The sequence below is a fragment of the Paenibacillus anaericanus genome, from assembly GCF_003994475.1.
In the GTDB taxonomy this organism is placed as follows: Bacteria; Bacillota; Bacilli; order Paenibacillales; family Paenibacillaceae; genus Fontibacillus; species Fontibacillus anaericanus.
On the sequence record NZ_RZNY01000031.1, the window covers coordinates 1 to 57,671 of the forward strand.

Genomic DNA, 57,671 nt, shown 5'->3' on the forward strand with positions numbered 1-57,671 from the left:
ATATTGTTTAACCCAGTTCATTACGACGGCTGAACTCGTTCTTAATTCTTCCGCTAGCGAGTTAAAACTTTCTTTGCCTTCTAGGTAACTAAATACGGTCCGTAGTTTTATTGCTAAAGAATACTTGGACATAAAAACTGCACCTCCAATTGTTAGTTGTGTCTAACAATTGGGGTGCAGTTCAGTGAAAAGGCGGTTAATTGAGCTATCGTCTCCCGTTAGCTTAACAATTGAAATATGTTATGTGTTGTTAATTTCCTCCAATATGAAAGACACCAATAACGGTTTTACCATCAACATCATATAGTGGGCTGTCATAGCCATCTGGGGGTCTACTGTTCTGTATAGCTATAGCTTCTTCGGGCGTCTTTGGTTGCTCACCGTCTAAATCTTTTTTCAGCACATATCCGACAGTGCCATCCACACCTACTGCACGAATTAAATCAGGTTCCGTTTCAGGGGAGGTGGCATCTGCCGCAGAACCATATGTCTGTCCGTTTTCGTTTTTAGGATAGTTAGGGGCTTTCGTAGGGTTTTGATTCATCGTGGTTTCAACATCTGTGCTTTGGAACGCCATCGCACCTCCCACTACACAAATTAATAAAACAACACCAATTACTATTCTTATACCTATCGAATACACCCGCATTTTCTTCACTCCCAAAAATCACTAATTGTAAATGTATTGTCATACACTCTAAAACTATCCAATTATTATTACGATTCCAGTAGCTGGATAGTTGCGTTATATTGCATGTTAGCTTAATGGGCTGCCGAGGCCGATTATCATTAAAGTTTAGTAATTCCGGGCGCTGGACGGAGAGGTTCCATCAAGAGTGCCCGGGACGGGCTCGCTGTTTACGCTCACGATTCCCGAGATCCAACCCGGGGATGAAGCTAAAGCGGAAAGGAAATCATAAGATTCGTTGGACGATTTTTTCTGAGAGGGGCATATGCATATTGAAGTACGAACTTGGCCGTTGCCTGCTAGAGGAAAGGCTTCAGGAAGCAGGAATGCCGCTGGAACGGCTGGCGCTTGAACTGCGGGTGAGACGGGAGCGGCTGGATGACTTTATCGACAATAAAAGAGTGATGTCTCTTAAGCTCGCGATTTCGATCGCCGATACGCTTCAGTGCGAGGTGCGCAGCCTGTACGAATTAACGCCTTCAGATGTCTAATTATTGGCGGTTTTTCTTTTGGCCAATAACGAACAATCAAGGATAACAAAACCTAAGTCCTGCCCGTTAACATAACGAAGGCGACCGAATCTTTTCCGGTCGCCTACATTGTGTATTATGGAGCTATCGTTACCCGTTAGTTCAATATCACCGTTACAATTACAGGTCAAGAATGACGTCTCCAACATGTTAGATATTCATCAAAATGCTTCTCAACCAATTTAACAGCAACTTCAAAAGGTACTGAGGATTTTACTTCGATAACTTCTAGACCGAGCTGGTTTGCTTCTTCTCTTATTTGGGCGTCAATTAGCATATCGCGTTTATGCAGGTTCTCCAGTGCTGCGTTTTCCATATCACTTGTCTTAAATTCTCCTGACAATTTCCTGCGTTTCTTTGCAGAGGTCATCTTAAAGTGTCCATCCGACACAAGCCAAATCGCTTGGTTTGAATTTCCTAAAAAGGGGGCTACCAGTTGCGGCGTAAGTCCGAAGCCTTCTGCTAAAATTGGATTATCGGCATTCATTGCAGATAAATCACGGACCACCATAGGAAATCGACCACGAAATGACGCATTTGCCCTATGAAGTAATTCGTCTGGCGTGATATACACCCAATTGTCTTCCATGGTCGAAGAAAGGATTTCTTCTACACCAACTGAATGAGCGGAGATCTCTTCATGATGCCTATCTTCATTACCATCATAATCATAGTATGATAAGTTGTATTTTTGAACGATGTACCTTGCTATCGTGCTTTTCCCCGAGTCGGGGGAACCACCAATCCAAAGAATTGAATTATTAAACTCCAATGTGACGCACTCCTTCTCAGTCGGTAGCACGAATCATTGCGACCACTATATGGTATTTACTTATACATAGACTACCGAATGTTCGTTCTCCTGTAAAGTATAGGCTGCACGTTCTTATTATCGTAAACTGCCCGTTAGCTTAGCAAGAATAAGCAGAAAGCCGAAACTTTGTGTTCGTGTCGGTGACAGTAAACAGGCACGATTTGACCAACATATTTTTCTTATTCGATGAGGTATTCTCATATTCCTTGTTGTCTATATAACGGAACCAAGCCAAATAATTTTGCGAATATTTGGTTGCAACACCATTGAAGCGGTCCATCCATTTCTTCAAGCGGCTGTGATAGCTGTTTACGTGTTGGATATGGTACACGCCTTTGACACGTTGTTTTCCGTCGGACTTGAATCAGTAATGAGCCAAGCCCTTTGCATTCGCATAGGAGCTGAATACCTCCAGGAATCCGTGCAAAGCACGTTTGAATCCGATAGATGACCGCCAATCGCCTCATCTAATTTCGTTGTCCGAATGCGACCATCATAGACAAATCATCTCCGAACCGAATTGTTACCTTTATCATAGAACATTCGTTCGTAATTATCAAATATCAACATTAAGGTTTAACAAAGCCTAATTTAAAGGAGATATCTAGCCATTTTCAACGGGATTTGGGATGTTCTCTTTTAAGTATGAATCAGGTTTTGATCTTCTTTTTATTACCATCTGTTTCAATGCACCAAAGTTCACAAGGACGGTCCCAACAATGATCGTGAATACACCAAGAAGTGTGATCCAAGAGACGGTCTCCTGATAAAAGAGTACGCCTACCCCGACCGCAATCGGAGGTGATACATAGAGCCAAGTGGCAGGAAAGACCGGGTTCGTCTTGGCTACGAGCCAGTAGAACAAAGTATGTCCGACCATGGAACCGATCACGATCAGGTAGAGTAGAGAACCAGCGGTCTTGAAGGATAGAAGGAATTCGGGATGCACATCCTCAGTGACCATGGATAGAATGAACATCAACGCTCCACCATACATCATTTGTGATGCATTCATTGCGATAGGTGACACTTCGGACATACTGTTGATTGCTTTTTTAGAATAGAGTGTTCCTGTTGCATAGAAGAATTGCCCGATGATTATAGCGATGCAACCGATCAACCAAAGTGGAGAGACAGTCATCGACAAATTAGGTAGAACGAGAAGTAACACTCCAATGAAACCGATAATACAACCGAGTAACGAGTGTACGGATGCTTTTAAACGAAGCACAGTCGTTTGTAGAAGTAAAATGATGATGGGAGCTGTAGCTGATAGAACCGCTGCGAGTCCTGAAGATACATATTGCTCGGCCCAATACAGCGTAGTGAAGGTTCCGAACGTCAAAGTGGCCCCTGTTATTAGCATCTCTTTACGTAACAATAGGGAGAAGCTGGCCTTGCGTTTCCATACCATCCATAGAAATAGAATAGCACCGGCCAGGAAAAATCGTAGTCCTGCAGAGAAGAATGGAGGTGCACCGGCATCTACTCCTATTTTAATTGCTAGAAAAGTGGTACCAAATATAAGACATATTAATGCATAAGCTAACAGAATCATGTTCTTCATTTCCCCTTTAGAAGTTGTTCGTTAATCATATAGGGAGTAGGGCAGAACAGATTATATTGAACAGAACAGATTACAAGCGTTATCGTGTACAATAATATGAAAAAGGTTATTTGAAGAGGTGTTGTAGACATATGAAAGAAACTACGGGAGCCTCGCAAAGTCATCCGTTGTACCGACAAGTGTATGACCACATCCTGAATCGTATGAAGCGCGGTGAATGGAAGGCCCAAGACAAGTTACCGTCGGTACGGCTGCTTGCTGAAGAGCTCAAAGTTCACCGGTTGACGGTTTTTAAGGCATATAGACAATTGACTGAGGATGGCAAAGTATATGTAAAAGACAAATCGGGTTATTACGTGTCGGCGGACAGCGTGTTAGTAGAAGAGGGCGTCGTCATTTCCTCTTACTTACAATCAAATCAGCTTTCCGATATTCAACGAAACCCTGCGAAGTATCAGTTCTCACAGTCATTGATTGATCCAAATTTGCTACCTAATATGTTTTTATCGGATTATGTAAAAAAAGTGTTTGATATGTACCCTAAGGTTATGGGTACGTATGCAACGGTACAAGGCGATGATGAGCTTCGTGAATCGCTCAGCCAACATTATAAAGAGCATCATCGATTACAGCTATCATCTGAGGAATTATTGATCACTTCAGGGGGTCAGCAAGCCATTAATCTCATCGCCCAAATCATGCTTGGACCGATGGATGCTGTCTTAATTGAGCGACCGACATATGGCGTAGCGCTGGATATTTTTCGCAGGCAAGGCGCTAGGCTTATTCCAGTTCAGATCACACCAGAAGGGTATGACTTGGAAGAAGTGGAGAATCTAATGCGCATGCACAAGCCACGTATGTTCTATATGAATCCGACCCACCACAATCCTACCGGATATACGGTTCCGGTTTGGCAGCGAAAATTGCTAGTGGAATTGGCGGAGCGTTATCACTGTCTGATTGTGGAGGATGATCCGTTCCGGGATATATATTTCGATGTTGATCCACCCCTACCTTTATTCGCGTATGATACTGAAGGTTGGGTGATCTATATCAGTAGTTTCAGCAAGTATGTTGCTCCAGGTCTACGGATTTGCGCGGTGGCCTGCCGTTATCCATTCATGGAGCAGTTGATTAAGGCAAAGTCGTTAGCGGATAATGGAACCCCTCAACTGAATCAGAAGATATTTCTGCATTATTACACCTCACCACGACTACAACAGCATTTAGGCAAGCTACGCATTGCGCTTCAGGTTCATAAGGAGATTATGGAGGAAGAATTAGCTAAGGTAGGTTGGGAATGGACGAGTCCGCAGGGAGGACTGAATCTGTGGGTTAAGTTGCCGGAAGATATTTCGGTGGAAGCACTCTTTAGAAAAAGCCAAGAGCAGTCCATCTCCTTTGTTCCTGGTGAGATCTTTGACACACTGGGAGAGATGAAGTCATGGATCCGGCTCAGCTTTTCCTTCGCAAATGAGACCTTACTGCGTGAAGGGATGCAGCGCTTGACGGCATTGTCTCGGACTCTCTAAGCAAGTATTACGAGAAAATACAAAAGGGAGCCCGACATGTCCGAGCTCCCTTTTTGAGTTACCAACTCGTGCTAATCTTATCTCTACAATTGTGCGCTTACCCACTGCACAGATAAGCTGACTGCAGCGACAAAGAACCAAACGATGAGTCCAAATAGGATGGGACGGACCCCGGTTTTTAGCATCGATCTGAAGTTTGCACTGAGACCGATCGCTGTTAAGGCCATGACAATCATGAACTTCGAGGCATGTCCTGTGAAGGCTAAGAATCCATCGCCGAAAAGTCCAATCGTGTTTAATAGTGAAGCAACTAAGAAGTAAACGATAAACCACGGGAAAACCTTAAGCGCATTATAGGTTTCTGCCGAGCCGTCCATCTGTTGCTGCTGCTTTTTCTTTCTCGCAAAGAACATGGCAAGACAGAAAGTAACGGGAATAATAAACGTAGTTCGTACGAGTTTGACAATGGTAGCATAATCCCCTGCGGCATTACTGAACATATAACCTGCAGCAACGACCGATGATGTATCGTTAATCGCGGTTCCAGCCCATAACCCAAATCCTGTATCTGATAATCCGAGCCAATGACCGATCCACGGAAACAGCAGGACAGCTGCGATATTGAACATAAAAATAGTAGAGATGGAATAAGCAATCTCGGTTTCCTCTGCTTCGATAATCGGGGAAGTGGCCGCAATCGCCGATCCACCACATATCGCTGTACCTACACCGATGAGTATCTTTAATCTAGTAGGGATTTTAAGCAATTTGCCAAAAAAATAAGCAGCCAGAAAAGCCGCGAGTAAGCTAGATAATAATACCGCTAACGATTCCACGCCTGTACTCCAAACACTGGCCAAACTCAAATTACATCCGATGACGATAATCGACCATTGCAATACTTTTTTAGAGCTAAATTGGACACCGCTTAGGGTGTTTTTTGGTTTACCTACAGTATTATTCAGTACAATACCAATCAATAGACCAAAAACCGGGCCACCGACTAAGGGAAGATAGGAACCTAGTAGAGTGGAAATGATAGATATGATGGTAACGAGGACTAGTCCGGGGACTAATTTTCTTAACGTAATCATGTTGTTTGTTCCTCTCACAGATGATGTATAGTTGGATGAATTATCAATTAACATCGTAAGAGAAGAAAGAGAGAAAGGCAAATATAAATAACTAATAGTTATCATCAGGAATCATTATGATAGGAACTTAATGAGCAAACCGATAATAGCAACGACGATCAATACCACAATGGTGGGGATAATCTTAAGTTTGCTTGAATTACCATTTAGATCTAGGGCACTAAGGAGTTCACCGTTATCGATGAGCGGTGCTTCGCAATGGGAACAGACGAAATCGTGCATGGGGGAGGGTTGCTGACACTTCGAGCAAATACGTGGCATGGTATACAGCTCCTTTAATTCCGATAATATATAGTGATCTTATCGGAATTGGACAAGAAGGTCAACTGGAACATTAAGATATCTTATCAAACTAGCTACGGGTATGGAATCGTGCATAGTTACCTCATGTTGTTGCAAAACTAATCCTAAAACAAATGAGGAGCGAAATTATTGTGGATAACAGTCAAGTAGTCAAAGAATTAAATACTTTTCTCGAAGGCAATTACATGGCGATTCTTTCATACGAAAGGTACATTCAGCATGTTGCGGATCCGGACGTCAAGAAGGTGCTACAGGATATACAGCAAGAGCATAAACAACACGCAATAAAGGTAGCAGAAAGAATACAAAACCTTGGTGGAGTTCCTGCTGATGATGCGGGAATACAGGGCGGGATGGTTGAATTCATGAATCGGTTTAAAAAAGCCACGGATGATCCCAACTTTATTCTGCAGGATGCTCTAAAAGGGGAAGAAAAGGGCATTCATATTTCTGAGAAAATGGTAAGAGGTGACTTGGATCCTGAGAGTCTAACCTTGGTTAAAGAAATATTAAATGAGGATCGTAACCATTTAGATCAATTAAATCACTACGTACATTAGGAAAACACATTGTCATTGTGAGGCGGGTGTAATATATTGAAACGTTTTGATCCTGATCTTGTGTTTTTTGAACCGCAGTCGTTAGACTATCCACTCGGGGATAAGTTGTATAAATACTTTGAACAGTCCGGAATTCCGATCAAAATGACAACCTCGCACAATCGGGTTACCGGCATTCCAGGGGATACGGATGCGAAGAAATATCGAAATGCAAAAAGAACGTTAGTGGTGGGAGTTAGAAAAACATTAAAATTTGACACATCGAAACCGTCGGCTGAATATGCCATCCCTCTGGCAACTGGCTGTGCTGGTCATTGTCATTATTGTTATCTGCAAACTACGCTGAGCTCGAAACCTTATATCAGAGTGTATGTTAATTTGGATGAAATTTTGGAAAAAGCACAGGAATATATCGAAGAGCGGAAGCCTGAAATAACTACCTTTGAAGCGGCTTGTACAGGTGATCCCGTTTCGTTTGAGCATCTTACGGGAGCTTTGCGTCATTATATTGAGTTTATGGGACAGCAGTCCCATGGGCGACTGCGTTTCGTAACTAAATATGATAATGTCGATTCATTATTGGATGCCGACCATAGGGGCCATACAAGAATTCGTTTTTCGATCAATACGAGTTATGTCATCCGCAACTTTGAACCATCCACTTCTGCATTTGAGGAGCGAATTGAAGCGGCGGGGAAAATTGCTGAGGCAGGATATCCGCTGGGCTTCATCATGGCCCCAATTATCATTTACGATGGCTGGAAACAGGATTATCTGGAATTAATCCAAAAGCTACATGAAAGAATCGGGACAATTGACATCGTCGATTTAGAATTTGAGTTGATCCAACATCGATATACTAAAGTGGCTAAAAACACCATTATGGAGCGCTATCCGAAAACAAAGCTAGATATGAATGAAGAAAATAGACAGATGAAGTGGGGGAGATATGGCCGATACAAATACGTATATAAAAAAGAAGACGCTACAGATATGGAACAATATCTACGTGAGCAGATACTACGCTATTTCCCTAGTGCTAAAGTTTCTTATTTTGTTTGAACCCAAAGAAAACGTCCCTTCTCAATTAGCTATTAAGAAGGGACGTTGGCTTATTAATTTATTTGTTTTTATTCTGGAGGTTTGGTTTTATTTCCTTTTGATAAAAGTCATATAATTGATCGATTGAAGAACTTGATAAGATATGACTAGCTCGTTCTACTTTCTCGCGTTCCCAATCGAACCAACGCATTTCCTTTAACTTTTCGATTTCTTTGTCTGTAAAGCGTTTCTTTATCTCTTTAGCAGGGTTACCGCCTACTATCGTATATGGCGGGACATCTTTTGTCACAACAGATCCAGCCGCAACAATGGCCCCTTCACCTATTGTCACACCGGGCATAATCATTGCATTCATGCCGATCCAGGCATCACTTTCAATGATTGTATCTCCTTTGGGTTTGTAAGAAGCTTCAATCTGATCCACAAACGGATACACGGTAATCCATTCAGGATGATGATTGTGATTTCCACCCATTAGAATAATTACACCACTTGCAATACATACGTAATTTCCTATAATCAACTTATCTAAATGCCAACCATAGTCTTCGATGGGGTTAAATAACTTTCTGGATTTTTCATCTCCCCATTGGTATCTAACGCACCCATCTTCAAAATCATGATTATCGTAATAACCAGAATAGTAGGAGTATTCCCCTACTTCAATCATGGGGTTGGTGACAATGTCTTGTAGATACTTAATTTCAGACCAGTGGTTAAATTGATGTTGTTTCATTTCTTTTCCCTCGCTTCTAAGTAGTATAATTCTCTTGTTTACTTAGAAGCTTAATACGGTAGCGACATTCTTAAACCGTTTCAAACGACGAACCATCGTCCTCATCCTTTTCCTCGAAGATGGTGAAATTGTAACAAACGAATCATTAGTTCGTCAAATCATACCTCATACCCTAAAGAGATATTTTGATTAATTGACTAATGTGCAACTCTTTGCACCATTTCCATCCTATTGCAGGAATATAGTCCCAATTGTCGAATGCTAAGGAAACATGACATGAAAGTTGGGGGATTATAATGGCAAGAAGAAAGAGTAAGGCGAAGCAACAGGAAGAGTTTTTAAAAGGTGTTATCGGGCTTTCATTTGTTGTCCCGGGGTTGCTAGTGTTGAATATGACAAAATCTATTGAACTCGGGGCTGTAGCTGCCTTCATAGGTTTGGTTATAGCAATAGTAATTATGATACTCGTGAATAATGCAAAGGCAGAGAGACTGAAGAAATCAGGTATAGCCGACATTGATAAAATGGATGGTATCCAATTCGAAAGATATTTGGGTTATTTATTCCAGGCTCAAGGCTATAAGACCCAAGTAACACAGGCTGCTGGTGATTATGGTGCGGATCTCGTACTTCAGAAGGATGGCGTGAAGATTGTTGTTCAAGCTAAACGGTACAGCAAGAATGTTGGGATTAAGGCTGTTCAGGAAGCACAGGCATCTATTGCACACTACGGAGCTGCTGAAGCATGGGTTGTATCGAATAGTGATTACACAGCAGCAGCGTATGAGTTGGCTAAGTCCAACAAAGTAAAGTTGATTAATCGTGATGGACTCATTGAAATGATTCTATCCATGAATCCTGGAACTGCTCCAACACCAAAAGCGGTCATCGAACATACTCCGGCTCAAGAAATAGTATGTCCAAAATGTGGTAGTAAATTAGTGCTTCGAAGCGGACCAAAGGGTCAATTTTATGGATGTAGTAGTTTCCCAAAATGCCGGTACATAAAGCAGATTGAAGTGAGTTAATTAAATAGTGAGATTTACTTAGGGAGACAGTAGTGTTAATGAATTAATGAGCAGCAAAAACGTGATGATGGTATACCATCATCACGTTCTTTAACTTATAATTTATCATTTCTGCACAGTTGGTAGCCAGTTAATGATAGCTGACGATACTTCCTCAAGTTGCTGTTCCGGGAGAATATCCGCTACATTGTCACCTTTCTGCATACCATAGGTGCCGAATTGACCATGGTTACCACCTTCGATAGTAACATACTCCGTCGAGTCCGCAGGCAAATTTTGCTTGCTTTCCTCCCATGAGGTCCAATTCAACACAGCGTCTTTTGAAGCTGTAATTTGCAGCACATTAAGACTGGAATCCTTCAAGCTACCACCTTCATCCGCGTAAGATCCCAGGAAAAACACACCAGAAATCTTATCCGTATTCTCAGCTGCATATCTCGATGCGAAAACCCCTCCGAGAGAGTGTCCCCCGATTACAAAAGTATCCTTTGGATGCTCCGCAATCAACTCTTTTGCCTTATTCTGCCCGAAGATAGCTAGGTCAAATGGCATTTCAGCAATATATACACGGTGTCCTGCTTCCGCCAGCTTGCGCGCGAGCGGCGCATAACTCTCAGCATCCACTAGACCACCAGGATAAAAGATAACGCTAGGTTGTACCACATTTCCATCAGCCGGTTCGAAGCGAAAACCATCTTTCACTGTACTTACCTTGGCTGTGGAGTCACTCTGCATTGCTTGTTTTGCTTCCTCAAGCGGCTCATATTTCATGGCCTGGTAGGTAATGGTCAGCCCCACTACTAGCACAACCACAAGTGCAGACAAGGATATGAGCACCCGTTTCCATATTTTTCGCTTAGGCTTGGAGCTTACTAAGCTTTGTCCATCGTTCACTCTATTCTCCTCCTTAAACATGATAAATCTGATACAGCTATAAAAAGTAGGCTTTAAACAGTAATCAGTGTTTGTTAATTGAAGAAGTATATGTAGATCATAGTGGAGAGGACGGAATTGTCCTGAAGAAGCGTAGCGGTCGGCTAAAAGCTTTCCAAAGGAAAGCTACTTCGGAAGCATATGCTTTGCCTCCGAATTTTTACCGCTATAGCGATATAATCAAATAAATNATACTTTTTTTCAAGTACTGGTTTTGGTGCTTAGCCCAAAATAACATTATTTTCACTCATTCTCAAATCGTTTACTCTTTTTTTAACTTTAGTAACCAGCCATAAACACATAATGTGGAGCCAAAAACAACGGCACTGTATGTACTGAATCGTTCTATAACACCAAAATACTCTTTGGGAACTATTCCACTACCAATTGCCCCTATAAACATAAGGCATAAAGCTATAAGTGATAAATAAGCAATGTGTTTATGCTTTTCTTTTAAACCGCCAATAATAATAAATATTAAAGAAATAATTGATAAAACCACAACCATTACTGTAACAATATAAACATGGATAAAGTCTTGTGTACTGTCTGAAAAACCACTATCAGTTAAAGGGAATAACGCATATCCAATGCAACTAATCCAATTCATTATAGTAAATAAATAAATGCCTATACGGAGTTGGCGATTAAGCTTAGGTTTTATAAAAGTGCATAACATTGATAATCCGACAACTGAAAGTAAAGCATAGATTTGAGTGAATCTTACAGCTACTGAATAAGATGGTGCATTAACTGCCGTTAGATCACTAACTGCCTGAGCGAACCTATTATAGTTGGGGTAGTAATAAGCACCGACGAAATCTTGTAAAAGATAAAATACTATCTGTAAACTTCCAGCAAGACAAAACCATTGTGATATCGTTTTTTTCATTCTCTATTCTCCCTTAATTTTATATAGTTCACAGAAGCTATTTATATATTCATCAAATAAGTAGTCACAATTCATATTTTGAACTACTAATTTATCAATACAATATTCTATTAAGTTATGAATTGTCATAGCGTATGATAGAGCAGCCATGTCTATATTAGTGAAATCTAGCAATTTATGAATTTGCATAGCATATAATAATTGCTTAGTTGTGAGTAACATTTTTTCTGTTTCCAGTAATAAGATATTTGCTGCTTCTTTACTAAAAGGTCTTTCGGACATAATTACTTTATAAAACTTCATCATGTTTTCATTGCCAATCATTTTCCGATAATTAGCACAAGAAATGGTTAATACATCTTCTGCGGATTTCCCTTTAACAAACTCCCCATAATCTATAGCTGGCATATTTCCTTTGCTTTCTTCTCGTAAATATTGATAAAGGTTTGTTATAAGTTCCTCTTTTGAGTGAAAATGATTATACAAAGAAGCCTTTTTAATCCCTACGCTTTCAGCAATTTGAGAAAGGGAAAGACTTCTCAAACCATGAATGGAAGCTAATTCTAAAGTGGCATATAGTATATCTTTTTTCTGTATCAAATGAATCCCTCCAATAAGCTACTGTGCGTTTTGTATTATACTACCGATCGTTAGTTTTTGCAGTGTTAAATAGTATAATATTTAAATTGAAGAGGTGTTTATGTATGGCAAGTAAACCGAAAATCAAAATTTTCGATCATACGGAACTGAGAAACGAAATAGATAAGGCTACGGAGCTCGTTAGTCAGGTTGACTTGGCTGAGTGGGCAATTCGTGTTGCAAGACAAGTACTGCCATATCTTGAACAAGAATTTTCGAACAACGAAAAAATAACTAACGGATTTAAAGTAAATGAATTGTGGCAAATAGGGGAAGCGACCGTCTATCAAGTTCGACAGGCTGGGTTTAAGGTTGAAGTACATTAACTAAACGAGGATCTCATTTGATAAGTGCCTTTTCTCACACCATAAATATCCATTTAATCGTAATATAATGTATCTCTATATTTAGTATAATTCAGCATGGAGGAGGGATATAGTTGAAGAGTTATTTTGTTAATAATGAATCAGTAGTTTTACATGTACTAGAGAATGGAGTTGCATCTCCTGATATCCCTACGCTTCTAATTATTTGCGGATTATGGGAACCTGCGGAGAGAGCGATTCCCTTGTTGTCTGAGTTGCCTGGTCATGTAATCGCATTTAGTTTTCGTGGGCGGGGACTAAGCGGAACTCCTAAGTCCGGGTATGATCTGGAAGATCACCTTTCTGATATTGAAGCGATAGTTAAACATTGTAAGCTGCAGGGATATTGCTTGCTTGGATTCTCCCGGGGAGCCTCCTACGCCCTTGGCTGGAGTTTACGGAATCAACAAAACATGCGGGGGCTTATCTTAGTTGATCAACCTCCAATACATAGAAGCGTTTCTGAAGAGGCAGTGGAGTTTTGGTGTAATTATATCTACAGTCAGGTTCCAATTACAAACTATATGCGCCTGGAGGCGCTTGAGGGATTGGGGAGGGATGCTAAGGAAGTGGACTTCTCTTCGCAATTATCACAATTGCAGATTCCCGTATCTATTTTTATAGGTAAAAATACGGAGTCTGATTCTCCATCGAATATATCTGATGAAACATTACAGTTATATACTAGTTCTATCCCTTCGTGCGAAGTTGTTGAATTTCAGCGGTCCGGGCATATGATTCCTGACGATGAGCAAGAAAAGTACATTGCTGAAGTGAACTTGTTTCTTGAAAAAATACATTAAACAGATATGAGTTTTTATATTGGTGAATAGTCCTTAACATAGTATAATCTACGGATTGATTAACAATATTTAACATACTAGAATTGAGAGGAGAATAATTTCATGCAAGAAAAAAAGCATTGGGGTAAGCTTAGTCGTTGGGCAGTCGCAGGTTCACTGAGCTTGATGATCCTATTAGGTAATATCTTCCCCGTTCACGCGGAAGAACCTACCGTTGCACCCACAATTAGCTCTTGGTCCTTAAATACCTTAAACGAAGGTGAGAAATACGGGATTTATCCGCTGAACTGGTATTATGATGGGGCTTTTCAAAAGCCAATTGATGCCGACAAATTCAATTCCTTAATGAAGGATACAGCAACGAAGCTAGATCTACTCGGATTTAAGAAGAAAGATGCTTCCTTGTCCTTCATAACGAATAAAGTGATCACAAGAGAAACCGTTATTACTTCGTTACATAAGCTGTTATCGAACTACGAGTTGCCTGAAGCGTTCGGGATTACTACGGATGCGCCGGTTACTTATATGCAAAAAAAGGGTCTTGTTCTTGGAACTAAACTTGGTCTTGAGTTGGAGAATCCTGCTACGGTTGAACAAGCCGCTGTGCTGGCGAGCAGAATGGTTGAGTTTACTTACGATACGGCCAATAACGGTTCAGAAGGTCTCATGTGGAAAGTGACAAAAGGAAATAACACATTATATTTGCTAGGTTCCATTCACTTGGGGAATACCGATATGTACCCGATGCATAAAAGTATTCGGGAAGCATTCCAAACGTCGGACGACCTGTGGGTCGAATTGGATATTGTAAATGGGGATTTGAGCTACTTAACTGAGAAGATGGCATACAGTGATGGCACTACGCTAAAGGACCATGTATCTGTAGGGACGTATGAGAAATTGCAAAAAGTGCTGACAAAATTGGAGTTACCCGTGAATGTGTTTGACGGATACAAGCCGTTTGCCGTTACCACCAATCTGTCGGTGTTCAGTTTCTACGATAATCCAGCTGACAGCGTAATTGCATCAGCAACGGGTATCGATGGTTATTTCCTCGCTAAGGCAATACTTACGGATAAGCCGATACACGAGCTAGAAGGTGTTAAACTGCAGGCGGATCTGCTTTCGGGTGCATCTGCAGAGCAACAGGAAAAAGAACTAAATGTCATGCTGGATGAGGCGCTGTCTGGCAGCAAGGAAGCCATGGAATCTTTAAAAGTAATGCAGCTTGCTTGGACCCAAGGTGATCTTGAAGGTATGACAAAAGTACTGTCAACTGCTGAGACCTCTGAAGGAGAGGGGACTCAGATCCTGAATTTGGAACGAGATAAAAATATGGCAGTGAAGCTCGCTGAATTATTGGAGCGAGAAGGGGAGCATACCTCCTTTGTTGTAGTAGGTGCGGCACATTATGTGATAAAAGGTAAGGTCGTTGACCTATTGAAAGAAAAAGGTTATACCGTTCAATTTATACAATAAACGTATGCTGATAATCAAAAGCAGCCAGTGCAAGAGGCCAGATGTCTTTTACACTGGCTGTTTTGTGGGATAGAGGGACGGGTTTCTTGTCCCAGTTCCGATTCTCCATCGAATCTATCTGACGAAACATTACAGTTATATACTCGGTCTATCCCTTCATGCGAGGTTGTTGAATTTCGACAGTCTGGGCATATGATTCCTGACGATGAGCAAGAAAAGTACATCGCTGAAGTGAATTTGTTTCTTGAAAAAATAAGCTCAGAGGTTCGTGCCACTTAAGCTCCTTCAATAAAACAAATGAGACAGGGATTCTCCTCTCAAAACGGTAAAAAATCCAATAAAGTAGGCGAGTCTCCGGTCATGGGAGGCTCGCTACTTTTTGTTAGCACTGGAAAAAGATTGAGACCACAGCGATTGTAGGAACGGTCCGTTCGCGGGGTGTCAAGAAGGATTATCTTTTTTTTCATAGAAGTAATGAATCCGAGGTGGTATACAAAATGAACATCATGATCGAAGACATGAATGAACAAATGGCTAAAGATATACTCAACTGGAAATACGATAAACCTTATGATTTTTATAATAATGATCCCACGGATAATGAAGAAGTTGAGGAGCTGCTCAATGGCTCATACTATGCACTTGTTAATGATTTGAATGAACTAGTTGGATTTTTTTGCATAGGAGAGAGCGCACAAGTGCCTAGGGGTAACCAATATGGTGTTTATGAAGATGACTTGGTTGATATGGGACTGGGTATGAATCCTACCCTTACAGGCAAAGGGCACGGTTTTGAATTTTGTTCATTTATTGTTAATTTAATTGAACAAATTTATAAGGGGACTCCAATTCGATTAACTGTAGCGAAATTCAATCAAAGAGCGATCCATCTCTATGAAAAGCTTGGTTTTGTTAAGGAAAAAGAGTTCGATACCGATTTTGCGGAGTTTATTACAATGGTGAAAAAATCGAATATATAACCCATATTATTTAGATTCTTGACTGTCCAAATAATCCTGGAGATCGTCCTGAACGCTAATATCGGCAAGAGGGACCTTCGAACGGTGAGCTGAACGAATAATGATATGCCCAGCGACAGGGGCAGTCAAGAAGACGAATACGATTGCGAGTAATAAGCGGATACTGGATACGCCGTGCGTAAAGAAAAAGTAGAAGAACGTGCCTGATAGAATACAAAGGATACCAAGCGTCGCGCTTTTCGTAGAGGCATGCGCACGATTATACACATCGGGCAGGCGGATAATACCTAGTGAGCTGAATAGACTCATGACGGTGCCGGACATGACTAAGAACCCGACCACAATTTCAATCATCACGTTTGCGCCCATACACAACCCTCCCTTTCATATACTTGCTTAAAGCGATCGTGCTTAGAAAAGCCAGTATTCCAATCAGTAGTATGGTTTCAAGGTAGGCATGAGAGTCCAGCATAATAGAGTGTACCGCAACAATCCCAATCACGATGTATCCGATTGAATCGAGCGCCAATATGCGATCGTGAATAGAAGGTCCTTTGATCACGCGGTATAGAGCGATCAGGACTGAGATCGAGAGTAGGAACATGGCTAGGAGCATGATGTTATCAAACATTGCGCATCACCTCGATAATTGCCCGTTCAAACTTACGTTTTGTTTTGGAAATACTATTCTGAAATTCTGTTACATCCATAGCATGAATGTACATGACGCCTGCTTCCGGATCAATTTCCATAACTACGGAGCCGGGTGTTAAAGTTAATAATGTAGATAGCAGCGTAATTTCCAAGTCGGTTTCCAGTATGGTTTCGGAACGGAAAATACCTGGCTGAATGTTTAGCTTTGGCCGAGTAACTTGTATAGCGACCACGACACTAGATTTAATCAGCTCCATGATGAAGAGCGAGAATAACTTAATAATGAATATGATTTTCCTACCATAAAATTGTTCAGGGAAAAATCGTCGCATCATAAATATAATGAAAAATCCGATGACGTAACCTATTCCAAAGATGATAATGTTCCACGATTCATTGAGAAGCATCCACACGAAGGCAATCAACAGATTCAATAAAATTTGAGTTGTCATTTCCACCACATCCTTTAACTCGTAGGTTGGTTCTTTAACTATTTCGTTTGAAGACAGCATCGATGTAAATTGATGGGTTGGTCATAACCTCAGCAGCTTGCTCAACATAGGAAAGCACCCACTCCGCTCCGAGTCCCATTCCAATAATTAAAGTGACTAGGATATAGCCTGGTAGTAAGGCGTTTGTACCGGTCGCTTTCTGTTCTCCTTCAATTAGTAGCGTCTCTCCCCAAAAGCTATGAATAAAGATTTTCATAACGGAGTAGAGCACCAAGAGGCTTGTAATAATACCGATCACCGACATGATCAGATGGCCTTCTTGAACGCCTTCCTTGAGAATGATGACTTTACCTACGAAACCACTCAGCGGGGGGACCCCTGCAAGGGCGAGCGAAGCTATGAAAAACAACCATCCAAGCGACGGTCGGAATAGAATCAAGCCGCTAAAGTTCCGAAGCTTGTCCGTTCCGAAAATAGAAATAATCGCGCCGCCTAGAATGAAAATAAGCGCTTTGGCCAGCATATCGTTAAGCAAATAAAACAGAGCACCTGTCAATGAATCTAAGGTCGCCATCCCAACACCGAAGAGGATAAATCCAACTGCAACGACTACGTTATAGGCTAGAATTTTTTTGATCTGCCAATGAGAGATAGCACCAAGCGCACCTAGTATCATGGTGATGGTCGCCATACAGAGGATGATGGTGTGCGTAATCTCCGGCTGATGGTAGAAAATCAATGTAAATGTACGCATGATCGCATAAATCCCGACTTTGGTAAGTAGAGCTGCGAACAATGCGGCGATCGCTGGAGGGGGCGCACTGTAGGAGCTAGGCAACCAGAAGAATAGAAATAACCCCGATTTAAGAGCGAACACCGTCAAGAATAAGAGGCTAACTGTCGTAAGTAAGCCGTCCTGACCAATTGTCGCGATGCGTTCGGACAGATGAGCCATATTGAGGGTTCCGGTAATGGAATATAGGTAGGCAATCGCGATAACGAACAAAGTCGATGAAATGACGTTAATAATGACATATTTAATGGATTCACGGAGTTGAATCTTCTTTCCACCAAGAGCCAGCAACACATAGGAAGAGATCAACATGACTTCAAAAAAGACAAAGAGGTTGAATATATCGCCTGTCAGAAAGGAGCCGTTCACACCGCAAAGCAACAATAGAATGTAGGGATAGACGAAGTGAACCTTATGATCGTTGTCTGTGGAACCGAACGCGAACAGGGTGCAGATCAGGGAAATGAACGTTGCTACAAGTACGAGCAAGGCCGAGAGCATATCCCCTACTAACGAGATACCATAAGGAGCTTGCCAGCCACCGACATCGAGAACAAGGATACCCTGATGTGAAATTTGCTGAATGATAACGATGGAAATCCCAATAGTAAGTAGCATGCTTACGACGGTTAACCACTGTTGTAGACGTATGCGTCGACGAAAGAAAATCATCACCATTCCAGTAAGAAGAGGAATAATGATCGGTAGAATCAACACATTACTCATGTGAGTTACCTCTCAAATGCTTCATATTGTCAGTACCTAACTCCATATAAGTACGATAACCAAGCACAAGAAGAAATGCGGTTAATGCGAAACTAATGACGATAGAGGTAAGAATCAATGCCTGTGGTACGGGATCTGTATAACTGGTGGCATTCTCCCCGAGAAGAGGTGCAGCGCCTTTTTTTAACCCATTAATAGAAAGTAGCATCAGATGAGTAGCATGAGAGAAAATAGTTATGCCCAGAATGATCCGCAATAGGTTTTTATTTAGGATGAGATAAGTTCCGACTGAAAATAATATGCCGCTGATGATGGTTATGAATGTCTCCATTATTTTTCATCCTCACTTATGCTCGTAATTATCGTCATTGTTGTTCCGATAACGGTCATGTAGACACCCAAATCAAAAATAACGGCTGAGGCAAGCTCCGTGTTCCCGAGCAGGGGCAGATCTACATAGGTAAATGTCTGTGTCAGGAAGGGAACATGGAATAAGAACGAAGCTGTTCCCGTAAGTACAGAGACAATAACGCCGCCAGCCGCCAGTTGGTTGAAATCGACAGGAATGATATCGCGCACCGTCTGCAGATCAAATGTAATGTAGAGGAGGACAAGGGCAGAAGAGGTAATCAGTCCCCCGATAAAGCCACCTCCCGGATTGTGATGCCCAGCGAACAAAATGAAAATCGAGAAGGTCATAATAATGAACACTAATATTTTTGTTGAGGTCTGCAAAAATACATCGGTAAATTTCATTGATCTTTCCTCCCTGCATGGCGAAGATTAATTAAAGTATAAATGCCTACTCCTGCAGCGAAGAGAACGACAATTTCGAGCATCGTATCGAAGGCTCGGAAGTCGACCAAAATCGCATTTACCATATTTTTTGCTCCAGCAAGTGTATATGAATCTTTATAATATTCCGCAATCGGCACGAATAAATGATGTCCTTGCGCCGTAAGACCAATTAAAGTTAGCGTCAATCCGACGCCTACGGCAATGATGGCATTACTAATGCGAAATTTCACGGGTGTCACATACTTGCTAACCTTCGGTAAGAAGTAGAAGCACAGAAGGAAAAGAGCCGTTGAAATCGTCTCCACGACAAGTTGTGTTAGTGCTAAATCTGGTGCGCGGAAGATAACGAAAAACAATGAAACGATATAGCCAATAACGCTTACGACAATAATCGAGATCAATCTGGATTTCGTGAATATCATGTAGATGGATGCCGCGACCATGGTGAAGCCTAACAAATATTCATAAAGCTCGATAGGAGCATTGTCAGAAAGATCAAGGACGAAAGCATCCTGAAGAAACAGCGAACCCCCAACTATAACAATCAAAAATACGAAGAGGTAGGACAAGTAACGGGGAGAGGAACCGGTCATGTAGAATCTCGTGATCATGCCAGAAATACGTTCCATGCCTACAAGTCCACTATCATAGGCTTGATTCAAACTGAATCTTGACGGTATGATTTCGTACATATTACGAAATTTATGGAAATTTTTATAAAGCAGCGTTCCTAGAATGACAATGCCTATCGTCATCAGAAGTTCTGTATTGAGACCGTGCCATACGGATATATGAACATGCCATTCTTCGCCGTTCGCAAATGCTTGTGGCAGAATCGCTTTTACAGATGGTTCTAGCAGAGTAGACGCAATCCAATTCGGGAAGAAGAACAAGATGACAACGAGCGCAGCTAAGATCATCGGCGAAATGAGCATGCCTATGGGTGCCTCATGCGGCTTACGGTCCAGCCGCTTCGGCTGATAAGGGCCTGTGAACACCTTGAATATGAGAATCATGCAGTACACAAAGGTAAATATACTTGCGATCCAAGCGATAATCGGAATAACGATGAACCAGCTATCTAGGTTACGAGAAGTCATTAACACACCACTAAAGAACATTTCCTTGCTTAAAAATCCACTAAACGGAGGAAGACCTGCCATTGAAAATGCACCGATCAAAGTTAAGGTGAATGAGACGGGCATGATATGTATCAGACCGCCTAAGCGCCTGATATCCCGTGTCCCCGTCTCATGATCGAGAATTCCAATCATCATAAAGAGACAGCCTTTGAAGATCGAATGGTTAATTAAATGGAAGATCGCCGCTACTGTAGCACCTGCAAATAGCAAAGAACTTCCGCTATATTGGCTATTGAGTGCAATGGAACCAATACCTAGCAACGTCATAATTAAACCGATTTGACTGATGGTCGAGAATGCGAGCAATGCCTTAAGGTCACTCTGACGAACCGCCTTCAAGGAACCGATGAACAAAGTGATGAGTCCCGTGATGGTGATGGTCCAGAACCATTCCTGATGACCACCGAATATTGGAGTTAAACGGGCGACGAGATATACACCCGCTTTGACCATCGTAGCGGAGTGCAGATAAGCACTGATAGGCGTAGGGGCCTCCATGGCGTCCGGCAGCCAGATATGGAAAGGGAATTGTGCTGACTTCGTAAACGCACCAAGAAGTATGAAGAACATCGCCGGAATAAAAAGCGAGTGCTGTGAAACTTGGTCGCTTAATGCGATTAACTCGCGAATGCTGAATGTCCCTGAGGCAACGTAAAGGATGATGAAGCCAAGCAGCATCGAGAATCCACCACTCATTGTAATGAACATCGATTTCTGAGCTCCGTAACGAGATCTTTTGCGATGATACCAGAAGGCGATAAGTAAGAATGAGGATACACTAGTGAGTTCCCAAAATGCATATAACACAAGGAGGTTGTCTGAAAGAACAGATCCGAGCATCGCTCCCATGAACAGCATTAAGTAAGCATAGAAGAGGTGCAATTTTTCCCTATCCATAGACATATAGTAGATGGAGTACAACACAACCAAGACGCCTATGCCTGTAATAAGCAATACAAACAGTAATGAGAGGCTGTCCAAATAGATAGTAAAATGGATATCCAGAGATGGAATCCATGGCACGGAATAGATCACAGGATCTAACGGTTGCTGCATGGAATAATAGCTTGCGAACAGGATAAGCAGCAGGGCGGGAATAACCATGACGAACCAACCGGTATGTATTTGATGTACATATTTATATAACAGAGGGATGAGAGGGACGGAGAAAAATGGGATCAGGATAGCCATGTGTAGTAGTGTCAATGTTTCTCCTCCTTGTTCTGCATAACCAGCATTATTTTATTGACTAAATGTGATCATAATACTCAAAGATAGAAACAACATTTAACTTTGTATGTACTTTTAGCAATCTTCGAATAAAGGTGGAATGTGCATGATGAATACAGAAAGTATGGATGAATGCATATTAGTCTGTGTATATTATGGACCGAACGGTGAACGACTTATGCGTAGAGGTGGCAAAATTGCAAAAATGCTTAAGTGTCCACTATATGTTTTGACAGTCGACCCGCAACCGGAAGATGAGTGGGATATCGAAAAAACTCACTATATTTCAGTCTGGAGAAAAATCGCAGAAGAGATCGGGGCTGAATTGATAGAGAAATACAATGAGAAGCGTCCTATTGTAAAAGTCATATGTGATATAACGAAGCAAAAAAATGTGACGCAAATTGTGTTGGGGCAGACAGCACAGAGTCGCTGGGAGGAAATAACGAAGGGCTCCATTATTAATGAACTACTGCATAAACTTTCATTTGTCGACTTACATCTTGTTTCAGTTTCTCGTGAATTGGAGGTTCAAGAGGGCTTTTATGAAAAGGGGATCCGTGCTTACTTAATGGAAGTAAACGAAGGCCATAGGCTTTGCTTCAATCATACGTACCTAGATAAATACGAGGGGATTTTCTATAAAGAAGTAGGTACAGACTTCAATAATGGGGTCTTCAAGTTCATGATGGGCAATGAAATGGTCGAAGTACCCGTCATTGACGATCATGTTAAAGATATTCATAAATCGATTAACTAAGATGCTCAATCTATTTTAAGTATGGGTAAAGGCTATTTGCTCTCTAAGCAGGAGAATCCCGTGCGGACATGGAATCATTTTCATAGGGAGTTGTTCCCTCACTGAAATGAGAATGGGCTGGGATATTAAGATGCAAGAATATGTGTTATCTAGTCAGGAAATTGTACGGTTGAAGCATTATATTGCGCATAAACACCATGGTCTTGATCCAAAGCAACGGATAGCCATATTATCCGATGCAGTGCACCGAATTATTGAGAGCCGCCTGCCTTCTTTTCCAGATGAGGTGAAGAAGCAGGTCCGCTACGAGCTACTATTGAAGAATAGTGACTCACTCGTCATTCAGGTGGATGATGTGCTTAAACATTGCATGTCTCTGGATCTATACCAAGAGGATCTATTATTACCCTTATCTGAATGGACGTGCAGCAAATCGGCTCTACCCGTACAGGAGGAGGTAGTTCGAGATATCCTTCTTCGGTGGTCTCAGGAGCTATCGCCTAAAGTATCACTTCAAGCATTGGAGCAGGAGTGGGATCAATATGACCCTACCGTATGTATGGAGATTGCTGCAACGAGTGAACCTATCATTCCTTTTAAGTACAAAGATTGGTTCAATCAAAAGATATCTATTTCATTAGCTAGTTTCTTTGTGGTTGTTCTCGTAATCATGTTGATTAACCATGTAGTGGATCAACAACCGTCTGCCTCCGTACAAATTGCAGATCCAATTCAAATGTTGGAATCTATAATCACTGAGTATGAGGAGCCTAAACTAGTCGATGGAATCCCTACAGAGCTCAAATATGTTGCTATAGATACCAAGCGTTTGCAACAATATTTACAGGATAAAAACTCAATTTTAGCCGAGGAACCCTATTTGTCTGCGATTGTGGAAGCAAGCAAGAAATTCGATATTCATCCCCTCTTACTGTTTGCTATAACGGGACAAGAGCAGGGGTTTGTTAGAAAAGACAATAAAAATGTAAAGGAAATTGCCAATAACCCCTTTAATGTATTTGGCAGTTGGGAGAGTTACAATACTACGATTGAATCATCTGCTGCCATCGCAGCGAAGACCGTATTTAATGTTAGTAGTCGCCGCCCTGGTGCGAGTCATCCGATCCAGTGGTTAAATCAAACCTATGCCGAGGACCCGAACTGGTGGGAGGGAGTTACTTGGTTTTTCGATGATATGAAGCGGAAAATTGAAGATGGATCTTTTGAGTGGCCCCAGTAGTTTGCTACTAGGGGCTTTTTTTATCATGATTTCTCCCAATTGAAATTAAAAGCTTTGAAGAGTATACTTTTTGAGGTATGCGAAATACCTTAAACATTAAATGATATCTCCCATAACGAGGGTGAATACATTTCTGGTATGTATATATACAGATAGGGGGGACCAAGATGCAACTCATTAATCAATCGGAAGTACAACGCAGGCTCGATATGCTCAAAGAGCAGGATCTATATATTCATCTTGAGATGACTACGGGAGCATACGCCGCCCATAGAGATAGTTCTAAGCATCCAGCTGCAACCTTCATTACTAATGCTATCATCCGATATTCACATGGATCGATTTCCGAAACCGGAGGACCTTATCGTGTCGGCCTGAAAATGAATGAAGGATGGATATACTCGGAAGGATTAACTCACTATGAAGAAACTGAGACGGACAGATTGATCATGGCGGGCCATGACAGTCAGGGCAAGCTGATCGTATCTTTACAACTAAGTCCGCAGCCTTTCTAAATGAAAGAGGAGATGAGAGAAACGATGGAACAACATATTCTTGTTGTGCTACCACACCCGGATGACGAGGCCTTTGGATTATCGGGTACACTAGCCAAACATATACAGAATGGGGCCAAAGTAACGTATGCCTGCCTAACTTTAGGAGAAATGGGCCGGAATATGGGCATACCCCCTTTTGCTAATCGCGTAACACTTCCGGAGATACGGAAGAAGGAGCTAGAAGAGTCATGCAACGCCATTGGAATACAAGATCTACGATTGCTTGGCTTTCACGATAAAACGATTGAATTTGAAGATAAGGAACAATTGGATAAACAGATCGATGGCCTCCTGAAAGAGCTTAGTCCGTCACTGGTCGTGACTTTCTATCCAGGCTATAGCGTTCATCCTGATCATGATGCAACAGGGGCTGCTGTGATTCGCACGATTGCAAGATTACCCAAAGAGCAAAGACCAGTAGTTCACTGCATTGCTTTTGCCAACAATCTTGAGCAAAGCATTGGGAAACCTGATGTTAAAAATGATGTGAAAGATATGTTGCAGATCAAGCTGGCTTCAATTCAGGCACATCGTTCCCAATTCCAGGCGGAAGAATTACTAGGTAGCAAGAAGTTAGGCGATAAAGAACTCATTAATCGGTTTGGTACAGAACATTTCTGGACTTACAAATTTGAATAAATAACATACGTATAGAGCAGGTTATGGTGATGATCCATAATCTGCTCTTTTTTCGTTTCATCATATTCGGTACTTCAACCAGAGTTTTGGGTAATACATAATAAGCCTTACTCATGATGGAAATAGATAAAAACATTAATTATAAGGAGATGAGAGTTATGAAAAAGAAAATAGTATTGGAAGAAGCGGCGTTACAAATCGTAAAGGATACGGCAAACCCTCCTTTTATATTTGAACTTGGACCGGAGAAGGGGCGGGAAACCCTTGATTCTTTACAGTCAGATAACACACAAAAACTTCCTGTTGATATTCAAGATTTTGAGATGAAAAGAGACTCGGCTGAACCTGTGTCTGTAAGATTGGTTCGACCACAAAACGTACCCGGTAACTTACCCATCATTCTGTATATTCATGGCGCTGGATGGGTGTTTGGTAATGAACATACGCATGATCGTCTTATTCGGGAACTGGCCGTTGGAGCACAAGCTTGTGTCGTATTTCCAAATTACAGTTTGTCTCCTGAGGTAAGGTATCCAACAGCTATTGAAGAGATTTACGCAGTATTGAAGTGGGTTGCGGAACATGGTCAGGAGCATGGATTGGATTTAGGACGGCTTTATGTAGCAGGTGATAGTGTTGGCGGGAATATGACAGCAGCGATTACGTTACTTGCTAAGGAGCGCAAAGGGCCGACGATTCACAAGCAATTGCTATTCTATCCCGTAACTGATGCCGCATTTGATACGGAATCTTATCATGAATTTGGAACGGGATATTACCTACGCCGCGATGGAATGCAATGGTTCTGGGATCAATACACTACAGATCCTTCTGAAAGAGCGCAAATTACGGCTTCACCGCTTCGTGCAAGTAAAGAGCAACTGACTGGATTGCCACCTGCCTTAGTAATTACTGCGGAGGCAGATGTGTTACGGGATGAAGGGGAAGCTTATGCTAATAAGCTCCGTGAGGCAGGAGTAGAAGTTACAGCAGCACGTTTTCAAGGAACAATTCATGACTTTGTCATGATTAATGCGTTAGCAGATAGTAATGCAACTAGAGGAGCCATTATGTTAGCAACCGCTTGGTTAAAAGAATAATTTGGTGACGGTATGAGGTGAAGCTCAAGCACTTTGCTTGAGCTTTTTTACTGTCGGGATTGAAGTGATGGAGGACATCTATGAGTTCATGGCTAAGATGAGTATGGTATAGTAATGGTATGTTTTTCATAGGAGGAATGTGAAATGAAATATCGTAGATTAGGTGGTAGTGGCCTAAAGGTTAGTGAGATTAGTTTGGGAAGTTGGCTTACATACGGTGGTTATGTTGAACGTGAAAATGCGGTGGATGCAATCAAGACGGCATATGATATCGGCATTAACTTTTTTGATACAGCGAATGTCTATGAGCAGGGAGCTGCGGAAGTACTATTAGGCGAAACGCTAAAGCTTTACCCACGGGAATCCTACGTGCTGGCTACGAAGGTGTTTGGCAAGATGGGTGAAGGTCCAAACGATAGTGGTCTATCACGCAAACACATCATTGAGCAAGCAAACGCTAGTTTGAAGCGGCTCGGACATGATTATGTGGATCTATACTATTGCCACCGTCCAGATCCAGAGACTCCACTTGAAGAAACATTACGCGCACTTGATGACCTCGTTCGTCAAGGCAAAGTATTGTACGTTGGCGTTAGTGAGTGGCAACCTTCTCAAATCGCAGAAGCGCTGCACGTTGCGGATCGTTATCTACTAGACCGAATCGTCGTTAACCAACCGATCTACAATATGTTCAATCGTTATATAGAGAAGGAAGTAATACCACTTGGTGAGCGTTCCGGTATTGGGCAAGTCGTATTTTCTCCCCTAGCACAGGGTCTATTAACAGGGAAATATTCATCCGTAACCGAAGTTCCTGAAGGAAGTCGTGCTGCGAAGCTAGATGGGATGCGCAAAAACATTACCGAGGATAAAATCGCCAAGGTCCACGAGCTGGAGAAGATCGCTAAAGAACTTGAAATTTCCGTAGGTAACCTTGCACTCGCATGGATTCTGCGAAAAGCGAATGTCTCTAGTGCGCTAATCGGTGCTAGCCGCCCAGAGCAAGTGATTGAGAACGCTAAAGCCTCCGACATCGTGCTTAGCGAAGAGATCATTAATCAAATCGAAGAGATTTTGAAATAATTTATAGAATATCAGAGGAGAAGTGACCCTGCCTCTATTCTCACAATGCAATATAAAAGGACTTCTCTCGTGGAAGTCCTCTTTTATGTGTCTATTTGCTTGCTGACAGTTAAGTAATGGATATATATCGTCTCTTGAGAAAAATAGTGCTTATATGATTATGTCGTATTTCTTAACACCAATCGTGTAGGTAAAATTACCTTTTTGGGAAGCAAATCATTTCCGTTGATACGTTCTAACAGAACATCAACTGCGACCATACCGATTTCTTTCGTCGGTACATCAATGGTGGATAGTGGTGGATTAGAGTACTTGGATACTTCAATGTTAGATAATCCAATAATGGCTACCTCATTAGGTACAATAATCCCATTACTATATAAGCCATTTAAAGCTGCCATAGCCATTAAATCACTAGCAGCAAAAAAGGCAGTAGGATAGTTGTTAGTTTTACATAGCTCAGAAACTTTTTCTATACATACAGCCTCGTCCCACATGCAGTCAATGACCCAATCTGGATTAACAGATAAACCTGCTGCATGCATGGTTGCATAATAACCCCGATATCGACTACTTTCTTTTATACTCCTTTTTAATCCTCTTCCGCCAATAAATCCAATTTTGGTGTGCCCTTTTTCGAGAAGATGACTTACAGCCATTGTAGCAACATTGTAATGATCATAGCCAATATTATCAATATCGCTGCGATCGGTATCGATCCCAACAATATGTGGAACCTGCTTGCGAAGATATTCATAGATTTCGCTATTTAATGTTTCCATTAAGATCAGGCCTGTAATAGATTCGCTGAATGTATTAAACAGCATTTGCTTGTCTTCGAGCTCCGGTCCTGTACGGATAAATGAAATGCTATATCCATGACTAAGCAATCGTTCCTCCACACCCGTTAGGATGGACATGAAATATGGATCATTATATTTATTTTTCGTAACGCTCAATACACATCCGATTTTAATGTGCGATTTGGTTCCATGCTGCTCTTTGGTTGATGATTGTCGCTTTTGCTTTGAGCTAATCGTGTAGTTTAGTTGTGTAACTGCCTGCCATACTCGTTCACGTGTTTCATCGGTCATTTTATACTTCGTATCATTGTTTAGTACTCTGGATACTGTGGCAGTGGACACTTTAGCTAAATGAGCAACATCCCTTATTGTACTCATAATTGAAAAATTCTCCTTTTACACGTTTTATTATCGTTGGGGTATGTCGAAGAAAGTTATAGAAACATATACGATTTGTTGAGTAAATTGATAACAAATGTTTAGTTCATATAATCACATAACTACTTTCAATAGTATATCATACTGATTGGGCAATTACCGATATAAAACACAAAATATTTGTTAAATTATCCCTTGACTTAATAATGAGGAATGATATGATTACAACATAAGTTTACTAAACAAAACTCGATTAATACGTAACAAAATGCACTTATTTAACGTAACAAAAAAGCGATCCTTTTATTAAACTCTGACAATGGTTGGGAGAGGTAGAACGTGAGCAAATCGATAACAGTGTACCCTACAATAACGGATGAAGTATTAACTAATCCAGGAATTGGATTTATAGTTGCTCCTGGCTTGATGGGTGATCCAGAAGAAGTTCATGATAATAGAGGAGAAAAAAAGGAAAAATACAAGTTTTCAATAGATAGTCAAACCTATAATCATCCTGATAGTAAAGTCAATTTCTGTAGTGTGCGCTGGAGAGAAATAGAAATTGAAAAGGGTGTATTTAGGTGGGAGGTTCTCGAGGAAAAGCTTAATTATTCTAAGTCCCTTGGATGTACTGCTGTTGTACGTTGTTCACCTTATGCTTTAAGTGAAGAGGATGATATCCCTCTATGGTTTAGAGCGGAAGAACCAGAACAACCAGAATTTCCTTTTTGGCGAGTAGATCCAAATACCTCAAATTATGTAGAGTATTGGTCTAGCTTCATTAAGAATTTTGCTGCACACTTCGACGGGCATCCCGTTATTAGCTCAATTGACTTAACGATTGTCGGAGCATGGGGTGAAGGCGGAGGAACAGAATTTCTAAAGGCTGAAGCTATTGAGCAAATTACGGATGCGTATTTAGATGGGTTCAAGGTTACTCCTTTGCAAGCCTTGTTACATGATCCTTTATCATCCAAAATCATTACAGATCGTAAAGCCAAGGTTGGATTTCGTGTAGATTGTTTGGGAGATATGGGTGGTTTTCATGGAGATAAGTGGTCTCATATGAATGATTTTTATCCTCAAAATATACAAAATTTTGGAATGGCAGATGCTTGGCAGAACGCTCCCGTGTTATTTGAAGCTTGTTGGCATATGAATGATTGGTATGTTCAGGGTTGGGATATTGATTATATCATTCAAGAAACGCTGAAATGGCATATCAGCTCTTTTAATAGCAAGGGAACGACTGTACCGGAGCCATGGAAAGAAAAAGTTGAGCAATGGTTGAAGAAGGTGGGATATCGATTTGAGCTAAGAAAGCTTACGTATGATTCAACGGTTAAAGCTGGAGAGCATTTAGCTATTACAGGGCTCTGGGCCAACGTAGGCGTCGCTCCTATTTATAATCATTATCCACTTGTTATGAGGCTAGTAGGTAAAGATCAAACGTATATCTTGCAGAGTAATGAGGATATTCGGTTGTGGTTACCCGAGGAAGACATTCTATGGGAAGAAAGCTTCTTAATTCAGAGTGATGTACTTGAAGGTGAATACATATTGCAGCTCGGCATCGAAACGGGCGTGGAAGAAATAGGTAATATTAAGCTTGCTATTGAAGAGAATGTTGATGGTTATTATCCTCTAGGATCCATATCGATTGAAAGGGGAACCGAATAAGCATGAGTACTCTAGCGGATTTTAATGAAGCGATTAGCTATTGTGAATTTGATTATTTACCAGAAGGAATAGAAGAAAAATATAAACATTTTGAACTAAAAAACAAATCAGCATTCATTTCTCGTCATTTTCTTCATGAGATTTTTGAGAAATATCAACTCCCCGAGGCTACTCAGCAATATCTATTAAATGGAATTGAAGCTATAGAGCAAGATTCCATATTATATCCATTCACTTCATTTTTAGTAGAGGATATGTGTTCTGCACGTAATCGTTGCGATATAGATTTTTATACGAATATGACACCAGGGTGTATGAAATCATACGGAGAATTATATTCGTTCTTGTTACTGCTAGCTTGCGTTGCACCATCGATGGAAATGTTAGCAGCGAGAGGTATTCCTAAATCATATTATGAGGATATCCCGCACCAACCATTAAAGCTTCAGTTAGATAAAATAGTTCAACACAATGATGCTAGCGTGCATGACTTTGCATGGGTTATGAATTTTTATACCTGTTCTATATTTCTATTGGATCGATTTCTGTTTATCCCCTATCAATTTGATGATCATTTCACGATGTATCGACATGTCCAAACGCAAGAGGTGGTTGCATTACGGCATGCAGGAGAGCAATTTCGGAGTGATGGTCAAAAGGAAGGCATAAATGGTGTTTATGATCTGAATCAATCCTTCACCTCTATTTGGAACGAAAGTGAAAAATCGATTACTGCCAATCGAATTAACCCTATGGGCTTCGTAGAGAAGGAGCCGATTACACTCGATAAGAGTCATTGGAAGCCTGCCCTTATAAAAGGGGACATCCTTCTAGCACTTCATATTCCATCAGGTCCTGGCTACACACCGGATCGATTGAAAACTTCAATGAAGCTGGCGATTGAGTTATATCGTCATTATTTTCCTGAGTTATCTATACAAGGATTCTGGAGTGCAAGCTGGCTTTATGACTCGCGTTTATCGCTTGTACTTGATAATGAGACAAGTAATATCGTAAAAGTGCAAAGACAGTTTTACAATTATCCAACCGATGAAGGCGACAAGATGATCCGTTATGAGATTTTTGGTGATGGGGATGCAGATCCTGTGCGTGACCAACTTGAATTAACAACCTCATTACAAAAGGCTGCTGCGGAATATATGAAGAAAGGGGCTAGATTTAATTCTTTAAGCATGATTGTACTGAAGGAAGATCTCGTAAAAATGGGTCACATGCCGTATATAACGACTGAGGATATACAGAAATTCCATTCTACAGTTGATACTCATTTATAAGGAGCGAAGATAGGATGGGGAAATATTCTCTTGAAAATTATGAGCAATACCCAACAGTTAAAATGCGTCCTAAGCCTATATCGGGTGAACAATTAGATTTGAGTAAAAGTCAGTTTAATTTTATCACCTTATCGTGGAAAGAATTTGAGCCAGCTAGAGGAGAGTTTAGACTAGAAATTCTTGAGCAGGCATTAAATAAGATCAGCAATGCGATTCTCATGATCTTTCCAGATCTACCGGTATGGGTGAAAAATCATTCGGATGACTACTCTGACTACTTATCTGCTTTTATCAGAAAAGTAGGAAGCTATATTGATTCCGATCGACGTCTAAAGGGTGTTGTGATCTCTAACCTAAAAGGGAGCAAGGTAGAATGGAATGCCTATATGGATTCATTTGAAACGCTAACTTTGTTTGCTGATTTAAAGAATCATAGCTTGATTCATTATTTAAGAAAGCATAATCGAGTGTTTGGCCTACTGGTTACATGTAACGAGAGCAATTGGATCGATTGCTGTGAGTCGTTTGCTAAGTTGAAGCTAAGCAATATTTGGCGACAAAGTCCTGTCATTCTTAATATTACTGATGAGGTTTGTGGACCCAATGTTAAGCGAGAAGCGTATCGCTGGCATGCCAGTCTTTCCAATCTAGATTTAGAGTTAGGCTACAATATGACACTACGAAGACTAACTTATCCAGAAAGTGTATCTAGCCAAGGTAGCTTACCACTTCGTTTTTGGTTTGTGAATACTGGAAGCGCTAGAGTGTATGAGGAGTTTGAGCTATGGGTGCAATTAAAACTAGAGGATGAGACCTATGAGCTTCTTCTAAATGCTCCAACACAATTATGGTTGATGGGGGATTTGGTGCATAACGAAATTACACAGTTACCAAATATGAAACTGGGGCAATATACAGTGAGCGTAGGCCTCTTTCATAAAGACCAATCTTTCATTCAACTTAATATCGATAGCAAGGAAGTTAATGGCTATTATGAAGTAGGTCTAATTAAGGTAGAGCCTATGAATGAGGATCAGCTTTTAAATATATGGGATAGATATTATCCAGAAGGATATTATCCACTCGAGGATCCTGCAGTTCCAGAACAGGAATCCTAAAAAACTTAAACAAAATACATATGCTGGAGGTAATAACTTTGAAGTTAGCATTAATTGGTGCAGGACAAAGAGGTATGATTTACGCAGAACAAGCTTATCGAGACTTTGGAATTGCTGCAGTCGTTGAGCCACATGAAGGTAGAAGAAAAGAGGCCTCAGATAAGTTTCAAATTCCTGCGAATAAACAATTTACTAGTGTTGATGAGTTCTTTAGTCAAGGCAAAATATGTGATGCCGTCATAATTTCGTCCTTGGATCGTGATCACTATGAGCAGACGATGGTAGCACTTGACTTGGGCTATGATATTTTACTAGAAAAGCCGATCTCTCCATGCCCTGAAGAATGTATCAAAATTCAGGAGAAGGCAAATATGCTTGGACGTAAGGTCATCGTATGTCATGTACTTCGATATACAAACTTCTTTTCAGAAATTAAGAAGATTATTGATAGCAATGAGTTAGGTAAGGTAGTTACGATTCAACACAATGAAAATATAGGTAATTATCACATGGCGCACTCCTTTGTCAGAGGAAATTGGAGAAGAAGTGATATTTCCAGCCCAATTATTATGCAAAAATCTTGTCATGACATGGATATTTTAGCATGGCTTGTAAACAGTGAAGCAAAACGCATTTCTTCTTATGGGGATCTAACCTATTTCAAAGAGGCGAATGCACCAGAGGGCAGTGCTGAACGTTGCTTAGATTGTCAAGTAGCAGCAGAATGTCGCTTTGATGTTAGAAAGACGTATTTACCTATTGTTGGTAATTGGCCGGCTACAGCTGTATCTGCTCATCAATCTGAAGAAGGTTTGCTTAAGGAGTTGGAAACAAGCCCATACGGTCGTTGCGTATATCGTACGGATAATGATGTGTGTGATCATCAGGTGTCAATTATTGAATTTAAAAATGGTGTAAGCGTTACCTTTAATTTGAGTGGCTTTACAAACAAAATGTATCGCAGCCTAAAAATCATGTGTGAGCATGGCGAAATTAGAGGGGACGATAGTTCAAATATTATTGAGATTACGAGATTTGCTTCTAATATTGATGCGAAATATGAACAAAGAGTTATTCATCCCGAATCTACTATCGGAGGACATAATGGTGGGGATACTGGCTTAATGAATGATTTCTTAGCAAACCTAGGTAACCCAGACTACAATAGTCGCTCTTCAATCGATGATTCTGTAGAAAGTCATATTATGGCTTATGCCACTGAAAAGGCAAGATTAACAGGTACAGTAATTGATATTGATCAATTAAAAAGTGAGTTAAAGAGAAGCGTAGCTTTGTAATAGCTTACTTTAATGGAAGAGGAGTGATTTAATGAGTTCGGTCTCCAAAGAATTATCTGATTTACCTCCTAAGTACAGTAAGGGATTTCTATATGAAATGAAGAAAAATATAATCCTATATTTAATGTGTGTGCCTGCTCTATTAATACTGATTTTATTCAGCTATATTCCCTTTTCGGGCATATGGATGGCATTTACAGATTTTAATGTCATTGATGGCATTTTTGGCAGTAAATTCGTAGGACTAGATAATTTTAAATATTTCTTCGCCAAAAACAGTATGGGTTGGCAGGTCACATATAACACCTTATTTATCAACTTTTTTAGCATTATTCTTGGCATCATTGTTCCTGTCAGTATTGCAATTTTTATAAATGAGATCCGCAATAAGACCTACAAAAAAATATCACAAAGTATGATGTTTTTTCCATATTTCATTTCTTGGGTTGTTGTAGGAGCTATCATTTATGGTATTTTCTCTACAGATGTGGGCGTAGCTAACAATATTTTAGGATATTTTGGAGTGGAGCCTATTCGATGGTACTCAGAACCAAAGTATTGGAAGACGATTATCATTTTTGCGAGTGTTTGGAAATGGAGCGGGTATAGCTCTATTCTATATATGGCAGCAATGTCGAACTTTGATAACAGCTTATATGAATCAGCAAAAGTGGACGGTGCGAATAAGCTTCAGCAAATTTATTATTTAACAATCCCAATGTTAAAGCCAACCATTATCGTATTAACGTTACTAAATGTAGGTAGAATCTTCTACGGAGATTTTGGGATGATCTACGGTATTGTTGGTAATAATCCGGTTTTGATTGATGAAGTTACTGTTATTGATATCTACGTATATCAATCTATGCGTACACTTGGGTTTTCATATTCAACGGCCATTGGTCTATTTCAATCTTTAATGGGGCTTATCCTAATTACGTTTGCCAATAAAACAGCTAAGAAAATAAACGATGGGGAGGGTCTATTCTAAACATGGGAATTAATAGAGCGCTTGGCGATAAATTAGTTGTGATCATAGCATATTGCTTTATAGGCTGTTTTGCTCTCGTTTGTTTATATCCTCTTTGGTTAACAGTTAGTGTTTCTTTCTCATCTGAACAGGCAATTGCAAGAAATGGATATTCGTTTCTACCTCAGAGTCCTAGCCTTGATACGTATAAATATATTTTTGTGAATAGCGGAATGAGAATTTTGAAGTCCTATGGTATAACGATTTTTGTCACGGTAGTAGGAACGACAAGTGCCTTGCTTATTACTAGTATGATGGCTTTTGCGCTGTCGCTCAAAAAACTGAAATATCGCAATTTTATTGCATTTATTAGTAATTTTACGATTATTTTCTCATCGGGCTTAATTCCTTGGTATATCGTATCTGTTAATTACTATGGCTTAAAAAATAGCATCTGGGCATTAATCCTTCCAGCGGTATTTAGTGTATGGAATATGTTCCTGATGAGAACGTATTTCTCAAGTATTTCACCGTCCTTATATGAGGCAGCTGAAATTGATGGAGCCAACTATTTCAGGATTTATTTGAAAATAGCTCTACCCTTGAGTAAGACAGCATTGTTAACAGTGGGTTTGATGTATGCGCTTTCTTATTGGAATGACTGGTGGCATGCGCTGATCTTTATTAATGATAAGGATCTATTCCCATTGCAATATTATCTTTATAACATTTTATCCAATGTAAATGCGATTAGCTCAGGCCGAATTCCATCAGGAGCTTCAGGCAGTATCACTTTACCAGCAGAAACTGTGAAAATGGCAATTACAGTGATTACGATAGGACCTATTATTTTTCTTTATCCCTTTGTTCAAAAATACTTTGTGCAAGGCATTATGGCAGGCGCAGTAAAAGAGTAAAAATCTAATTATATTAGTCCTAAAGGGCTTAATATATATGAACAATTCAAAGGGGGATATTATATGAAAAGGAATAAGTTGCAAATCCTATTGGTATTAATGTTATTGTCAGTTTCAATTCTTGCAGGTTGTAGTAGCAACAGCAACAGTAACAGTGCGTCTGGCTCTAAAGTAGAACCACTTACCATCCTGTATCCAGGTGATGAAAGTGAACGTATGACTGAATATCTTGACAATGAATTTGCTGAGAAGATGGAAACTGAGCTTGGGTTAAAGGTGAAAGTTATTTTTGTACCCTGGGCGCAATATTGGGAACAAAAGGATATTATGCTAGCCGCTTCTGAACCAGTCGATCTCTTTTGGGATGGTCTTCCTGACCTATCAACAATTGTAAATAAGAAGCAAGCTCAACCATTAGATAGCCTAATTGAAAAATATGGTCAAGACATGCTAAAAGTATTGCCTATGGAACATCTTCAAGGTGCAATAATTGATGGTCAAATATATGGTATTCCTTCTGCATATGCTCCATCCTCTGCAATGTATCAATTGGTTGCCGTTCGGCAGGATATTTTAGAAGCGGTTGGTATGACAGAAGTAAATACAGCCGAAGATTTGAAAGAATTTGCTACAAGAGCAGCGAAGCAATATCCGGAATTTAAGGGACCTTCGGACATTATCTTTAAGCCACTTACTAGATACTTTACAGATGAACAGTATAACTGGATTGCATCTGAGGACTTAGTTGTATTTGGTGAAGACAGTAAAAAAGCTTACAGCTACTTTGAAACAGAAGCTTTCCAAAAAGTAGCGAAATTTAATAATGGAATGTATGATGCAGGTCTATACTCTGAGGATCTAACAATAAAGTACAATGAAAGAGATACTCGCATGCAAACGGGCTTATATTTATGGGTAGAAGGCTCCTTAGGTAAAGAAATGGAAATTATTGAAGCAGTTAGAGCTAATGATCCAAAGGCAGTAGTTAAAACTTATCTTCTAGCTGATGATAAGCCTCGTTATATTACGGCAACAGGTGGAGAGGTTCTAGCAGTTCCAGCAACAGCTCCAAATCCTGAAGCCGCGATGAAATTTATCAATTGGATATACTCATCACAGGAAAACTATCAATTCGCTCTATATGGTGTAGAAGGTAAGGATTTTGAAATAGTAGATGGTAGAATTAAGAAGATAACAGCCAGTGAATTCTTCTATGAGTGGATGTTTAGAAATCAAAATTATCAATTATTTGGACCAGATGTTGATCAAGCATCAATCGATAACTACGCTATCTGGGATGATGAGGCTATCTTATCTGATGCATTAGGCTTCCGCTTCAATAATGAGAAAGTAAAGAATATTGAAACGGCTTTGAGAGAAGTAGCAGGTAAACAACTAGCGGCGATCCGCTCAGGTTTCGTTGATTTTGAAACAGGGTATCCAAAGGCGATTGAAAAGCTAAAAGCAGCAGGAATAGATGAGTATGTTGCAGAAGTTCAACGTCAACTTGATGAATTTTTGGCAAGTAAATAATTGAAGTTATGTAGATGCAGTATTCGCGATTAATTCAACTAACCGCAACCAAAGCCTCGAACCCAAATTGGTTTGAGGCTTTGGTTCGTTATTGAAGAGGTTGATTTGGCTTTGATAGTAATTAATTATTTTATCGCCAAGGTCCACGAGCTGGAGAAGATCGCTAAAGAACTCGATATTTCCATCCACTGTCGAGATCTTGCTATCCTATGTAGGACGACTACTACTGATATAAAGATTACCTTATACTATGGGTATGAGGTGAAGGATATGGATCAAAAGTTATTTGACCTTCTATATGCGGCAGTAGTTAACCGAGAATCAACCTATGAAGGTGTATATTATACGGGAGTAAAGACAACAAAGATCGTGTGTCGACCTACTTGTCGGGCCAAAACACCTAAAGCAATGAACGTGACTTTTTACAGCACTCTAGAAGATGCACTTCAGGCGGGATTTCGACCTTGCAAACGTTGTAAGCCTGAAGCTAACGGGGCGCTTGGACCGGATGCGGCTTTGGCCGCGCAGGTGGATACGATCATTGAGACACAATACAAAGACAAACTTACCTTGTCTCAGTTGGCTGCTTTGCTTGCTATAAGTCCTTACCATTTACAGCGAACATACAAGCGAGTGAGAGGATATTCGCCCGCAGAAAAAACGGAGCTTGTTCGATTAAAACATGCGCAGCGATTTTTATTAGAATCAAATGCTACCATCGCAGAGATAGGAGAGGCTGTGGGCTATGGTAGTCCATCCCATTTCGCGGCTTGGTTTAGTAATAGAACAGGGATTTCTCCCACAGCATATCGGAACGGACAAGGAGGAGGAGATGAATCTGATGAATAGTAAAAGGTATCGACATACGGTAATCGGCTTGAATCAGCCTTGGACACTTATTGCGAGTGAGCAAGGAATTAGCCAATTGTTTTATCCTCCCCATGTGTCAACATTGGCTGGGCTTAATCAAGATTTCACAGAGATTACCCAGGATCGCGGCCTCTTCGATGAATTCGGCATCATCGAGCTGTTGGAGAAGTATTTCGCTGGAATTCCTGTCAGTTTCGATAAGGTTCCTATGGATGTAGGGGGAACACCGTTTCAACAGAGCGTATGGCGAGGCTTAAGCCAAATCCCTCATGGAGAAACGTGGACGTACAAGGATTTTGCGAACACCATTGGAAAACCATCAGCGATAAGAGCAGTAAGTACTGCGATTGGACGCAATCCTTTGCCCATCGTGTTGCCTTGCCACAGGGTGGTCGGTTCAAACGGAACGTTAACCGGATTTAGAGGGGGGCTTCAAATGAAGAAAGACATCCTTGCTTTGGAGGGTATAAGTAATTTGAAGGTTGCTGGACATGAACGATTCCAGTTCTGATCTGCTCTTAGATCGATACAATAGGCTTCAATAAAGTAAAACCTCGCTCTCATACACAGTTCACACTGGTGAGAGCGAGGTTTTTTGATAGAATCATCGTTAAAAAATGAAGTTAGTTTGTAGTTACTTTTAACAGTTTAGCGATAAAGGCTGCTGCTTCAGCACGAGTTGCTACTTGTTGAGGGGCAAATCGGTTCTGACCAACACCACTCACAAGTCCTTCTTTTACTGCTGTTGCCACATAAGGTACAGCCCACACAGGGATGGAGTTCTTATCGGAGAAAGAAAGAGATTGCTGTGGGTCGCCCTTAAGTTCAGCAGCACGAACCATCCAAGTTGTAATCTCTGCACGATTCAGCACTTTATCTGCTTTGAACGTGCCATCTGTATAGCCACTTACAATTCCTGCTTCTTCAGCTTGAGAAATATAAGTGGTTGCCCATGCTGGAATGTTCTTTGAACCCGTAAATGTAAGTGAAATCGTTGTTTCTTTCATTGGTAGGGCACGTCCAAGCATGGTAATGAACTCAGCGCGGTTGATACTTGCATCAGGTTTAAATGACTGATCACTGTAACCTGTAACGTATCCTGCAGCCACACCGGCTTTAATAGCACTCTCTGCCCAGTGTCCTGAGATGTCTTTCAAAGATTCCGTAGGTTCAGGTTTTGTAGTGGTTTCTACATCTGTTTTGATGATCCCGAATTGATCAACAATAAATGGCTTGGTATCATTTTTATCTTGATCGATTTCATAGGTAACGGCTGTAATTTTGTTGCCATCTACAGTGATACCAACAAAGTTCTGTATTTGACTGCGTTTAGGTCTACGATCATCCTTCGGATCTGGACCATATGGTGCTGCATGATTCTCTTCAGCTCGTTCGAAGAGGTTATAGTAGCTATCTCCAAGTTTTTCACTTGGGTTCTTATAGTAAACTTTTGGTCCGGCCGTTGCCGGAATCACATAAATACTTCCATCAGGATCAACACTGTATTCAATTGTTTCTCCATTTAGTGTTTCTTTAATTTTCGTTGGTGTTGTTGCTTTACCATCTTGAGCGATTGGTTTGGTGCGGGCATAAATATGATCGTGACCTTGCATAACAAAGTCGATATCAAGCTCGGCCATCAGTGGAGCGATTTGGTTACGAACCCCGTTTGGATCCATGATGTCTTCATCTGTAGCATGATTAGAAGTAGTGTAGGGACCTTTATGAATGTTCACAATGATCCACGTTGCTCCAGCCTTTTTGGCTGCTGTGGCATCTTTCTTTAACCATTCAACTTGATCTTCGGAGAAATTGGCATATTTCTCTGAATTCTCATTGGAGTTTAATACGATAAAATGAGCATTGCTGTAATCATAGGAGTAGTACGCTCCAGTTTCTGTAGCAGATCCAGCAGGGATGTTAATATTAAAGTGTTCATAAAAAGCGTAGTTCTCATCCTCGTGATTACCTGCAGAAGGAACAAAGGTTGTATTCAATAAGCTTTCTTGTGAATGACCGAGCAACCAATCCCATTGCTCTTCCTTCGTACCCGTGTCTACGATATCTCCGTTGTGGACGACAAACTGAGCATTATCTACGGTTTGAAGTGCCTTTTCGAGCGTCTGCGCAGACAAAATGGCTTCATCTTCGCTTTTTGCCTGAGTATCAGCTAAATCAATAAAGGTGAATTCCCCACTCTTAGGGGCAGTTTGAAACGTACCTGTTGCACTCCAAATCCTACGTTCTTTGTCACCCACACGATAATAATAAGTTGTATCTGCGTCAAGACCTGTAGCAACTGCTTTATGGACAAGCTCTTCTCCAGAATTGGTCGATGCAGAAGAGGAGCCTTCAAATGCGATAGCATTCGTAAAATCAGCTTTAGAACTGGTTTTCTTCGTTAATTGAACCGTACTGTTCGTAAGAAGTTTGGAAGTATACCAGGTAAATCCTTTGGAACTTTTGGTATCTCCATAAAATGTAGCTGTAATTTTGTTAATAGCATTAGCTGTGTTACTTGGTGATTCAGCATATGCAGGCAAGGCTGACGGAACAGCGATTAGACCGAGCACAAGAGTAACAGATAGAATCGTTGATGACATTTTTTTAAACTTCGTAAACACGAGAACACTCCTCTTAGTTGCTAATATGTAATAGTTACGATTATCATCATAGCAATGATTTGTTAATAGATTGTTTTCAATATTGTAGTACTTCGTAAAGTGAAGGGATGTGTGTTAATTCAACTCAAATAACGCTTGAGAAGTAGACAAATTTATCACTTCATAGTTTAACCTGGTAAGAATGTCTAATACCTGCAAAATGTAGCGCAGCATTTTTGACGTAATTCAGAAAACCCTTGACACCATACCAAAATATGTTAATATTTAACTGACAGACAGTCGGTCGGTGTCCAAGGAGGTAATTATAATGAGAATTGTAAAAGAAGCGGAAGAACGTAGGAACGAAATACTTGACGCGGCGGATGAGCTTTTTGCTCAGAAGGGCTTTGACGGCACAAGTACTAACGATATTCTCGAAAAGGTAGGGATTGCGCGGGGAACTCTATATTATCACTTCAAGTCGAAGGAGGATATTATGGACGCGCTGATTGAGCGGTATGCTGTCCTTATTTTAGGTGCGGCGAAGGAAATCGCCGTAGATAAAAGCATACCCGTAATCGAGCGCGTGATCCGCGCCGTAATGGCAATGAACCTAAGTGGCGGAAGCAGCGAGGTAATAATGGATCACATTCACAAGCCGCAGAACGCGCTGATGCATCAAAAAATACAAAAAGTTATCATCAATGGCGTTCCGCCGATACTGACGGAAATCATTCGCGAGGGCATTGACCAGGGAATGTTCAGCACACCGTTTCCATATGAATGCATGGAAATGGTTGTGATATATGCAAATACCATTTTTGATGATGATATGGTCACTATGACAAACGAGGAGAAAGGCACACGAATGCTGGCCTTTGTGTACAACGTAGAAAGGCTGCTCGGTGCAGATAGTGGAAGTCTTATGGACGCTATGCAGATATTTGGTAGCGGAGATGAAGGCGAACATGAATAGTTCGGGAAAATCCTTCGGAAAATTTCTTATTCTGTGGTCGGGTCAGCTTATTTCAGCGATAGGGAGCGGGCTCACGTCGTTCGGGCTTGGGATCTATGTGTTCCAACAGACGGGAAAGGCATCGGAGATGGCACTTGTAACCTTGCTTGCATTTATGCCTTCGCTTCTTTTAAGTGCCTTTTCGGGCGTACTTGCGGACCGCTATGATCGTAGGCTGCTAATGGTGCTAGGGGATAGTCTTTCGGCGATAGGACTTGTCTACATTCTGATATGTATGCTGCAAGGAGAAGCGCAGCTATGGCAGATTTGCGTTGGAGTTACCATAAGTTCGGTGTTTGCATCGCTGCTTGATCCCGCATACAAAGCTACGGTAACGGATTTGCTTACCGAGGAACAGTACACAAAGGCCAGTGGTCTTGTTCAAGTGGCAGGCTCGGCAAAATATCTGATTTCACCTATAATTGCGGGATTTCTACTCATCGTTTCGGATATTAAGCTGTTGCTTATAATCGACATTTGCACATTTTTTGTAACGGTTATTACAACTTTTGTAGTACGCAGCGGTCTTGCTTCAAATAAATATGAACAGGCAAAATCGTTTATCCGTGAATTCAAAGACGGTTGGGGTGCAGTTTATGAAAACAGGGGTGTGTTTGTACTTGTGGTCATGACATCGGTTCTAACATTTTTCCTCGGAGTTATAGAAACACTCTCCATGCCGATGATTCTTGCATTTTCGAATAGTTCTGTAGTAGGAACGCTTGAAACCATTATTGCTTCAGGAATGCTTGTATCAAGTGTGATGATAGGAATACTTCCGATCAAAAAGGGTTATGTGAAAATACTTTCGGTTTCGCTGTTTTGTATAGGAATATTTATGGCAGGGTTTGGACTTCGCGAAAATATTATATTGATCAGTATTTCGGGATTTCTCTTCTTCGCCATGTTACCGTTTGCCAATGTAAGCCTGGATTTTCTTGTTCGTACCAATATTGATAATTCCGTTCAAGGCAGAGCGTGGGCATTTATCGGAATCATTTCTCAGCTTGGATTTGTTGCCGCTTATGCGATTTCGGGTGTGCTGGCGGATTATGTATTCACCCCTTTATTAGTTGACGGCGGAGTGCTTGCTGACAGTGTGGGAAAGATCATTGGTACGGGCAGCGGCAGAGGAACGGGATTTCTCATCATAATCGCTGGGATGCTATTATGTGTAACTTCGGTAATTTTGTATAACTTAAAATCGATTAAAAAGCTAGAAAATGGAGGTGACTTATGTATTTCAGAATAATTCGCAATGACATTTCAAAAAGCAAACTGATCACACTGACAACCATGATATTTGTGGCTGCCGCGGCTATGCTTGTTTCGCTCGCAGCGATACTCGTCATCCATCTTTCTGGCGCACTAGATACACTTATGACACAAGCTAGAACTCCACATTTTATGCAGATGCATTCGGGTGAAATAGATACTGCACGGCTTACATCTTTTGCGGAGAAAAATAACCATGTTGATGAATTTCAGGTGCTAGAATTTCTCAACATGGACGGTGCGCAGATTATCTTAGGCGATAGTTCACTTGCGAGTAGTGTTCAGGATAACGGCTTCAGCATGCAGAGCGACAAATTTGATTATCTTCTTGATCTTGACGGAAATATCATCAAAGTATCCGACGGCGAGCTATATGTTCCAATTAGTTATATGAGGGATAATACCACTAAGGTCGGTGACCAGGCAGTAATAAGTGGGAAAGAGTTTACCATTGCGGGATTTCTCCGCGATTCGCAGATGAATTCTTCGCTCTCCGCCTCAAAGAGATTTCTTGTTAGTGAACATGATTACGCAGAAATAAGAGGTCTTGGAAGTATTGAGTATCTGATTGAGTTCAGATTAAAGGATTTGTCTATGCTCGGTGCATTTGAAACTGCTTATGCATCCGCAGGACTTGAAGCGAATGGGCCAACGGTTACATATACACTTTTCAAAATGATAAACGCACTTTCAGATGGGATGATGATTGCGGTAATACTCCTCATTAGCGCACTTGTCGTAGTCATCTCATTTATGTGTATACGCTTTACGCTCCTTGCGAAAATCGAAGATGACTACCGTGAAATTGGCGTTATGAAGGCCATAGGACTACGTGTCTCTGACATAAAAAAGATATATCTTGCGAAATACGCAGCGATTGCGGCGGCAGGCAGTATTCTCGGTTTTGCACTTTCGATTATGTTCAAAGGTATGCTTCTAGAAAATATACGGCTTTATATGGGTGAAAGCGATAATTCTTCTTTGGCTTTTGTCTTAGGACTCATTGGTATATTGCTTGTATTCCTTGCCATTATTGCCTATGTAAACAGAGTGCTGAAACGTTTTCGGAAAATATCTGCTGCAGAAGCAATCCGTTTTGGTTCTTCACAGGAAAAAAGCACGGGGGCAAAGCGTTTTAGCCTGAGTGGAAATAGGTTGTTTAGCACGAATATTTTTCTCGGGATCAAAGATGTTCTCGCTAGGAATAGACTTTACATAACTATGCTTGCGGTGCTGGTGATTTCGGCATTTATTATTATTGTTCCGCAGAACCTGTACAACACGATTTCCTCAAAAAGCTTCATCCAGTATATGGGGATAGGAAGCTATGATATGCGCATTGACATACAGCAGGCTGACCATATCTCTGAAAAAACCGCTGAAATTGTAAAGACGATGCACAGCGACAAAACCATTTCAAAATTTGCCGTCTTAACAACAAAAACATTCAAAGCAAAAATGGAAGATGGTTCGGAGGAAAATATAAAAATTGAACTCGGCGACCATTCGATTTTCCCGATAGAATATTCCGTGGGCAGAGCACCTTCATCAGAAGATGAAATTGCACTTTCGGCTATAAACGCCGATGAGCTGAGTAAAAAGGTCGGAGATGTCATTACGCTAGTGATTCAGGGGAAGGAGAAAAATCTTTCGGTAAGCGGCATTTATTCCGACATTACCAACGGCGGCAAAACCGCAAAGGCTGTATTCACCGACAATTCGGCGGACTTGATGTGGAGCATTATCTGCGCGGAACTTTCGGATAAATCTCTTGTCGACGGCAAAGTTTCGGAATATGCGAACAGGTTTGACTTTGCAAAGGTTTCGGACATTGATGAATTTGTTACTCAGACATTTGGCTCGACAATAAGTTCTGTCAAAATGGCCTCCAATGCCGCAATTGCTGTTGCGCTGATTATTACGTTACTGGTAACCCTGTTGTTTATGAAAATGCTTGTTGCAAAAGACAGATATTCCATTGCTGTAATGAAAGCGTTCGGATTTACAAACTCGGATATTACTGCACAGTATGTATCTCGTTCGGTTTTCGTACTGATTGTAGGAATTGTTCTAGGTACGCTACTTGCGAATACTGCTGGAGAGCTACTTGCGGGTGCGGTAATCTCCTCGTTTGGAGCATCGACGTTTCATTTTGTGGTCAATCCGCTTTCGGCATATCTACTTAGTCCGCTGCTGATGATAGGCACAGCACTTATCGCAACAATAATGGGTACATTGGGCGCTGGACAAATAAAAATTTCCGAGAATATAAAGGAGTAGGCATATGAAGAAGATTATTATCGGTGATCATATAGTAAAATCTTTCGGCGAGGGCGATGAGCAGCGCAATGTTCTTGATGGAGTATCTGCCTATATAAGCGAGGGCGAGTTCGTTGCGGTTATGGGACCTTCGGGCTCGGGAAAATCGACGCTGATGTTTGCACTTAGTGGAACGGATGACGTGAATGACGGAAAGGTTGTGTTTGACAATAGGGATTTATCTGCGGCCTCCGAGAATGAACTTTCAGATATACGTAGAACACAAATGGGATTTGTGTTTCAACAACCGACGATGTTGAAAAATCTGAATATCCTCGACAACATCATTCTACCGTCGATGCGTAATAACAGAAAAAATGTAGTAAAAATTACGGAGAAGGCAAGAGTGCTTATGAAAAGAGTAGGCATTACGGAGCTTGAAAAACGTGACATTACACAGGTCTCGGGAGGTCAGCTTCAACGTGCGGGAATATGTCGCGCGCTTATGAACAGTCCCAAAATCATCTTCGGTGACGAGCCGACGGGTGCGCTCAACTCAAAATCTGCACAGGAGATTATGGACATATTTTCCGAAATCAACGCGGAAGGGACTGCGATTATGCTTGTGACCCACGACGCGAAGGTTGCGGCGCGGACGGAACGTATAATGTTTATACGAGACGGAACCATCGTGAGCGAACTGAAGCTTCCGAAGTTTGCCGGGACGAACATAGATGGTAGAGTCAAGGAAGTAACGGAGAAAATGCGCGAAATAGGAATATGATCTGAATAACAAAAAGAACCCGGCAGATCTGCCGGGTTCTTACATATAAATAAATTGCGCATTAAGAGGTACTATGATATCATAAGAGAACTATTGTTGTTTTGTAATTTAAGATATAAGTATTGCATCTTACTTACAATATAATAATACCACGTGGATTCATGGTTTGTCAAATGTAATTTTTTTAACCAGACGAGGATGATAAGGAGTGTGTTCTGGAGTATGATGAACGCAAATGATTGGCAGAAAGAGCAGGAACGGTTGGATCAAATTACGCTAAAGCTGCGAACGAGAATTGCCGAGCTGGAACCCGAGGTGGATCAACTGCGCGATCAGGCAGCAGACATCCGCAAGCGATTTTGGGAAGAAGTTACGGTCAATACGAGTACTCATGAAGATTTCGAAGAGACTTTCTTCACGATCAAGCAGCAGGCTGCTGTGTTATCAGAACGAGAAAGCACGCACAGACAGTTGCTGCGACAATGGAAAAGTATGAACCGACTGCTGCCATCCCCTTATTTCGGGCGAATCGACTTTCAAGAAGATGGCCTGGACTTCAGTGAACAAGTTTATATCGGTGTGTCATCCTTCGCAGAGGAAGATGGTATGAGCTTTCTGGTATATGACTGGCGTACACCTATTGCAAGTTTGTATTACGACTACTCCCCAGGTGAGGTCGCATTTGAAACACCAGGAGGACACGTCGCTGGGACAATGGAATTGAAGCGGCAGTATCAAATTCGTGACGGGCAGATTCAGAACTTATTCGACTCGAGTATAACGATTGGCGACGAATTGCTGCAGCAAGTACTAGGTAAGGGCGCGGACAATCAGATGAAAAGTATCGTGGCAACCATTCAAAAAGAGCAGAATGCCATCATACGCAATGACACCAGTCGAATGCTTATTGTGCAGGGGGTGGCCGGTAGCGGGAAGACCTCAGCGGCACTACAGCGCGTAGCGTATTTACTGTACAAACACCGTGAGCAGATTAAAGCCGATCAAATCGTTCTGTTCTCGCCTAATCCGATGTTTAGTAGTTACGTGTCCACAGTCCTTCCGGAGCTTGGTGAGGAGAATATGCAACAAACGACCTTCCAAGAGTATCTTGAATACTGGCTTGGCTCGACACTACGTCTTGAGGACCCATTCGATCAACTCGAATATGTGTTGACAGAGGGAGAGGGATCAGAGCCAGGGTATGAGGCCCGGTTGAATGGGATTGGGTATAAGTCGTCGGAGGCTTACCTTCAAGCGCTGCAAAATTATGCGCAGTGGTTAAGTCAGGAAGGAATGTCATTCAACCCGATTCGGTTCAGAGATCGTGATTTGATAACCGCGGAACAAATGAAGTCACAGTTTTACAGCTACGATGCTTCCATCCGCTTGGCTAATCGTGTAGTTCTGCTTCAGGAATGGTTACTGCGAGAGTTAACCATACTAGAGCGCCAAGAGCGGGAGGAATCCTGGGTAGAAGAGGAACTTAATTACCTCGATAACGATCAGTATGCTGAAGCCTATCAGGCACTGCGTAAAGAAGACGGTGTCTTCGCTTTTGCCGAAGAGTATGTTGACGCCTATAACGAGCTACACAATAAGCATCTGCAAGAGGATGACTCTTTTGATTTTGCTCAACAGGAGGAAGCACTGCTACGCCGGATGATCGTGAAGGAGCACTTCAAATCGTTAAGACGGGGTGTAAAACGATTACTTTTCATAGATATGGTTGGGCTGTACGACCAGCTGTTTAGCGATGATGTTACTTATCGGGAGATGACAAATGGGGCCGAAGTGCCCGAGTATTGGTCGGGAATTTGTAAGCAAACAAAGGAAAAGTTGAGCAGGCTTGAACTATTTTATGAGGATGCGACACCGTACCTGTATTTAAAAGAACTCATCGAAGGCGTTCGTAGGAATACGGAGGTTCGGCACATATTCGTTGACGAAGGCCAGGATTACTCGATGTTCCAATATGAGTTTCTCAAAAAGCTGTTTCCCCGTGCTCGCATGACAGTGCTCGGTGACTTTAGTCAAGCAATCTTCACGCAGGCAACAAATTTGGAAGAGGATGACTCTCCATTGACCAGGCTTTATGGTGAGGAAGAGACAAGTCGGTTCTTACTTGTCCGAAGTTATCGTTCAACTCGCGAGATCGTGGAGTTTACAAAATCATTACTGCCATATGGGCAGATGATCGTACCTTTCGAGAGAAGGGGTAGGAAGCCAGTACTATCGATGTCAGATAATAGTAAGAAGCGTGCGGAACGAATGGCAGCGGATCTTGCGACACTTCAAGCTGAAGGCTACACCTCGATCGGCGTGATTACGAAGACAGCGGCCGAAAGCAGCGAGGTCTACAATACTTTGACAGCTTTGGGTTGCCAAGAACTGCGGCACATCACGAAGGCAACGTTCACCTTCGACAAGGGAACGCTAATTATTCCTGCTTATCTGGCTAAAGGTGTTGAATTCGATGCCGTATTGATTTACGATGGTTCTTCACAGACATATCATCGGGAAAGTGAGCGCAAACTCTTCTATACAGCATGTACACGTGCGATGCATCGCCTTCACCTTTACACAACAGGGGAATGGACCCCTTTTATTCAAGGATTGGATCTATCTTTGTATGAAGTTGAGCAGTACTGAGCCTTATAGAATTATCCGTAACCTTTGAGAAATATCGTCACGTCTATATAATATAGAAGAGAGGGGCCTAAGCCTCTCTCTTTTTTTACCCGAATATGTAAGGCAATGCTGATATGAATGTTTTCAGAAAAATAAAACCGAAAATCGTAATGATAATTTTACAATCCATAACACTAAACCAATTAAAAATCTAATGAGAGGATGTAACCGAAGGCTTGCACCACAATGTGGGCAGTTGGTAGCAGAAGAAGCGACTTCCTTAGAGCATACTTTGCAATTTTGCAATTTACTTTTTTTTCGAGAATTTAGAAACCTCGTAAATATGAAATACGAGGTAAGTTTGGTTAGTAGTCTTTGGTTCCTATTTAATAGACGCATTTTGGGCCAAAAGCTTATCTACTACTAGCAGTAATTTAGTAATGTTTTATGATAAAGTGGTAAGTAAATGTTTTGTATATGTAGATTCTAGAAGAAAGCTCATTATTGAAAGTGTTGGGTGAGAGGATGACTAGGATGAAAACCGAGCGGTTTATCTGGTTCAAAAGTCAACGAATTAAGAATAAAATCATTTCCATCTATTTTCCACTGGTTCTCATTCCGCTCTTATTGATGGGACTTTTTTCTTATACGATCAACTCGGAAGCAATTATTAAAAAGACCAAAAAAAACATGCTCGACGAGTCTCGCCTCATTATGATGCGAATGGATACCATTCTGAACAATGCGGATAGTTTTGCTAATCTCGCCATGCTTGATCTAAATAAGGACAAGGAGCGAATGGTTTTAGAACGACAGGAACGAGCTTCACTTGATTCACAGGTTAACGACGATTTCGTTTTGCGCAATCAAATTGAAAACAAGCTTGATTTTGCTCTAATGATCTTTCCAGATGTGGAATCCGCACTGTTCATCGATTTAAATGATAATATTTATGTGACGGACCCCAGGTTGGCTCAGGGTACTTCCCAAGGCTTGTTAAGCCCCATGCTTGATGAAGTGAAGAAACAAAATGGCATTAATAGTTGGTTCCCGATGCAGCGTCGGGATTTTTGGGTGCTTAATAAGGAGCAGGCCGTGCTAACGATTGGAAAGAAAATATTGGATACTGAAACGCTGGAAACCCTCGGTTATCTATTTGTAAACGTGAATGAGAAAGCGCTATCATCCATCTATCGTCCGGTTGGAACTGAACAACCTAACGGTTATTATATCGTTGACGATCGGGGTCTTGTCATTTCATCGACGGATGAGATGCAGATTTTACAGCCACTAAATCCCGATCAAAAATTGAACTTCCCTACCAATACTGCGATTCTTCAGGAAGAGAAGACGGTTAACGGGAAGAAAGTATTACTTACGGCGGCGACGCCCTTCGGCAAGTCAGGCTGGAAATTGGTGAATGAAATTGGGCTGAAGGATCTCACTAAGGAAACTCGACAGGTAACTAATGTAATTTTGATCGTTTGCGGAATCAGTCTACTATTCGCTCTGATGGGCGCTGTCGTTTTGAATCAATCTATTGCTTCACCCATTGTTTCTCTAGCCAAACACATGAGGCGGATTCGCGAAGAAGATATCTATAATCCTGTTGAAGTTAGAAGAGGAGATGAAATTGGTATTCTTGGTTCCGGACTGAATATGATGCTGGGGCGTATTAATGATTTGCTTGTGAAGGTGAAGGAGGAGCAACAATTAAAACGTGAATATGAACTGGCGCTTGTTCAGGATCAAATTAAGCCGCATTTTTTTTACAATACACTAGATTTGATCTATGTGCTATGCATTGCGGGAGAAAGTGAGCAGGCGGGGAAGGCGACCAAGGCACTAGCTGATTTTTATCGAATTGCCCTGAGTAATGGCAAAGAGATGATTACAGTTCGCGAGGAGATTCGCAACCTACATAGTTACCTCTACATCCAGAGCGCTCGTTATTCAGATTTGTTTGATTTCCAAATTCTGATTCCAAGTGAGCTTTTAAACGACGCCATACCCAAGTTGACCCTGCAGCCCCTGGTAGAAAATGCGATCTATCACGGATTGAAGGAGAAGGGCAGCTTCGGGCATATAACCATAGAAGGTGAACGTCATAAGGATGCAATGCGCATTCGCGTGAAGGATGATGGAGTCGGCATTCCACCGGAATGCCTAGAGCAATGGAAAGCGAACGGTAAAGAACGTCAATTCTTCGGCCTCAGCAATGTCAATGACCGGATCAAGCTGTATTTTGGGGAACGTTACGGAATTCAAATTCAAAGCCAGTTAGGAAGAGGCACTACAGTAACAGTTGAGATTCCACTAACGAATGGAGATTCCGAACATGATCAAGATAATATTTGCTGACGATGAGGCGGTATTTCGTCGCTATTTCCGAAATGTAATCGACTGGGAATCGAACGGGTACCAAATATGTGGAGAGGCGAAGAACGGTATGGAGGCGCTGGAACTTATTGAGCAGGTGCGCCCCGACATTGCTTTTATCGATATCAACATGCCTTATATGAGCGGAATGGACCTAGCAGCTAAGGTGAAGCTGTTGTATCCCACTACTTTTATTTTGCTGGTTACGGGCCACAGTGAATTTGAATACGCTCGGCAGGCGGTCAAAATCGGTGTAGATGATTACATTCTGAAGCCTTTTGACGAGGAGGAGTTGCATATGGCTCTTGCTAAGGTGAAAGGCTCCATGGAAAAGACGCAAGTGGAGAAGGATAAGACAAAAAATGAACAGCATGTCTGGAAAGAAGGATTTCTCAACCTGCTGATCAGCAACGCATACGAGCAGGATAATGAAACGATACAAAGTCAGTTAAAGCACTACCAGCTCGAGGAGGGGAGTTTGCTCTTCCAGGTAGTTGCAGTTGAAATTAATGGCCTGCATGAGCAGTGGCCGGATTCCGAAGAAATAAGATTGCGAAAATATATCATCAGTAATTTATTACAGGATTTAGTTCAACCGGATGGTCAGCATTTTATCTTTAATGGGCCAGAAAACTGCGTCATTTCACTTCTGCACTTCTCAGGTGAACAAGATAAGGAGAGTTTCGTTAGCTACAGCTACGAGAGACTCAGCGAATTAATTAAAAAGCATTTTGGTTTCAGTGTCACCGTCGGGATCGGCAGCACGGGACAAGGAATCCCTTCGATCCGTCAATCTTATATAGATGCGGTTATAGCCTTAAGGAATAAAATATCTATGAACCACAAAGATGTGGTTGATTTTCGGGACATTACCTCCCGATCAGCCAATGTCGGTTTCTATCCAAGTGAAATGAATGAGAAACTACTCATTCATTTGCGGCTACATGATGAAGAGGAGATCAAGAACAATTTAGATGAAATCCTCCTCTATATACAGACTAAGCAGCTTTCCAGCGATTATATTCATATGATTATGGCGGGGCTTGTTTCCTTATGCTTGACCTATATTTATGAGATGGACAAGCGGGTTGATCAACTACTGCCAGAAGGATTCTCGCCTTTTAAGGAAATTTTTAATAAGCCATCTCTCGAAGCGGGTTTCACCTGGATCACCGACTTATATTTGAATGTTGCTCGTCAATCCAAAGGCATGAAGCGTTCCAAAGCGGTTAAGCTGTTGAACTCTGCAAGGGAATATATCGATACCCATTACAGTGATAATCAGTTAAAGGTTGAGGATGTTGCTAAGCATCTCTATATTCAATCGCGTTATTTGCTCAAAGTTTTCAAGCAAGAGCTCGGCATCAGTGTCAGTGACTATATCTTTGAACTGCGGATGCAAACAGCCAAGGAATTACTACTATCTGGTAAAAATTTGCGTTTGACTGATATTGCAGAAATGGTAGGCTACAGTGACCCAGGACATTTCAGTAAAAGCTTTAAACGAAACACAGGCTTATCCCCAAGCGAATATGAAGTCATGCACTCTAAATAACACAAAAGAGGTCAAATCATACAAATGTGTTCCGATTTATCCCTTAATGAAAGCGCTAATATTAACTACAATATAGACAGATCCACGAAGGGGGATAAGAAAAAATGAAAAAAATGAAAACGCATGCAATGGCATTAATTCTGCTGTCTGTTATGGTTGCACTATCTGGTTGCGGCTCATCTAACAAGGGGGCAGACAAGGAAGTTAGCGGAAATAATGTAGAAAAAAAGCCGGAAACGGTGGAAACCATTAAACTTAAATTTTATGCGCAATATAGTGGCCAAGAGAAAGCCGCTTATGACGCTGCAAAAGAAGCGATGAAAAAAGTAATGCCTGAAGTAGAGGTGGAATTTGAGGTTGCAGCTCAAGATGATGAACAAAAAATTAAAACGTACGCAGCGGCGGGAACCTTGCCAGACATCTTTTTTGCCTCAAGCGGGCTGATCGAAACGCTAAAGAATTCAGACAATTTGTTGGTGCTGGATGATGTGGTAAAAGCAAATGACATCGAGTCCAAGCTGAACGAAACTTCCAAAGCGATGTTATGGAATAAGGATGGCCATTCCTATTCGGTTCCTAACGTTGGTCAATGGGCTGCAGTTATATTCTTCAATAAAGAGATTTTTGAGGATAACAATATTAAGGTTCCTGCTAACTATACGGAATTATTAGAAGCGGTTACAGCTCTGAAAGCGAAAGAAATTACACCACTTACGTTGTTTGCCAAAGAAAAATGGACCGGTGTGCAACTACTTGATATGGCCATTGTTGGCTCAGATCCAGGTGGATTGAAGAAACTGGACAATGGTGAAGGTACCTTTTCGGACGAGGCATATATACAGGGTGCTAGTAAGCTGGAAGAGCTTGTTAAGGCAGGGCTGTTGTCCAAAAATGCCTTCAATACGACGTATGATGATGCAGTTGCGCAATTTACATCTGGCAAAGCAGCTATGTTATTGAATGGTGCCTGGTCGATGGGTGCTTTGGAAGAAGGGCTCGGTGAAGGCAAGATGGGGATGCTCTATACTCCATTTACAGATGCCGACAAGGTAGATAGTGCTCAGTGGAATATTAGTGGTGGAGGCTTTAACCAAGGTTTTGCCGTTTCGAAAAACTCGAAATATCCAGAAGTGGCAGCAAAGTATGCAGCACTGATATCATTAGAATTTAATAAACAGCGTGTCATTCAAATCGGTGATCCGAACTCCATTTTGGTAGAAGAGGTACAGCCGACAGTTGGTTTTACACCGATACAGCAGCAGTATGCGAAAGATGCAGTCAATTTTAAATCGATGACAACCTTCGCTTGGGGCTTTGAGAATGCAAAGTTTAAAACGGTTATTGAAGACAACTCACAAAAGCTGCTGGCCGGTCAAAAATTGGATGATTTTATTCAAGATATGAATAAAGAACTAGAGAGAGTCCGTAATTAAAAGGCACATCAAGCAGGTTGTCCTTGTAAAGAGGGCAACCTGCTTTTAAAGGAGGAGCATATGACTTCGAAACAAAAATACAGGGTAGCACTACTTGTTTTCACCGTCCCGACGTTGCTTTTTTTCTCCATCATGGTTGTTTATCCAATACTTCAGACATTTCAGAAGAGTTTCTTCGATTGGGATGGGTTAACACCAGCAACCTTTAATGGACTTGATAATTTCATACGATTATTTCAGGATGACGATTTTTGGGTATCGCTCAAAAACGGTTTGATATTTGCTTTTGTGCTCGTTGTTTATCAGCTAGGACTTGGCACGGTGTTGGCTATTGCCCTTAGTAATAAAAATATATTTGGTCGTAAATTTTTTAAAACAACATATTTCATTCCGGTTGTCCTATCGAGTGTTGTCGTATCCCAATTGTTTATAGCTATATACAACACAGATGGTGGTTTGGTTAATAGTCTATTCACTTTATTTGGTTTTAATTATCAGCAAGCCTGGTTGAGTGGAGAACATAGCTCGATATGGGCGATTGCTTTTACAAATGCATGGCAGAACTTGGGTGTCCATCTCGTACTGATCTATGCTGCCATCAAATCTATACCCGAACATCTCTATGAAGCAGCTACAATTGATGGTGCTACCTTCTGGAGAAGTCATTGGAAGATTACGATTCCACTTCTCGGAGAGACCTATAAATTCTGTTTAATTATGGCTATAACAGGTGGTTTGAATGCCTTCCAGAACATGTTCGTCATGACTAACGGCGGCCCTGGTAATATTTCGTATACCTTTACTTTTATGATGTACAAGGCGGCTTTCCGCTCCGGTGAATACGGATACGGTTCGGCTGCAGCAGCCTTCCTTGTTATTGAATGCTTGCTCTTTACCATTCTTATCAACAAAATCGTAGCCCGGGAGAAAATCAGTTATTAGACGGGGGGATCTTATGTTAAAGCGAACAGCGAACAGAATATCTGCCTATGGTTCTCTTCTGTTCTTTGTCTTAATTAGTTTATATCCATTAGTGTGGTTGTTGTTTTATTCATTTAAAAATAATGAAGAGATTTTCTCAACGAACGTGTTTGGTGTTCCTCGTGTATGGCGGTTTGAGAATTATGTGAATGCCTTTGATGTTTTTGATCTGGTGCTTTATTTCAAGAACAGTTTTATCGTTTCGATTGGGACGGTTGCCATTACGATTATACTCTCGCTTATGTTCTCCTATGCAGCCGCACGGATGAAATGGCGGTATGCAGAATCTGCACGTATTTATATGACTGCAGGAATGTTCATACCGATGCAGATTATATTGATTCCACTTCTTGTCCTTTCTCGGGATTTGCATCTTCAGGATAGTTATTTAGCAGTGATTGTACCTTATGTGGCGTTTCAGCTTTCCTTTTCCACAATTATTTTCTATGCATTCTTTCGCTCACTTCCTTTCGAAATAGAAGAGTCGGCGGCGATTGATGGTGCCAGTGTATACAAAACATTCTTCCAAATCATGGTTCCACTTGTGAAGCCAGCGATCGCTTCAGTTTGCATCTTTGTCTTCCTGTTCGCGTGGAACGAATTCCTGGTTGCTCTCGTCATGATCAGCGACAATATGCTCAAGACGTTGCCGCTCGGATTGTTATATTTCCAGACACAGTTTGGCTCCGATTGGGGCACAATGGGCGCAGTTATGGTCATATCGACGATTCCTACTATTTTGATCTACCTATTGTTCTCGGAGCAAATTGAAAAAGCATTAACTGTCAGTTCGGCTGTAAAAGGTTAGCTTTTACGACAAAATGAATTTGGAATGGATGACATCCCCTCTAATTAGACACTCAAAAAAATCCTTATGGTATCATGAGGATCGAGTGGACAAGGAGGGGATATTTGTATTACTAGCAGTAATTCAGTCATGTTCTATGTTAAAATTAGAAAGTACTGACTAGCCCACATAGACATAATTACACTCGTATAAGGGGGTGAATGGGTTGAATGAGAAAGATAAATATCAAATTATTAGGCAGGGGATCACCACAAAAAATGTGAGCAAAACCTGTAAGGAGTTTGGTATTTCTAGAACCATCTATTATCAGTGGTATAATGCTTACCTAAAGCATGGAATGGAAGGGCTTACAGAGAAAGAACGAAAGCCGATCATGCCTAATAAGGTAGATAAACGAGTCGAAAAAATGATTTTAAAGTATGTGGCAAGGTTTCCAGAGGATGGGCCAAAGCGGATCTATTATGAGCTTCAGGATGAGGGCGTACAGGTAGGCGAGTCTGGTATTTACAATGTATTAAGGAGAAACAGGTTAAGCAAGCGAGAACAGCGTGAAGTGTACGCCGCCGAGATCAAAGCTAAGAAACGCCATGATGGAGATACATATAATACGCGCGGTGGTAAGGGCCAGCAGTTGGGAACCCCTATAGAAAGACAGAAGCACAAGCAGCAGCCCATCGACTATACAATGAAAGATCCAAGCCATGCTCACCCTGGTTATATGGTTCAACAGAGTATTCATTATATGGGTGTGTTTCCGAAGATCGGAAAGGTGTATCAATATGTGATCTATGATGTCCATTCAAGATTAGGACTAGTTAAGCTATATAATCGCAAGGCCACTATTCATTTTATCGACTTTATGACGTTGAAGATTTTACCCTTGATGAAGACCCTTCAATTTGAAATTGAAAATTTGGTTACGAACAAAAGTCGAGAATTCACCACAAACTGGGATAGAGGCAATCATAAGTATACGGATTTTTTACATAAAAATAATATTAACCAAGTGGCCTTTACCGCAGAAAATAAGGAGATATTTCAACCTTTGGAATCATTTGTCGCTGTATTGACGAAGGAGTTCTATCAGCAGGCTTGGAGTGATCCTACGATCGATTCATTCATGGTGCTAGAAAAGCGATTAGAAATATTTCTCCGCCACTACAATTTCAACAGAGCAATTACAGATGGACCTAATCAGGGGAAAATACCATCAGATATCGCACTTAACTATGCAGGTCGGCAAGAGCCTTTGCCGCTCTGGTTGTTTACAAGGAGATCATAGATGATGGAAGAAGATAAGTATCATGCTAAAATAGGGATCATCGGCGCAGGGATATCGGGTGTCACTACGGCCTATCAGCTAGCGAAGAAGGGATATACGAATATCACCATCCTTGAAAAGGATGAACGCGTAGGTGGCAAATGTCATTCGATTGAGTACCGGGGAAAAACGTATGAAATGGGGACTCTCATTGGCTTACCCTCATATAAACATACAATGGAGCTGATGGCCGAGTTTGACCTTATGGATAAAGGCCCGCTATTGGAGCGGGGATTCTTCGATGCCAAAGGAAGGAAGATGTCGCAGATTCCATTAGATCAAGTGGCGGAGTTTATGGAGGAATTCAGACGGTTACCGGAGGTTCTGAGCCGATATGAATCACTCAAAGAGCCTGGTTTTCTCCATTTGCCACCGGAATTGTGCCAGCCTTTTTCTGCATGGTGTGAAGAGAATGACTTGTCAGTCATTATGCAGGTCTATATGCATTACTTTAGTACTTTCGGATTTGGAAGCATTTATGATGTGCCTGCAGCCTATGTATTGAAATTTCTGAGTTATGATAATC

Annotated in this window: 54 protein-coding genes and 2 pseudogenes (1 of these 56 running past the window's edge); 36 read left to right on the forward strand and 20 right to left on the reverse strand. The window is 41.2% G+C overall.

Annotated elements, in window-relative coordinates; all coding sequences use genetic code 11:
• Nucleotides 1-250: 250 nt before the first annotated feature.
• Nucleotides 251-577: a hypothetical protein gene (locus tag EJP82_RS23605; RefSeq protein WP_127194528.1), complete on the reverse strand. Its 327-nt coding sequence runs from the start codon at nucleotides 575-577 to the stop codon at nucleotides 251-253.
• Between the two features lie 383 nt (nucleotides 578-960).
• Between EJP82_RS23605 and EJP82_RS23610 the strand changes: the two genes are divergently transcribed.
• Nucleotides 961-1,179 carry a helix-turn-helix domain-containing protein gene (locus EJP82_RS23610; protein ID WP_211350058.1) on the forward strand — a complete coding sequence of 73 codons (219 nt, stop codon included), beginning with the start codon at nucleotides 961-963 and terminating at the stop codon, nucleotides 1,177-1,179.
• 166 nt (nucleotides 1,180-1,345) lie between these two features.
• Here EJP82_RS23610 and EJP82_RS23615 read toward each other — a convergent pair whose 3' ends face one another.
• The 3 genes and pseudogenes from EJP82_RS23615 to EJP82_RS23625 form a co-directional block, all read right to left on the reverse strand.
• Nucleotides 1,346-1,990, reverse strand: a complete 645-nt coding sequence (locus EJP82_RS23615) for a nucleoside/nucleotide kinase family protein (RefSeq protein WP_127194529.1) — start codon at nucleotides 1,988-1,990, stop codon at nucleotides 1,346-1,348.
• Nucleotides 1,991-2,107: 117 nt separating this feature from the next.
• Nucleotides 2,108-2,503, reverse strand: a pseudogene (locus EJP82_RS23620) (IS1595 family transposase); the annotation flags it as partial.
• Between the two features lie 133 nt (nucleotides 2,504-2,636).
• Nucleotides 2,637-3,590, reverse strand: a complete 954-nt coding sequence (locus EJP82_RS23625) for a DMT family transporter (protein WP_127194530.1) — start codon at nucleotides 3,588-3,590, stop codon at nucleotides 2,637-2,639.
• A gap of 140 nt (nucleotides 3,591-3,730) precedes the next feature.
• On the opposite strand from EJP82_RS23625, the gene EJP82_RS23630 reads away from it, so the two are divergent.
• On the forward strand, nucleotides 3,731-5,134 hold the full coding sequence (locus EJP82_RS23630) for an aminotransferase-like domain-containing protein (protein ID WP_127194531.1): 1,404 nt from the start codon (nucleotides 3,731-3,733) through the stop codon (nucleotides 5,132-5,134).
• A gap of 83 nt (nucleotides 5,135-5,217) precedes the next feature.
• Here EJP82_RS23630 and EJP82_RS23635 read toward each other — a convergent pair whose 3' ends face one another.
• Both EJP82_RS23635 and EJP82_RS23640 read right to left on the reverse strand, forming a co-directional pair.
• Nucleotides 5,218-6,228 carry a YeiH family protein gene (locus EJP82_RS23635; protein ID WP_127194532.1) on the reverse strand — a complete coding sequence of 337 codons (1,011 nt, stop codon included), beginning with the start codon at nucleotides 6,226-6,228 and terminating at the stop codon, nucleotides 5,218-5,220.
• 114 nt (nucleotides 6,229-6,342) lie between these two features.
• Nucleotides 6,343-6,549, reverse strand: a complete 207-nt coding sequence (locus EJP82_RS23640; protein WP_127194533.1) for a hypothetical protein — start codon at nucleotides 6,547-6,549, stop codon at nucleotides 6,343-6,345.
• Between the two features lie 173 nt (nucleotides 6,550-6,722).
• On the opposite strand from EJP82_RS23640, the gene EJP82_RS23645 reads away from it, so the two are divergent.
• Entirely contained in the window at nucleotides 6,723-7,151 is a 429-nt protein-coding gene (locus EJP82_RS23645) for a DUF2383 domain-containing protein (protein ID WP_211350265.1), read from the forward strand.
• A gap of 36 nt (nucleotides 7,152-7,187) precedes the next feature.
• On the forward strand, nucleotides 7,188-8,213 hold the full coding sequence (splB, locus tag EJP82_RS23650; RefSeq protein WP_127194535.1) for a spore photoproduct lyase: 1,026 nt from the start codon (nucleotides 7,188-7,190) through the stop codon (nucleotides 8,211-8,213).
• Nucleotides 8,214-8,271: 58 nt separating this feature from the next.
• On the opposite strand, the gene EJP82_RS23655 is transcribed toward splB, so the two are convergent.
• Nucleotides 8,272-8,949, reverse strand: a complete 678-nt coding sequence (locus tag EJP82_RS23655) for a CatB-related O-acetyltransferase (RefSeq protein WP_127194536.1) — start codon at nucleotides 8,947-8,949, stop codon at nucleotides 8,272-8,274.
• A 296-nt stretch (nucleotides 8,950-9,245) separates the two neighbouring features.
• Between EJP82_RS23655 and EJP82_RS23660 the strand changes: the two genes are divergently transcribed.
• On the forward strand, nucleotides 9,246-9,977 hold the full coding sequence (locus EJP82_RS23660; RefSeq protein ID WP_127194537.1) for a restriction endonuclease: 732 nt from the start codon (nucleotides 9,246-9,248) through the stop codon (nucleotides 9,975-9,977).
• 105 nt (nucleotides 9,978-10,082) lie between these two features.
• Here EJP82_RS23660 and EJP82_RS23665 read toward each other — a convergent pair whose 3' ends face one another.
• The 3 genes from EJP82_RS23665 to EJP82_RS23675 all read right to left on the reverse strand — a co-directional run bounded on the left by EJP82_RS23665 (nucleotide 10,083) and on the right by EJP82_RS23675 (nucleotide 12,402).
• Nucleotides 10,083-10,871 carry an alpha/beta hydrolase gene (locus EJP82_RS23665; RefSeq protein WP_246054407.1) on the reverse strand — a complete coding sequence of 263 codons (789 nt, stop codon included), beginning with the start codon at nucleotides 10,869-10,871 and terminating at the stop codon, nucleotides 10,083-10,085.
• A gap of 301 nt (nucleotides 10,872-11,172) precedes the next feature.
• Entirely contained in the window at nucleotides 11,173-11,802 is a 630-nt protein-coding gene (locus EJP82_RS23670; protein WP_127194539.1) for a DUF998 domain-containing protein, read from the reverse strand.
• 3 nt (nucleotides 11,803-11,805) lie between these two features.
• Nucleotides 11,806-12,402 (reverse strand): TetR/AcrR family transcriptional regulator, encoded by a 597-nt coding sequence (locus EJP82_RS23675; protein ID WP_170220285.1) that lies wholly within the window; start codon nucleotides 12,400-12,402, stop codon nucleotides 11,806-11,808.
• Nucleotides 12,403-12,506: 104 nt separating this feature from the next.
• Between EJP82_RS23675 and EJP82_RS23680 the strand changes: the two genes are divergently transcribed.
• From EJP82_RS23680 to EJP82_RS23700, 4 genes are all read left to right on the forward strand, one after another.
• Complete coding sequence (locus tag EJP82_RS23680) at nucleotides 12,507-12,767, forward strand: putative immunity protein (protein WP_127194541.1); 261 nt, start codon at nucleotides 12,507-12,509, stop codon at nucleotides 12,765-12,767.
• A 113-nt stretch (nucleotides 12,768-12,880) separates the two neighbouring features.
• On the forward strand, nucleotides 12,881-13,609 hold the full coding sequence (locus tag EJP82_RS23685; protein ID WP_127194542.1) for an alpha/beta fold hydrolase: 729 nt from the start codon (nucleotides 12,881-12,883) through the stop codon (nucleotides 13,607-13,609).
• Nucleotides 13,610-13,711: 102 nt separating this feature from the next.
• On the forward strand, nucleotides 13,712-15,088 hold the full coding sequence (locus EJP82_RS23690; protein ID WP_127194543.1) for a TraB/GumN family protein: 1,377 nt from the start codon (nucleotides 13,712-13,714) through the stop codon (nucleotides 15,086-15,088).
• A 497-nt stretch (nucleotides 15,089-15,585) separates the two neighbouring features.
• Complete coding sequence (locus EJP82_RS23700) at nucleotides 15,586-16,068, forward strand: GNAT family N-acetyltransferase (RefSeq protein ID WP_127194544.1); 483 nt, start codon at nucleotides 15,586-15,588, stop codon at nucleotides 16,066-16,068.
• Between the two features lie 6 nt (nucleotides 16,069-16,074).
• Here the strand turns inward: EJP82_RS23700 and mnhG are convergent, their stop codons facing one another.
• Genes mnhG through EJP82_RS23735 form a run of 7 tightly spaced genes read right to left on the reverse strand, consistent with a single transcriptional unit; the run spans nucleotide 16,075 to nucleotide 21,839 of the window.
• Nucleotides 16,075-16,437: a monovalent cation/H(+) antiporter subunit G gene (gene mnhG, locus EJP82_RS23705; protein ID WP_127194545.1), complete on the reverse strand. Its 363-nt coding sequence runs from the start codon at nucleotides 16,435-16,437 to the stop codon at nucleotides 16,075-16,077.
• Complete coding sequence (locus tag EJP82_RS23710) at nucleotides 16,415-16,699, reverse strand: Na(+)/H(+) antiporter subunit F1 (RefSeq protein ID WP_127194546.1); 285 nt, start codon at nucleotides 16,697-16,699, stop codon at nucleotides 16,415-16,417. The genes mnhG and EJP82_RS23710 overlap by 23 nt, the downstream gene beginning before the upstream one ends.
• Nucleotides 16,692-17,174 (reverse strand): Na+/H+ antiporter subunit E, encoded by a 483-nt coding sequence (locus EJP82_RS23715; RefSeq protein WP_127194547.1) that lies wholly within the window; start codon nucleotides 17,172-17,174, stop codon nucleotides 16,692-16,694. The genes EJP82_RS23710 and EJP82_RS23715 overlap by 8 nt, the downstream gene beginning before the upstream one ends.
• A gap of 34 nt (nucleotides 17,175-17,208) precedes the next feature.
• A complete protein-coding gene (locus EJP82_RS23720; protein ID WP_127194548.1) occupies nucleotides 17,209-18,693 on the reverse strand; it encodes a Na+/H+ antiporter subunit D in 1,485 nt (494 codons plus the stop codon).
• Nucleotides 18,686-19,024: a Na(+)/H(+) antiporter subunit C gene (locus tag EJP82_RS23725; protein ID WP_127194549.1), complete on the reverse strand. Its 339-nt coding sequence runs from the start codon at nucleotides 19,022-19,024 to the stop codon at nucleotides 18,686-18,688. Before EJP82_RS23725 ends, EJP82_RS23720 begins: the two co-directional genes overlap by 8 nt.
• Nucleotides 19,024-19,449, reverse strand: a complete 426-nt coding sequence (locus EJP82_RS23730) for a Na(+)/H(+) antiporter subunit B (RefSeq protein ID WP_127194550.1) — start codon at nucleotides 19,447-19,449, stop codon at nucleotides 19,024-19,026. Before EJP82_RS23730 ends, EJP82_RS23725 begins: the two co-directional genes overlap by 1 nt.
• Nucleotides 19,446-21,839, reverse strand: coding sequence for a Na+/H+ antiporter subunit A (locus EJP82_RS23735; RefSeq protein ID WP_127194551.1), 2,394 nt, complete (start codon nucleotides 21,837-21,839; stop codon nucleotides 19,446-19,448). Before EJP82_RS23735 ends, EJP82_RS23730 begins: the two co-directional genes overlap by 4 nt.
• Nucleotides 21,840-21,969: 130 nt before the next feature.
• Here EJP82_RS23735 and EJP82_RS23740 point away from each other — a divergent pair, with 130 nt between their 5' ends.
• The 6 genes from EJP82_RS23740 to EJP82_RS23765 all read left to right on the forward strand — a co-directional run bounded on the left by EJP82_RS23740 (nucleotide 21,970) and on the right by EJP82_RS23765 (nucleotide 27,242).
• Entirely contained in the window at nucleotides 21,970-22,623 is a 654-nt protein-coding gene (locus tag EJP82_RS23740) for a universal stress protein (protein WP_127194552.1), read from the forward strand.
• 112 nt (nucleotides 22,624-22,735) lie between these two features.
• A complete protein-coding gene (locus tag EJP82_RS23745; protein WP_211350267.1) occupies nucleotides 22,736-23,863 on the forward strand; it encodes a glucosaminidase domain-containing protein in 1,128 nt (375 codons plus the stop codon).
• Nucleotides 23,864-24,030: 167 nt separating this feature from the next.
• Nucleotides 24,031-24,378 (forward strand): YojF family protein, encoded by a 348-nt coding sequence (locus EJP82_RS23750; RefSeq protein ID WP_127194554.1) that lies wholly within the window; start codon nucleotides 24,031-24,033, stop codon nucleotides 24,376-24,378.
• A gap of 24 nt (nucleotides 24,379-24,402) precedes the next feature.
• Complete coding sequence (gene bshB2, locus EJP82_RS23755) at nucleotides 24,403-25,059, forward strand: bacillithiol biosynthesis deacetylase BshB2 (RefSeq protein WP_127194555.1); 657 nt, start codon at nucleotides 24,403-24,405, stop codon at nucleotides 25,057-25,059.
• A gap of 158 nt (nucleotides 25,060-25,217) precedes the next feature.
• Complete coding sequence (locus tag EJP82_RS23760) at nucleotides 25,218-26,159, forward strand: alpha/beta hydrolase (RefSeq protein WP_127194556.1); 942 nt, start codon at nucleotides 25,218-25,220, stop codon at nucleotides 26,157-26,159.
• A 144-nt stretch (nucleotides 26,160-26,303) separates the two neighbouring features.
• Nucleotides 26,304-27,242 (forward strand): aldo/keto reductase family protein, encoded by a 939-nt coding sequence (locus EJP82_RS23765; protein ID WP_127194557.1) that lies wholly within the window; start codon nucleotides 26,304-26,306, stop codon nucleotides 27,240-27,242.
• Between the two features lie 158 nt (nucleotides 27,243-27,400).
• Here EJP82_RS23765 and EJP82_RS23770 read toward each other — a convergent pair whose 3' ends face one another.
• A complete protein-coding gene (locus EJP82_RS23770; RefSeq protein WP_127194558.1) occupies nucleotides 27,401-28,423 on the reverse strand; it encodes a LacI family DNA-binding transcriptional regulator in 1,023 nt (340 codons plus the stop codon).
• A 339-nt stretch (nucleotides 28,424-28,762) separates the two neighbouring features.
• Between EJP82_RS23770 and EJP82_RS23775 the strand changes: the two genes are divergently transcribed.
• The 9 genes from EJP82_RS23775 (at nucleotide 28,763) to EJP82_RS23815 (ending at nucleotide 38,615) form a co-directional block, all read left to right on the forward strand.
• A complete protein-coding gene (locus EJP82_RS23775; protein ID WP_127194559.1) occupies nucleotides 28,763-30,103 on the forward strand; it encodes a DUF4832 domain-containing protein in 1,341 nt (446 codons plus the stop codon).
• A 2-nt stretch (nucleotides 30,104-30,105) separates the two neighbouring features.
• The gene (locus EJP82_RS23780; protein ID WP_246054408.1) at nucleotides 30,106-31,398 is read left to right on the forward strand and encodes an acyltransferase domain-containing protein; all 1,293 of its coding nucleotides are present in this window, start codon (nucleotides 30,106-30,108) and stop codon (nucleotides 31,396-31,398) included.
• A 14-nt stretch (nucleotides 31,399-31,412) separates the two neighbouring features.
• Nucleotides 31,413-32,516 (forward strand): DUF4832 domain-containing protein, encoded by a 1,104-nt coding sequence (locus EJP82_RS23785; protein WP_127194560.1) that lies wholly within the window; start codon nucleotides 31,413-31,415, stop codon nucleotides 32,514-32,516.
• Between the two features lie 38 nt (nucleotides 32,517-32,554).
• Nucleotides 32,555-33,814, forward strand: coding sequence for a Gfo/Idh/MocA family protein (locus tag EJP82_RS23790; protein WP_127194561.1), 1,260 nt, complete (start codon nucleotides 32,555-32,557; stop codon nucleotides 33,812-33,814).
• A gap of 31 nt (nucleotides 33,815-33,845) precedes the next feature.
• Nucleotides 33,846-34,805 carry an ABC transporter permease gene (locus EJP82_RS23795; RefSeq protein ID WP_127194562.1) on the forward strand — a complete coding sequence of 320 codons (960 nt, stop codon included), beginning with the start codon at nucleotides 33,846-33,848 and terminating at the stop codon, nucleotides 34,803-34,805.
• Nucleotides 34,806-34,807: 2 nt separating this feature from the next.
• The gene (locus tag EJP82_RS23800) at nucleotides 34,808-35,701 is read left to right on the forward strand and encodes a carbohydrate ABC transporter permease (RefSeq protein ID WP_127194563.1); all 894 of its coding nucleotides are present in this window, start codon (nucleotides 34,808-34,810) and stop codon (nucleotides 35,699-35,701) included.
• A gap of 63 nt (nucleotides 35,702-35,764) precedes the next feature.
• Nucleotides 35,765-37,234, forward strand: coding sequence for an ABC transporter substrate-binding protein (locus EJP82_RS23805; protein WP_127194564.1), 1,470 nt, complete (start codon nucleotides 35,765-35,767; stop codon nucleotides 37,232-37,234).
• A gap of 105 nt (nucleotides 37,235-37,339) precedes the next feature.
• Entirely contained in the window at nucleotides 37,340-38,083 is a 744-nt protein-coding gene (locus EJP82_RS23810) for a bifunctional transcriptional activator/DNA repair enzyme AdaA (RefSeq protein WP_246054409.1), read from the forward strand.
• Complete coding sequence (locus EJP82_RS23815) at nucleotides 38,076-38,615, forward strand: methylated-DNA--[protein]-cysteine S-methyltransferase (RefSeq protein WP_127194565.1); 540 nt, start codon at nucleotides 38,076-38,078, stop codon at nucleotides 38,613-38,615. The genes EJP82_RS23810 and EJP82_RS23815 overlap by 8 nt, the downstream gene beginning before the upstream one ends.
• A gap of 112 nt (nucleotides 38,616-38,727) precedes the next feature.
• Here EJP82_RS23815 and EJP82_RS28945 read toward each other — a convergent pair whose 3' ends face one another.
• Both EJP82_RS28945 and EJP82_RS23820 read right to left on the reverse strand, forming a co-directional pair.
• Nucleotides 38,728-39,261 carry an S-layer homology domain-containing protein gene (locus EJP82_RS28945; RefSeq protein ID WP_425464367.1) on the reverse strand — a complete coding sequence of 178 codons (534 nt, stop codon included), beginning with the start codon at nucleotides 39,259-39,261 and terminating at the stop codon, nucleotides 38,728-38,730.
• A 42-nt stretch (nucleotides 39,262-39,303) separates the two neighbouring features.
• Nucleotides 39,304-40,728: pseudogene (locus EJP82_RS23820) on the reverse strand (purple acid phosphatase family protein); the annotation flags it as partial.
• A gap of 307 nt (nucleotides 40,729-41,035) precedes the next feature.
• Between EJP82_RS23820 and EJP82_RS23825 the strand changes: the two are divergent.
• The 12 genes from EJP82_RS23825 to EJP82_RS23880 form a co-directional block, all read left to right on the forward strand.
• Nucleotides 41,036-41,683, forward strand: a complete 648-nt coding sequence (locus tag EJP82_RS23825) for a TetR/AcrR family transcriptional regulator (RefSeq protein WP_127194567.1) — start codon at nucleotides 41,036-41,038, stop codon at nucleotides 41,681-41,683.
• Nucleotides 41,676-42,974, forward strand: coding sequence for an MFS transporter (locus tag EJP82_RS23830; protein WP_127194568.1), 1,299 nt, complete (start codon nucleotides 41,676-41,678; stop codon nucleotides 42,972-42,974). Before EJP82_RS23825 ends, EJP82_RS23830 begins: the two co-directional genes overlap by 8 nt.
• The gene (locus EJP82_RS23835; RefSeq protein WP_127194569.1) at nucleotides 42,959-45,277 is read left to right on the forward strand and encodes an ABC transporter permease; all 2,319 of its coding nucleotides are present in this window, start codon (nucleotides 42,959-42,961) and stop codon (nucleotides 45,275-45,277) included. The genes EJP82_RS23830 and EJP82_RS23835 overlap by 16 nt, the downstream gene beginning before the upstream one ends.
• Nucleotides 45,278-45,281: 4 nt before the next feature.
• Nucleotides 45,282-46,040 carry an ABC transporter ATP-binding protein gene (locus EJP82_RS23840; protein WP_127194570.1) on the forward strand — a complete coding sequence of 253 codons (759 nt, stop codon included), beginning with the start codon at nucleotides 45,282-45,284 and terminating at the stop codon, nucleotides 46,038-46,040.
• A 225-nt stretch (nucleotides 46,041-46,265) separates the two neighbouring features.
• Nucleotides 46,266-48,689 carry an RNA polymerase recycling motor HelD gene (helD, locus tag EJP82_RS23845; protein WP_127194581.1) on the forward strand — a complete coding sequence of 808 codons (2,424 nt, stop codon included), beginning with the start codon at nucleotides 46,266-46,268 and terminating at the stop codon, nucleotides 48,687-48,689.
• A 513-nt stretch (nucleotides 48,690-49,202) separates the two neighbouring features.
• The gene (locus EJP82_RS23850) at nucleotides 49,203-51,029 is read left to right on the forward strand and encodes a sensor histidine kinase (protein WP_170220287.1); all 1,827 of its coding nucleotides are present in this window, start codon (nucleotides 49,203-49,205) and stop codon (nucleotides 51,027-51,029) included.
• The gene (locus EJP82_RS23855) at nucleotides 51,007-52,602 is read left to right on the forward strand and encodes a response regulator (RefSeq protein WP_170220288.1); all 1,596 of its coding nucleotides are present in this window, start codon (nucleotides 51,007-51,009) and stop codon (nucleotides 52,600-52,602) included. The genes EJP82_RS23850 and EJP82_RS23855 overlap by 23 nt, the downstream gene beginning before the upstream one ends.
• A gap of 104 nt (nucleotides 52,603-52,706) precedes the next feature.
• Nucleotides 52,707-54,035 carry an ABC transporter substrate-binding protein gene (locus tag EJP82_RS23860; RefSeq protein ID WP_127194573.1) on the forward strand — a complete coding sequence of 443 codons (1,329 nt, stop codon included), beginning with the start codon at nucleotides 52,707-52,709 and terminating at the stop codon, nucleotides 54,033-54,035.
• Between the two features lie 60 nt (nucleotides 54,036-54,095).
• Entirely contained in the window at nucleotides 54,096-54,977 is an 882-nt protein-coding gene (locus EJP82_RS23865) for a carbohydrate ABC transporter permease (RefSeq protein ID WP_127194574.1), read from the forward strand.
• 13 nt (nucleotides 54,978-54,990) lie between these two features.
• Nucleotides 54,991-55,824 carry a carbohydrate ABC transporter permease gene (locus tag EJP82_RS23870; RefSeq protein WP_127194575.1) on the forward strand — a complete coding sequence of 278 codons (834 nt, stop codon included), beginning with the start codon at nucleotides 54,991-54,993 and terminating at the stop codon, nucleotides 55,822-55,824.
• 205 nt (nucleotides 55,825-56,029) lie between these two features.
• The gene (locus tag EJP82_RS23875) at nucleotides 56,030-57,106 is read left to right on the forward strand and encodes a helix-turn-helix domain-containing protein (RefSeq protein WP_170220289.1); all 1,077 of its coding nucleotides are present in this window, start codon (nucleotides 56,030-56,032) and stop codon (nucleotides 57,104-57,106) included.
• Nucleotides 57,107-57,671, forward strand: the beginning of a protein-coding gene (locus tag EJP82_RS23880; RefSeq protein WP_127194577.1) for an FAD-dependent oxidoreductase. The gene runs 698 nt beyond the window's last position; 565 of the gene's 1,263 nt are visible here — the first part of the coding sequence; its start codon is at nucleotides 57,107-57,109; the stop codon falls past the right edge of the window.

Excerpts from the sequence above, each read along its gene's own strand:
- EJP82_RS23740 (WP_127194552.1), top strand. The coding sequence starts at position 21,970 with ATGATGAATACAGAAAGTATGGATGAATGCATATTAGTCTGTGTATAT.
- EJP82_RS23770 (WP_127194558.1), bottom strand. The coding sequence starts at position 28,423 with ATGAGTACAATAAGGGATGTTGCTCATTTAGCTAAAGTGTCCACTGCC.
- EJP82_RS23725 (WP_127194549.1), bottom strand. The coding sequence starts at position 19,024 with ATGGAGACATTCATAACCATCATCAGCGGCATATTATTTTCAGTCGGA.
- mnhG (WP_127194545.1), bottom strand. The coding sequence starts at position 16,437 with ATGGGCGCAAACGTGATGATTGAAATTGTGGTCGGGTTCTTAGTCATG.
- EJP82_RS23795 (WP_127194562.1), top strand. The coding sequence starts at position 33,846 with ATGAGTTCGGTCTCCAAAGAATTATCTGATTTACCTCCTAAGTACAGT.
- EJP82_RS23700 (WP_127194544.1), top strand. The coding sequence starts at position 15,586 with ATGAACATCATGATCGAAGACATGAATGAACAAATGGCTAAAGATATA.
- EJP82_RS23850 (WP_170220287.1), top strand. The coding sequence starts at position 49,203 with ATGAAAACCGAGCGGTTTATCTGGTTCAAAAGTCAACGAATTAAGAAT.
- EJP82_RS23760 (WP_127194556.1), top strand. The coding sequence starts at position 25,218 with ATGAAAAAGAAAATAGTATTGGAAGAAGCGGCGTTACAAATCGTAAAG.
- EJP82_RS23630 (WP_127194531.1), top strand. The coding sequence starts at position 3,731 with ATGAAAGAAACTACGGGAGCCTCGCAAAGTCATCCGTTGTACCGACAA.
- bshB2 (WP_127194555.1), top strand. The coding sequence starts at position 24,403 with ATGGAACAACATATTCTTGTTGTGCTACCACACCCGGATGACGAGGCC.
- EJP82_RS23680 (WP_127194541.1), top strand. The coding sequence starts at position 12,507 with ATGGCAAGTAAACCGAAAATCAAAATTTTCGATCATACGGAACTGAGA.
- EJP82_RS23765 (WP_127194557.1), top strand. The coding sequence starts at position 26,304 with ATGAAATATCGTAGATTAGGTGGTAGTGGCCTAAAGGTTAGTGAGATT.
- EJP82_RS23745 (WP_211350267.1), top strand. The coding sequence starts at position 22,736 with ATGGGCTGGGATATTAAGATGCAAGAATATGTGTTATCTAGTCAGGAA.
- EJP82_RS23715 (WP_127194547.1), bottom strand. The coding sequence starts at position 17,174 with ATGACAACTCAAATTTTATTGAATCTGTTGATTGCCTTCGTGTGGATG.
- EJP82_RS23730 (WP_127194550.1), bottom strand. The coding sequence starts at position 19,449 with ATGAAATTTACCGATGTATTTTTGCAGACCTCAACAAAAATATTAGTG.
- EJP82_RS23750 (WP_127194554.1), top strand. The coding sequence starts at position 24,031 with ATGCAACTCATTAATCAATCGGAAGTACAACGCAGGCTCGATATGCTC.
- EJP82_RS23800 (WP_127194563.1), top strand. The coding sequence starts at position 34,808 with ATGGGAATTAATAGAGCGCTTGGCGATAAATTAGTTGTGATCATAGCA.
- EJP82_RS23815 (WP_127194565.1), top strand. The coding sequence starts at position 38,076 with ATGAATAGTAAAAGGTATCGACATACGGTAATCGGCTTGAATCAGCCT.
- EJP82_RS23840 (WP_127194570.1), top strand. The coding sequence starts at position 45,282 with ATGAAGAAGATTATTATCGGTGATCATATAGTAAAATCTTTCGGCGAG.
- EJP82_RS23640 (WP_127194533.1), bottom strand. The coding sequence starts at position 6,549 with ATGCCACGTATTTGCTCGAAGTGTCAGCAACCCTCCCCCATGCACGAT.
- EJP82_RS23690 (WP_127194543.1), top strand. The coding sequence starts at position 13,712 with ATGCAAGAAAAAAAGCATTGGGGTAAGCTTAGTCGTTGGGCAGTCGCA.
- EJP82_RS23720 (WP_127194548.1), bottom strand. The coding sequence starts at position 18,693 with ATGAGTAATGTGTTGATTCTACCGATCATTATTCCTCTTCTTACTGGA.
- EJP82_RS23670 (WP_127194539.1), bottom strand. The coding sequence starts at position 11,802 with ATGAAAAAAACGATATCACAATGGTTTTGTCTTGCTGGAAGTTTACAG.
- EJP82_RS23780 (WP_246054408.1), top strand. The coding sequence starts at position 30,106 with ATGAGTACTCTAGCGGATTTTAATGAAGCGATTAGCTATTGTGAATTT.
- EJP82_RS23635 (WP_127194532.1), bottom strand. The coding sequence starts at position 6,228 with ATGATTACGTTAAGAAAATTAGTCCCCGGACTAGTCCTCGTTACCATC.
- EJP82_RS23710 (WP_127194546.1), bottom strand. The coding sequence starts at position 16,699 with ATGTTTGATAACATCATGCTCCTAGCCATGTTCCTACTCTCGATCTCA.
- EJP82_RS23655 (WP_127194536.1), bottom strand. The coding sequence starts at position 8,949 with ATGAAACAACATCAATTTAACCACTGGTCTGAAATTAAGTATCTACAA.
- EJP82_RS23860 (WP_127194573.1), top strand. The coding sequence starts at position 52,707 with ATGAAAAAAATGAAAACGCATGCAATGGCATTAATTCTGCTGTCTGTT.
- EJP82_RS23830 (WP_127194568.1), top strand. The coding sequence starts at position 41,676 with ATGAATAGTTCGGGAAAATCCTTCGGAAAATTTCTTATTCTGTGGTCG.
- EJP82_RS23825 (WP_127194567.1), top strand. The coding sequence starts at position 41,036 with ATGAGAATTGTAAAAGAAGCGGAAGAACGTAGGAACGAAATACTTGAC.
- EJP82_RS23855 (WP_170220288.1), top strand. The coding sequence starts at position 51,007 with ATGATCAAGATAATATTTGCTGACGATGAGGCGGTATTTCGTCGCTAT.
- helD (WP_127194581.1), top strand. The coding sequence starts at position 46,266 with ATGAACGCAAATGATTGGCAGAAAGAGCAGGAACGGTTGGATCAAATT.
- EJP82_RS23605 (WP_127194528.1), bottom strand. The coding sequence starts at position 577 with ATGGCGTTCCAAAGCACAGATGTTGAAACCACGATGAATCAAAACCCT.
- EJP82_RS23865 (WP_127194574.1), top strand. The coding sequence starts at position 54,096 with ATGACTTCGAAACAAAAATACAGGGTAGCACTACTTGTTTTCACCGTC.
- EJP82_RS23660 (WP_127194537.1), top strand. The coding sequence starts at position 9,246 with ATGGCAAGAAGAAAGAGTAAGGCGAAGCAACAGGAAGAGTTTTTAAAA.
- EJP82_RS23785 (WP_127194560.1), top strand. The coding sequence starts at position 31,413 with ATGGGGAAATATTCTCTTGAAAATTATGAGCAATACCCAACAGTTAAA.
- EJP82_RS23835 (WP_127194569.1), top strand. The coding sequence starts at position 42,959 with ATGTATTTCAGAATAATTCGCAATGACATTTCAAAAAGCAAACTGATC.
- EJP82_RS23805 (WP_127194564.1), top strand. The coding sequence starts at position 35,765 with ATGAAAAGGAATAAGTTGCAAATCCTATTGGTATTAATGTTATTGTCA.
- EJP82_RS23870 (WP_127194575.1), top strand. The coding sequence starts at position 54,991 with ATGTTAAAGCGAACAGCGAACAGAATATCTGCCTATGGTTCTCTTCTG.
- EJP82_RS23625 (WP_127194530.1), bottom strand. The coding sequence starts at position 3,590 with ATGATTCTGTTAGCTTATGCATTAATATGTCTTATATTTGGTACCACT.